The organism is Pseudoalteromonas sp. R86517 (assembly GCF_042466295.1).
Lineage (GTDB): Bacteria > Pseudomonadota > Gammaproteobacteria > Enterobacterales > Alteromonadaceae > Pseudoalteromonas > Pseudoalteromonas atlantica.
In genome coordinates this window covers 576717-634387 of sequence record NZ_JAXHCB010000003.1, presented here as the reverse complement: position 1 = coordinate 634387, position 57671 = coordinate 576717, and the positions used below count along the sequence as shown (strand labels likewise).

Below are 57671 nucleotides of genomic sequence, written 5' to 3'. Positions count from 1 at the left end.
CCAATTTCACCCATTGTTACTGGCATAGTGACAATCAGCATACCAATAATCAAAAATAACAAAGCGTTTAAAAAGCTGTCGGTGGCGTGCCAAAAGTCTTTAATATAGCGCGTGTTTTCGGGCCCTGTGCGCTCGGTTGCTTTTGCGCGAGTAATATTACCTAAAATAATACCACTGGTTACCATGGCAAGCGCGCCTGATATTTCCCATACATTGGCAGCGGCAAAACCCGCAGTTGGAATGGTTAAGGTTATTAATAGGCGTATATTTACATCTTTACAGTTAATAATTAAAAAGTGACCCACAAGGGCCATTGCTAAGCCAAACACGATTCCACCTATGGCATCAACAAAAAACAGCTCTGCAATGTCGGCTGGGTTGGCATCGGTGCCAAAAAATGCAACAGAAAACAGCGTAGTAAAAATTACCAAACCAATACCATCGTTAAATAAAGACTCGCCTTCTACCTGTACCGAAATACCTTCAGGGGCGCGTAATTGTTTAATAATTGCCAGTACAGCAATTGGATCGGTTGGGCTTATTAAGGCGCCAAAAAGTAAACAATAAATAAAAGGGACGGGCCAGCCGAGTGCGGCAAAAATATAAAAACTTAAATAGCCAATTAAAAAAGTAGAGACTACGGTAGAGAACAAAACTAAAGCGGTTATTTCCCATCGTTGTTTACGCAGTGCCAACAGGTTAATTTCTAAAGCACCTGCAAATAACAAAAATCCAAGCATGCCTTTTAAAAGCAATTCATTAAAATTAATACTGGCTACAATTTGCGTCATTTCTAATGCAGTTGTATCGCCTAATAACTTAACTGAAATAATTAATAACAACGATATAACAACCGAGCCCGTTGTTATAGCAATCGTTGTTTGCATTTTAAGAACATACTGGTTTGCATAAGCAATAAAAATTGCGATAGCAGAGAGAAAACAAATGAGATACCAAGCATTCATTGGCTAACCTTAAATTTATTTTAGAGAACAAAAAAGATCGAATTAAACGAGCCGTATATTACTCCTGTGACTAGGCTGTGTCACAGTATTTATAGGGCTTTTAGCACTTTTTTTATGTCTTTAGGAGACATATGGTTAATGCAAATTTACTGGTGTTATTGCTTGTAATGAAGAGATTAACACAAAGTTGCCTAGGCAACGTAATGGCTAATTAATGCCGTTAATTGAATAAAGTAAACGCGGCTATTTTGCGGGTGTAATAGTGTAATTTAGTGTAAATATATGTATACAATTTGTATCTGTTTAAGGTTTTACTGATTTTGTGTGTTTTTTAACCTACTGTAATTTCTGTTGTTCTAACGTTTCCTAATACTTTACTTGTAAATTAAATGTTTAATTTTCATAACTCAAATTTGTAACATAAGCTTGATCCTTAATCGGGTACAAGTAGTTCCGGTTAATACAAATCCACTACAAACTAAATATTTTGACGGAGCGTAAACGTGAATTTATCAAAAATCACATTAGCAACTTTTGCTGCTTTAACCTTGGTTCAAGCAACAGATGCAGTAGCTGCGAACAAGAAATACCTAAATCAACAAACGGCTTTAAATAATATGATGCAATCAAATTCGGCATCCATTTTATCTACTAGCCCTAAAGACTTGATTGGGTTAAGTGTAAGGAACGAGTTAGTTGTATTAAAAGAGTTTATAAGTAATAACGGTGAAGTAACTCGCCGTTATCAGCAAACATATCAAGGTTTACCAGTAATTGGTGACACTTTAAGCCTTACATTTAAAAATGGCATGCTTAAAAAAGCCCATGGCGCTGCGGTGTACGATATTGAAGGCGATATAAACGATGTAAGCGCTAAATTATCTGTAAAACAAGCCATGCTTCAAAGCCAAAATGTAGGCATAGCTGCAAAAACTAAAGGTTTAAAAAAACACAATGAGAAATCAAGGTTAGTGATTTGGGTTGATCAACAAAGTAAGGCGCATTTGGTGTATGAAGTATCGTATGTAACCTACGGCAAATCGCCATCACGCCCTTATCAAATAATCGATGCTAATACCGGTGAGGTTTTGCTCAGCTACGATAACTTACAACATGCTGATGCTACGGGACCAGGGGGGAATCTCAAAACAGGTAAATATATTTACGGTACTGACTTTAGCAACCTAGATGTGTCTCAATCTGGTAACACCTGTGTTATGGATAATGCCAATGTAAGAACTATAAATCTCAATGGCGGTACAAGTGGCTCTGCTGCCCATTCATTTACCTGCCCAGAGAATACAGTAAAAGAGATAAATGGGGCTTATTCGCCGCTTAACGATGCTCATTATTTTGGTAACGTTATTTTTAATATGTATAACGACTGGGTGGGGTCGCCACCGCTAAGTTTTCAGTTAAAAATGCGCGTACATTATTCAAGTAATTATGAAAATGCATTTTGGGATGGCAGCGCAATGACCTTTGGCGACGGGCAAAGCACTTTTTACCCACTCGTAAGCCTTGATGTATCAGCACATGAGGTAAGCCATGGCTTTACCGAACAGAATTCTGGCTTAATTTACAGCGGTAAGTCTGGTGGCTTAAATGAAGCTTTTTCTGATATGGCTGGTGAAGCGGCTGAGTATTACATGAAAGGCACTAACGATTGGTTAGTCGGACAAGATATTTTTAAAGGCAATGGCGCGCTTCGCTATATGAATAACCCATCACAGGATGGACGCTCTATAGATAATCAAGGTAGTTATACCTCTGGCATGGATGTGCACTATAGCTCGGGTGTATTTAACAAAGCATTTTATAACCTTGCTACTACACCTGGTTGGGATACTAAAAAAGCATTTGTAGTCATGGCGCGTGCAAATCAGCTTTATTGGAGTGCGAGTACAAATTGGGATTTGGCCGGTAACGGCGTTATGGACGCTGCGTGTGACTTAAATTACAACCCAAGCGATGTACAAGCTGCATTGGCCGCAGTGGGAGTTAGTTCAAACCTAAGTGCAGGGAGCGATTGCTCGAGCACACCTGTGCCTACGGATGAGGCGTTAACAAATAAAGTAGCACGTACGGGGATCAGCGGCTCTGCAAAAGCGCAGATGTTTTTTACACTCGATGTACCAGCGGGGGCAACAGATCTTGAGTTTAATACCGCTGGAGGCTCGGGCGATGCAGATTTATATGTAATGTTTGCAAGTAAACCCACACTGAATACGTATGACTGTAAAAGTACCACCTCTTCAAGCACCGAAAATTGCAGTATTTCGAACGTCCAAGCAGGCACCTACTATGTAATGGTAGAAGCATGGAATGCTATAGCTGATGTATCGCTTACTGGGAGTTTTAACAATTCAACAGGAGGTGTCACACCGATTAACAGAACCGAGTCTAATATTAGTGTTTCAACTAATAGCTGGGCTCGATTTACTCAAGACTTAGGAGCGGGCTATAGTAATTTAACCGTTACTATTTCTGGTGGAAGTGGCGATGCCGATCTTTATGTAAATTATGGTTCAGCGTCGAGTACGTCAACTTATTTGTGTAGACCTTATAAAAATGGCAACAGTGAAACGTGTTCGTTTGATAACCCACAATCAGGTACCTGGTACCTAGATTTAAGAGGGTACAGTAATGCAAGCGCAGTAACACTGAGTGTGTCTGCGAATTAAACATTGATACCAGGGGCCTAGTGCCCCTTTTTAATTTTATGGATACCAGTATTGCCAATTATAAGGAATACCAATGAAACCTTTTAAACTACTAAGTGCGCTGAGCTTATTTACTACAATGGGCGTTGTAGCACAAAGTGAAACAAACAAAGTGTGGGTAAGCATAGATTCAACTGCAGCGGCACATTATGAGTATACCCAGCATGGATTAGTACAAAGATTGCCCTTTGCACAGCGCTCAACAAGTGCGCTCGAAAATATAGACTTGGTAAATATACCTGCTGATCAGGTAAATAATCTAAGCGAATTTATGCACCACAATTATAATCGGTGCGGTGGGTTTGTGGCACATGATTCATGGCAAGAGGCGAGCAGTTACGCAACACAATTAGCCGCGGCGCATACTATACAAAATACATTAGCATTTAGTTATTCTATTGATAACGAACAAACAGTACAAAATTTAATGTCATCAATTAGCACCGTTAACCTCGATAGCACTGTTAACTCTTTAACCAGTTTTAATAATCGTTATTACACCTCACAAACAGGGATAGATGCTGCAAATTGGTTAAACACATATTGGCAACAAATAGCGCAAAGTCGCAGTGATATTAGCATTGCAACTTACCCGCATAATTGGGCGCAATCGTCGGTTATAGTGACAATTGAAGGCAATGAAAAAGCAGATGAAATTGTTATTATTGGCGGCCACCTTGATTCGATAAATCAGTCAAACCCCAGCAATGGACGTTCACCTGGTGCTGATGATAACGCCTCAGGCATTGCTGTGCTATCAGAGGCGCTGCGCGCGATTGTACAAACTAATTACAAACCACAGCGTACGATTCAAATTATGGCGTTTGCAGCGGAAGAGGTCGGCCTTAGAGGTTCAAGTGATATTGCAAGCAGCTACCAATCGCAGGGTAAAAATGTAGTGGGCATGGTGCAGTTTGATATGACAGGCAATAATGGCAGCCTTGAAGATATAGTTATGATGACTGATTATACTAACAATGCACAAAATCAGTTTTTAGCAGCGCTTTTAGATACCTACTTACCGCAATTAAATTATGGATTTGATCAGTGTGGTTATGGGTGTTCTGATCATGCGTCATGGTATCAGCAAGGATTTGCAGCCTCTATGCCTTTTGAATCAAAAATGGGCGATATAAACCCGCTTATTCACACCCAAAACGATAACCAGTTTGATGCTCAACATGCCAGTAAATTCGCCAAGTTGGCAGTAAGTTATGTTGCCGAAATGGCAAAAAATGCCGGCGATACCGCGCCCCCTACTAATAACCAATTAACCAATGGGCAAACACTTAGTGGGATCACAGGGGTTGCAAAAGAGCAGTTTATTTACACTTTAGCTGTGCCACAAAGTGCGAGCAATTTAAAATTTATTACGACAGGGGGCACAGGGGATGCAGACTTATACGTGCGCTACAACCAAACACCTACACTGAACGATTATGATTGTAAAAGCACTACCTCAAGTAGTAATGAACGTTGCGATATTAATCCCTCTAGTGAAGGAGTTTACTATGTGATGGTACACGCATGGAATGCGATAGAAAATGTATCCTTAACCGGAAGTTACAATGAAGGGGGGAGTATTGAGCCTATCAATCGGAGCATTACAAACATAAATGTTTCTGCTGGGAGCTGGCAGCGCTTTAGCCAAAGTTTAAATACGCAGTACGCATCATTAGATATAACAATGTCTGGTGGCAGTGGCGATGCTGATTTATATGTAAACTTTGGCACTCCTTCTAGTGATTCTGAGTACTTGTGCAGGCCATATAAAAATGGCAATAGCGAAACCTGTTCGTTTTCTGCGCCACAAACAGGTAATTGGTATATCGATTTAAAAGGGTATAGCAATGCCAGCAATGTCACGTTATCTGTAAATGCACAATAACGTGTAAAGGGGTGTGAGCCCCTTTACAAAATTCTAATTTCAATTGGCTTGCCCTTATAGCCAGGCTTACGTAAAATCTCGCTATTATTTTTTGTAAAGTGACTGGTATTATCAAACAGCTGTTTAGTGCAACCGGGCCGTTAGCGTTATCTTTAGATGGATACACGCCTCGCCAACCTCAAATTGATATGGCCGTTGCCGTTAACGATGCATTAAAAAATAGCACGCAGTTAGTGGTTGAAGCGGGCACTGGTACAGGTAAAACGTTTGCCTATTTAGCGCCTGCCCTTAAATCTAATGGTAAAACAATTATCTCTACAGGCTCTAAGGCCTTGCAAGAGCAGTTATACCACCGCGATTTACCTCAGCTAGTAAAAGCACTTAATGCCTCTAAAAAAACCGCATTGTTAAAAGGGCGCGCTAATTATCTGTGCACTTATAGGCTAAACCAACATGTAGCCCATGTACCAACAGACGATCCTGATGTAATGCATCAACTTGCTATGGTTGCAAAATTTGCCAGTGAAACACACTCGGGTGATTTAGCTGATTGTATTGGTATTGAAGAAGACGCCAAGGTACTGCCCTATGTTAATTCGACAGCCGATAATTGTTTAGGCAAAGAGTGTCCAGACTTTCAATCATGTTATATACGCAAAGCGCGTTTAAATGCAGCCGAAGCGGATGTAGTGGTTATAAACCATCATTTATTTTTTGCTGATATGGCAGTAAAAGACTCCGGTTTTGCCGAACTTATGCCCACCGCCGACGCTTATATTTTTGACGAAGCACACCAGCTTAGCGAAATTGCTAGTGACTACTTTGGTGAAAGTATTAGCACTAAAAAGCTGGTGGATTTAATTAACGATTTACGCGCTATTTACCGTGCAGAAATTCCCGATATGCTGCAGCTTGGCAAAAGCCTTAATAAGCTTGAAACCAGTGTGGCTGATTTACGTTTACAGTTTGGTGTAGATGGTAGCCGAGGAGATTGGCGCGAAAAGCTCAGTGATAAATTAATTTGCGCAGCGCTGCATCGGGTAATTAGCGATTTAGACTTTGTTTATCAGGTATTAAAACTGTGCCTAGAGCGCAGTGATAAAATAGAGCATCCGTTTGAGCGCACTTTAGCGTTTAAAGGTCAGTTAGAGCGTGTTTTTGATACCGCACAAACGGGCTTTAGCTATTGGTACGAAACCACGCGGCGCTATTTAACGGTTAATATTACGCCACTTAATGTCTCTGCTAAATTTGCTCAAATGATGAAAGACACCGGCGCAGGGTTTGTATTTACCTCAGCCACGTTATCGGTTGATAATAAGCTCGATCACTTTAATGCAAGCTTAGGTATTACTCCTGCGCAAAGTATGATGGTTGATAGCCCCTTTGATTATCCTAATCAGGCGCTTTTATGCTTACCACGATATTTGCCTGAATCGCACGCAGAGAACATGCCTCATGCAATTATAAAATTAACCCTAGAGCTGATTAAATCGGCTAAAGGGCGTTGCTTTGTGCTGTTTACAAGTTACCGAATGATGCATTTGGTGGCTGAGGGGTTAACCACACAAATGGACTACCCAGTTTATATGCAAGGGCAAATGTCTAAGCGTATAATACTGGAAAAATTTACGCGCCATGGTAATGCGGTATTGTTAGGTACTGCCTCGTTCTGGGAAGGGGTTGATGTACGTGGTAGCACGCTAAGCTGTGTTATTATTGACAAGTTACCTTTTGCAGCACCGGATGACCCATTACTGCAAGCCAAAATGCAAGATTGCCAAATGCAAGGCAAAGACCCGTTTGCTCATATACAGTTACCGCAAGCTGTTATTGCGCTCAAGCAGGGCGTGGGGCGTTTAATACGAGATAACAAAGATAAAGGCGTGCTGGTTATTTGCGACAACCGATTAGTAACGCGCCAATATGGCCAAGTATTTTTAAAAAGCTTACCGCCGATGCGCCGCACGCGAAGCTTAGAAGATGCAAACACATTTTTAAAACACATTAACTAGAGTACTAAAATGATTAAAAGTAATATTCTTGCCCTAGACGCCTCAACCGAAGCGTTATCTATAGTTTTACACTTTGAGGGCCAAACATTTCATCATTTTGAAGAATGCCCACAGCAACATAGTCAAAAAATACTCCCTTTAGTTGATGAGCTGCTTAATAAAGCACAGTGTAAATTAAAAGACTTAGACGTTATTGGCTTTGGCCAAGGGCCAGGTAGCTTTACCGGTGTACGCATTAGTGTTGCTATTGCACAAGGGCTAGCTTATTCAGCCAATTTACCATTAGTGGGTGTTTCAACCTTGGCAATTATGGCCCAGCAAGCGTACGAGCAAACGCAGGCACCAGTAGTGTATTCAGCTATAGATGCACGCATGGGAGAAATTTATTTTGCCCAATACCAGGTAAATAACGCACGCATGGAGTTGGTAAATGAAGAGTGTGTTATAAAACCAGAGTTATTAAGCGAAGAGCACATAAGCAGTGAAGAGTTACACGCGATTGCCGTTGGCACGGGATTTAAAAGTTACCCTGATGCACTTAAAAACGTTAGCAATATAACCATAAATACAGACATTACTTTGCCAGATGCTCGCTATATGCTTAGCCATGTAGACACGGCCTTTTTAAAGGGCGAGGTTGTTAAAGCAAGTGATGCGCAACCTAAATATGTGCGCGATACAGTAACATGGAAAAAACTACCGGGTCGCGAATAAGCATAAGAGTTGCAAATTGGGTGTTTTTAAATCATAATTTTTAATATGTTTATTGTTGGAAGTTATCTATGACTTTGCCAATTGGCGCTGGTTTTTTTACTGGAGATATTCCTGCAAAGGTTACCTCTACAAAAATTATACCCTCTAAACCACAAGGTTTAGCGGATGATAGCGCCAGTCAAAAAACAAACACAGATTATGTAAAAACTAGTAAAGCGGGTGTAGAGCTTGCTAATCAATACTTTAATCAAAACACTAGTAACGCAAAGTACAGCCAAACTATTTATGACCAACCAAGCCCAACGGTGAGTAAAGCAATTTCAACATATACAGAATTTGCAAATTTAGAGCGTCGCGCCGAAGTACAAGATTTAATAGGCGTCGATATATACGCTTAGCCCCAGTAACAGTAAAAAATAAAAAGCCCGAACACAGGTTCGGGCTTTTTGCGTAAGCTTATGGCTACTGTTTAATAAAGCCAATTAGTTTATCGGCAATATCTGTATTATTTTGAGCACCGTTAAAGTGTTCACTGCCTTTACCGTAGGCAAATACTTGTACATCTACAGCGGTGTGTCCGCCTGTTGTCCAACCAGTAAAGCTGGCGTCACTAATAATACTTTTAATGGCTAAATTAAGCGCTGTTTCGCCCATTTTTTTCGCTTGTTCAAGTTTTACTTTATTAGCCGGTGTATATTCAATACCTGTGTTGGCGCGCCAAATAGGCTCTAGGTCATCAGCAGCGAGTAATCGCTTTGTCAGCTCAACGGCTGTTGCTTTAACGCCTTTAATAACTTCTGTATCCCACTTATATTGTCCGTGCGCACCGAGGGTTAACCCACCAGTTGAATGATCTGCAGTAACCACTAATAAAGTATCAGGGTTTTTATCAATATAGGCTTTTGCTTTTTCAATCGACTGTGCAAAGTCATCCATTTCGGCCATGGCACAGGCTACATCGTTAGCATGTCCACACCAATCAATTTGGCTGCCTTCAATCATTACAAAAAAGCCGTCTTCATTTTGGCCGTCGAGTAAATCAAATGCTTTAGCTGTTAGTTGCGTTAAGTGGTTTGAATCAGCATCAAGCGCAAACGGCAGACCCATTGGGGCGTATAAGCCAAGTGCCGGTACTTGTGTGATCTGAACAAGGTTTTTTATATCATCGCTATATTGATAACCAGCTGCTTTAAATTCATCAACGAGGTTACGGTCTTCTCTAATAAAATACTGCGTACCGCCGCCTAGCATTAAATCAACAGGGAGTTTACCGGCAATTTTGTTATCTATGTATTCATTAGCAATGGCATCGTAATTTCGCCGTGATTCGTTATGTGTAGCAAAACTAGCTGGGGTGGCATGGTTAATTTGCGAGGTAGCGACTAATGCCGTTGTCATACCACGTTCTTTTGCTATTTCTAGCATGGTTTTAACGGGCTTTTTGTCTGTATCGACTGCAATAGCACCATTATAACTTTTGTGGCCGCTACTCAGTGCGGTTGCACCTGCAGCACTGTCGGTAACATAAGTGTGATCGTCAGGGTAAGTACGCGCCATGCCTGTTAAAATAGTATCAAATACGGTTGTTTCAATCTGCTTGGTGGTTGGATCATCTTTAAAATAACGATAAGCGGTTGTATAGGCAGGACCCATCCCGTCACCAATCATATAAATTACATTTTTAGGTGCATCGCTTGCATAAACACTGGTAGATGCACATAAAAGCGCTAATAAGCTAAGTTGGTTTTTCATTTTTATCCCTATGAATGTGCTGTTTAAATAGCACCACAATTGTATATGGTTACGGCGTGTTGAATTTGCAGCATAAATACCAAACATGCGCTGCCCAAAAATTCTTTCTAAGGCGATTAAGTTTTTGCTAGGTTTTTACTCCGTCCACAAGGTTACAAACCTCGTACCAGGATTTAACCGCCCGTAGATTGAACAAATTTCAATCCACAAAGTTCAATACGCCCTCGTATAATAATGAAATGAAGTAAGAATAAAAAGCAAAGTATATAAACAGGTTTGGCTAATTGTCACTAAAACAATACAGCCATTTTTTTAGCTTATGTTAATTATAGTGTAATGAATATAGTGGTATACATTACCTACCTGAAGAGTATTTAAGCTCTGTTTGTAATTATTTATTGAATTAATGAAACTTAAAATATTTTAAGTTATTGAAATTAAATACATAATTAAAATTCAAAAGTTAACCTTACAAATAAAGTGGTCTTTATAAATATAAAAAATATAAAAACTTTTGGTATTAGAGGTCTGACAACTAGTATGTTATAAATAATGTCGCACGTTAAAAAGAGGTGTCTGTTGCAGCAATTTGAAATAAAAACAAGAAATATAACATTGCGTGGCTTACAAAAAGGCACTGGCGATGAGCTGGTTATAGCCTTGCATGGGTGGCTAGATAACAGTAATAGTTTTACACCTATGCTAGATAAAGTTAACCCGCAGCATACTTGGTATTGTGTTGAGTTTGCTGGGCATGGGCTATCTGATTGGCGCGCACAGGACGCTCATTATTATTTTGTTGATTATATTGACGATGTGTACCAACTTATAAAGAGCTTAGGGGCAAAAAAGGTACATTTAGTCGGCCATTCAATGGGCGCAATGGTGGCTGGTTTATTTGCTAGTTGTTTTAGTGAGTATGTGTATTCAGTTACCTTTATTGAAGGGATTGGCTGTGTTACAACCCCCAGTGATGAAGTATGTGAGCAATTAAAAGGGGCGATACTGAGCAGAGAGCGCGCCTACAATAAAAAAAAGCGCGTTTATAAATCGCAATCAGCGATTATCGATGCGCGTGCAAATACAACAGATTTAAATAACGAACTGATCACCTTATTGATGAGTCGTAATATTAAGCAAAGTGAACTAGGGTATGAGTTAACAACAGACCCTAAGCTTAAAAATCACTCAGGTTTTAGGTTTGATGAAGCGCAATGTATTGGTGCAATAAAACAATTAATTGCACCAAGCCAATTAATTTTAGGTAACCAAGGTTATTCGTTTGTAAAACAAAATTTGGCCAAGTATATTAGCTATTACAACAACTTGAAGGTAATTAATGTAGATGGCGGGCATCATTGCCATATGCAAAGCAGTGGGTTATGTTTTGAGCATATTCAAGCCTTTATGCTGCAAAATGGTGCATGTTAATTGTAAATTAGCGCCAAATGTGGGATTATTCCTGCATTAGAGTATTTGCTCAATTGTTAAAGTGCCTTACTTAGATTAAGGTTAATAAAAATATAATTATAAACAGGGGCTAAGAGTGGAAAAAATCTGGCTTAAGCGCTACCCAGAAGGTATGCCTGAAACAATCGATCCTGAGCATTACAACTCGTTACTCGAAGTGTTCGAAAAAAGTTTTACCGATTACAAAGATTTACCTGCATTTACGAATATGGGTAAAACATTATCGTATGATGAAATAGATACAGCGACACAACGTGTTGCCTCGTATATTCAAAATGATTTAGGTCTTAAAAAAGGCGACAAAGTTGCCGTAATGATGCCTAACTTATTACAAACGCCTATCGCTATTTTAGGTATTTTACGTGCAGGGTGTGTGGTGGTTAACGTAAACCCACTTTACACAGTACGAGAGCTTGAGCATCAATTAAAAGACTCTGACGCGTCAGCTATTTTTATATTGGCTAACTTTGCAGACACGCTTGAAAAAGCACTTGCAAAAACGGATGTAAAACACATTGTTGTTACCCAAGTGGGCGACATGGTGGGTGGTATTAAAAAGCATATCGTTAATTTTGTGGTTAAATACATAAAAAAAATGGTACCCAGCTACAACCTGCCAAATACAATTAAGTTTTCAGATGTGCTAGCAGGTGACCCTGCAAAGTATACGCGCCCAGAAATGAGCTTATCTGATCTGGCCTTTTTACAATACACAGGTGGTACAACCGGCGTATCTAAAGGGGCGATGTTAAGTCATGGCAACATGGTTGGTAACCTTGAGCAAGTATCGGGCTGTTTAGATAAAGTATTAGACCGTGGTACTGAAGTTGTTGTTACTGCATTACCGCTTTATCATATATTTGCGTTAACGGCTAACTGCTTAACGTTTATGAAATACGGTGGTTTGAATGTATTAATTACAAACCCACGTGATATGCCAGCATTTGTTAAAGAGCTTAATCAGCATAAATTTACTGCTATTACCGGTGTAAATACCCTGTTTAACGGGTTACTTAACACACCAGGGTTTGCAGAGCTTGATTTTAGTCATTTAAAAATGTCATTAGGTGGCGGTATGGCGGTACAACGTCCTGTAGCTGAAAAATGGCAAAAAGTGACTAATTCTAAATTAATGGAAGGTTACGGTTTAACTGAGTGTGCACCGCTTGTAACTGTAAGCCCGTACGATTTAGAAGCTTATAATGGCTCTATTGGTTTACCTGCTCCTAATACCGAAATTAAGCTAATGCTTGAAAACGGAGAAGAAGCGGCAAAAGGTGAACCCGGTGAGCTATGGGTTAAAGGCCCACAAGTTATGCTAGGTTACTATAACCGCCCAGATGCAACCGCTGAATGTTTGCAAGATGGCTGGTTTGCTACCGGCGATATTGCCACATACGACGATGAAGGTTTCTTCTATATTGTTGACCGCAAAAAAGACATGATCATTGTATCGGGCTTTAATGTGTTCCCAAATGAGATAGAAGAAGTGGTTGCCATGCACGACGGCGTACTAGAAGTCGCGGCTATTGGTATCCCGCACGATGTAAGTGGCGAACAAGTTAAAGTTTTTGTTGTTAAAAAAGACCCTTCTTTAACTGAAAAAGATATAATAAATCACTGTCGTGATAATTTAACTAATTATAAGGTGCCTAAACTCGTTGAGTTTAAGGATGAGTTACCTAAAACAAATGTAGGTAAAATTCTCAGAAGAGCCCTAAAAGATTAGTAAACTATAAAAAAGCCGGCATTAGCCGGCTTTTTTATTGTAGGAGATTAAGTGCAATACCAATTGATCGAAACACAAAATCAACTCAATACCTTTGTTGAGCAAATAAAAAACAAGCCTATTTTAGCCATAGACACTGAGTTTATGCGCCGCCGTACTTTGTACCCTGAAGTTGCACTTATTCAAGTATATGATGGCGAGCATCTTGCCCTTATAGATCCACTGGCCGAACTCTCGTTATTTGAATTTTGGCAAATATTACAAGATCCATCAGTACTGAAAGTGTTGCATTCACCTTCAGAAGATATTGAAGTATTTCAAAAATATGCAGGCTTTGTACCCGCTCCATTGTTTGATACACAATTTGCTCTTCAGCTTTTAGGCGAAGGCAACTGTATGGGCTTTGCGCTGATGGTAAAAGAGCTATTAGGCATAGAAATAGACAAAAGTGAATCGCGAACTAATTGGCTACAGCGCCCATTAACTAAAAAGCAGCTCGATTATGCAGCCGCTGATACGTTTCATTTACTGCCTTGTTTTGAACTAATAATTGAGCGTATAAATAAAGCTGAGTTATTTAATATTGTAATAAATGAGAGCGAGTTAATTGCAAATAAACGCGCCTTTCAAATCCCAGATGAGCTGCTTTACAAAGATATAAAAAACGCATGGCAACTAAAACCGCACGAGCTCGCGGTATTAAAAGAATTAGCTGTATGGCGTCGTAATAAAGCTATTCGTAAAAATTTAGCGCTTAACTTTGTGCTTAAAGAGCACAACATGACGGAAATTGCTAAACGTGGGCCTTCGAGCTTAAATACGCTGAGACAAATTCCGGGTGTTGAGTCGATGGAAGTAAACCGCTCTGGAGTCGAAATACTAAAGTGTATTGAAAAGGCCAAAGCACTCCCGGTTGATGAGCATCCGCCAGTGCTTAAACGTTTAATTGATTTTCCGGCTTATAAAAAAGTAGCTAAAGATATTAAGCAAAAAATTACGAAAGTGGCAAAAGAGCAGGGTATACCAGAGGATGTAATGGCCTCTAAAAAGCAAATTAATCAGCTTATTAGCTGGAATTGGAAACTCACCGATGGGCAAAAGCTAAATCATATTAAACCTGATTTACTTAATTCTTGGCGCTACAGTTTTGTTAAAGACGCACTTAAAGAGTGGGATAATTAAACCCACTTTCTAAGCTAACAGGCTATGTTATACCAATTCGCAATAATATTTAATCATTTTTAGGGGCTAAACGTGTCGCTATCTGCGTTAAAAAATTCTCATTTAGAACAACTAAATAGCGATTTTTTTGCCTTGCTATCAACACGTTTTTTCATCCTCAAAATAGATCACTTAATTATGCGAATTGGTATTAAAAATCGGGCGCTACGCTGAACGTTAACCGCTTATGGGTAATGGGGTGATCTAGCGCCAAATACTCGGCATGTAAGTGTAACCTGTTGGCTTTTTTACCGTAATGTGTGTCACCAATAATAGGCATATTCAGCCCTAAGTGGTGAGCGCAGTGTACCCTTAATTGGTGAGTGCGGCCCGTTTTAGGGTAGAGCTGTAGGCGTGTAATATTGTTTTTACGTTCAAGCACCTGCCATGTAGTAAGTGCGGGTTTGCCGTTTTTATAACAAACAAGCTGGCGTGGCTTATCGTCAAAATCAAGTCGCAATGGCAGTTCTATCTTGCCACTGTCCTTAGGCACAATACCATCAACCAGCGCAATGTAACGTTTATCAATAGTGCGGGCAATAAATTGCTTTTGTAGTGCTTTGTGGGCTCGTTTATTGAGCGCTACCACTAATAAACCTGATGTAGACATATCTAGTCTGTGCACAATTAACGGGCCTGTAGCGTGCGGAAATTGCGTTTGAATACGTAAATACACAGAATCTTCAATATTGACCCCTGGCACAGATAAAAACTCGCTGGGCTTATTTACAATAACAATATCATCGTCTTGATAGACTATCGGCAGCGTTTTACCTTCAGCAGGGTTAACGAGTAGCGGGTTATCTTCTATGCTGAGGCCTTTTAACATGTGCGATAAAATAGGTTGGCACTTACTGTAGCAAGAAGGGTAATAGTTTTTATGTTGGCGTATTGCCGATTTAGGTGCGGCCCCCCACCAAAACTCAGCCATAGCCACTGGCTTTAAATTATTAAGGTAAGCGTATTGTAATAGCTTGGGCGCAGCGCAATCTCCAGCACCTGATGGCGGAGTATGCTCTGGCAATGCTGCAAATATGGCATTGAGATCTTTAACTTCATGCTCTGCATTTAAAAACTGGTACTGTGCAAACACTTGTTTTTGTAGGTTTTTAGATAAAACCTTACGTCGTTTTTTTAACTGTTTTATTTCGTCGTGTAGGGCATTAAGCGCCTGCTCTTGCTGAGTTATTTTATCATGCCAGTGATCTTTTATGCTTTGATAGTGTTTTTTATCTTCTATGCTTTGTTTGGCCAGTTCATTCAAGCTTGCTTGTTGCTCAGGCGTTATTGCTTGGCTTTGCTCAATTGCAAGTGCACTGCGCGTCTTTTTACGTGTTTTTCTATTGGCTTGCATTACGCTTTGTTGAGCGTGTAACTGCTGATCAAACGCGGCTTTATCGGCATTTAATGACGCTGTTAATTTATTCAATGTACTTGCATTTTCTAGGGCATGTATTTGCGCATTTATGTCGTTAATTATTTTACTTTCTTTTAAATAACTCACATCTTCCAGTGCCATTGTAGATACATTAGGCACGCATTCTATATCGGTATTTAAATTTTCGAGCTGGCCTGAATACGCCGCTAAAAAGCCAAGTTGTTGTTGCTGGTTTTGTACAACCAGTACACCAAACATTTTGCCATCATTCGTTGCTGTATTGCTGCTGTCATTTTCGTTATACGGTAAATGCGTTTCAAGTTGCTGCTGCAATTGTGTTGCGGCTAAAACAGATAACGGATGAGGCTGGTAGTAAAACGGAAACGTAAATTTATCTGGAAGCGCTATAGAATCTACAGAGCAATCAAATAAAGTAAAACAAGAAGCGTGATTTAACATAGCAAAGTAATAGCAGGCATAAAGCAAAGTAATGGGCCCATAATAACATATTCACTTAAGGGGTACTTGCTTAATCCTCTGCGGTTATTAAACCGCGCTTAGCTAAAAAGCGCACTAATAATAGTGTTAGGTTTTCTCTGTGTGCATTATTTGGCCATACCGCATAGTAACCAAGCGGCTTGAGTTGCCAGTTAGGTAAAATGTGAATGAGCTCTTCTTGTGCTAATTGTTTTTTTACTAGGTTTTCGGGCAATATGCCAAGACCCAAGTTTTCAGATACAAAGTGACTTATTGCAAGCGCACTATTTACATTTACGCGCGACTTTTCACAAATACACACTACTTCGTCATTTGGAGAGGTAAAATCTACAGTGCTGCCGCGCATACTAAAATGAACCCAATCCCACTGTTTTAAATCGTTTGGGTGCATAGGGGGTTGATGCCTACTCGCGTACTTACTTGAGGCAACTAAAAAGCGTTTACTTTCTCCAATTTTACGCGCCATGAGTGAGCTGTCTTCTAGCCAGCCAACTCGAATACTTAAATCGAGTCCTTCATCCATTATATTTATTACTTGGTCTGTGTAATTAAGAGACAAGTTCACTTTTGGGTATGTTTGCACAAATTCTGCTATCGCGGCTGAAATTTCGGAGCTTGCTAAAAAGGCGGGCAGCGATATTTTTAAAGACCCTATAGGCTCATCACCCACAGAGTTAATTTAGTTCAAACCTGCCTCTGCGTGTTTTGTTATGTTTTCTACGTGGGCGTAAAATTTTTCACCTTCAGGGGTAAGCGACAATTTACGGGTTGTTCTATGCAATAAAGTGACGCCTAAAAACTGTTCTAAGTCAGAAACACTATGGCTAACACGTGAAGGTGCTATGCCAAGCTCCTTAGCTGCAATACGAAATGAACCGCCAGCAACCACTTTGGCAAAAATAGCCATGTGTCGTAAATAGTTAATCATTGTTCTGAAAGTCGGAATTGTATTATGCCGTTATTGTATCTATTCGCTTGTGTATCTAAAAGTTATATTAGCTGCGAATTCAACATTAGCCTTACAGCCCAATAATTTGGTTGTTAAAAAATCAGGAATGACAATGAACACATTACAAAAAAGTATAGTTGCAGCAATTGCTTTAGCGTGTACCGCGCCTACTTTAGCTAGTGCAGAGGGGTTTTATGGAACTGCACATGTAGGCTATAGTTCGCAAGCAAATGACTCTCAAGCCATTGGTAACAATATTGCCGTAGATAGTGATTTTCCATCTGAATTTGATGCCGGTGAGGGCAGTGTAGGCAGTATTGGTTTAGGTTATCAGTTCAATCCTCAATTTAGAGTAGAGGCGCGTATTAGCTATCATGATACTGACTATAGCGATACAAAAGTTGGCGTGGGTGCACGTGAAGGTGAGCAGTTTGTATTAAAAGGGGATTTAAAAACCACCACTTATACAATTGAAGGCTTTTACGATTTTGATAACAGCACCGCGTTTACGCCTTATATTAAAGCAGGGTTAGGGATTGCCGATAACAGCTATTCTGCAAAATTAGGTGGTGCAGGCATTAGCGCCTTTGACGCGTTCGATGGAAATGTTGATGGCTATTACGATGCGTATGCTGATGACGATTCAACCGAATTTACATGGAATATTTGCGCAGGGGTTAACTATCAAATAACTAAAACTATGTCGTTATACACTGAGTATCAATACATTGAATTTGGTGATGTGCAAACGGGGCAAGATGCATTTACCGATGGCTTTAAATTGACAGTGCAGCAAGCCATGAGTTTTTACTTGGTTTACGTGTAAACTTTTAAATTTAAAACACAAAATATTGCACCACATACGTGTAGTAAGTGTGTAAAGCAAAAAGCGGCATTTAAAATGCCGCTTTTAGTTGTGCTACTTTTTTTCTTCGTCAGGTAATGTCACGTTGAGCTCAAGTACCGCTAAATCATCTTCGTTTTGATCAAACTGTACCTGCACTGCATCAGTGTTTACATTTACGTACTTACGGATCACATCTAAAATATCTTGTTTTAATTGTGGTAAGTAATCCGGTGTTCCGCGTTGCGAACGCTCGTGCGCGACAATGATCTGCAATCGCTCTTTTGCTAATGACGCGCTATTTTTCTTTTCTGAGCGGAAGTAGTCAAGTAAAGACACATTAACCTCCAAAAATCCGTTTAAATAAGCCTTTTTTCTCAACATCTAAGAAGCGAAAATCGACTGTTTCACCGAGTAAGCGATTGATTGCATCAGCGTATGCTTGCCCTGCATCTGAATCACCATCAAGTATTACTGGCTGGCCTGAATTAGACGCACTTAATACCGCTTGCGACTCAGGAATAACACCAAGTAAAGGAATCGACAGAATATCTTTAACATCTTCTACCGATAACATTTCACCTTTTTCAACTCGCTCAGGGTTGTAGCGTGTTAATAATAAGTGTTCTTTAATATTTTCTAGGCCTTCTTCAGCACGTTTTGATTTGCTGTGTAAAATACCTAAAATTCTGTCTGAATCTCGAACCGAAGATACTTCAGGGTTTGTTGTTACAATTGCTTCATCAGCAAAGTACATCGCCATCATTGCGCCGGCTTCAATACCTGCAGGTGAATCACACACAATGTAGTCAAAGTCTTCTTTTAATTCGTTTAAAACGCGCTCTACGCCTTCGCGGGTAAGGGCATCTTTATCACGTGTTTGTGATGCGGGTAGTAAAAATAATTTTTCAACGCGTTTATCTTTAATAAGCGCTTGATTTAGGTTGGCTTCGCCGTTTATTACGTTTACAAAATCGTATACTACGCGGCGCTCACACCCCATAATTAAATCTAGATTACGTAAGCCAATATCAAAATCGATAATAACTGTTTTATAGCCTTTTAAAGCTAAACCGGTGCCTATTGCAGCACTTGATGTTGTTTTACCAACACCGCCTTTACCAGAGGTAACGACAATTACTTTTGCCATGAGATTTATCCTTTAACCAAAGCTGAAATTTCTAATGATTCGTTTTTTTGTTGTATTTGTACTGCATTGCCCCAGTGCTCACCTTGTAATGAGTCGCTGATCCAGTAATTGCCATCAATTGAAACCAATTCGGCTTCGAGCTTTTGGCAATAAATGCAGGCGTCTTTAATCCCTTTTGCACCTGCAATAGCACGCCCGCGTAAGGTGCCATAAATATGCACATTACCATCGGCTATTACTTCTGCACCATGGCTAACTGCACCAAGTACAATTAAGTCTCTGTCTTTTGCATAAACTTGCTGCCCTGAGCGTACCGTGCCATTAATTACTTGCGCAGGTAGGTACACGTTTTTTTCAACAATAGAGGTATTAGGCGCCTCTTGTTTAACGGGTGCACTTTTAGCATCTTGCGAGTAATTTAGTACAGAAAGGCCAGCGGCTTTAGCTTGCGTGTGTTGCTCATCTGAGCCATTACAAACACCTACAGCATTAAAGCTCATACGCTCAATGAGAGATTTTAAATGTACAAAATCAAGTGAGCTGTTTTTAATTTCTTCTAAATTAACAACAATAGGCGCTCCTTCAAAAAAACGAGGAGCTTGGGCTATTTTTACATACAACTGTTCTGCTAGAAGGGCGATATCAGTGCTATAAAGATGCAATACTGACAACGTGAAAAGGTTCCCTTTTAGCTCAAAAATTTGTTCCGACATACACGCTCAATTGATTTGTCTGATTAGAAATTAATTTTAGATAAACGTAGGCTGAATAAGGCCTTTAATGAAATTTCTAATCTAATTTTTCTAACTTATTATTACTCTCATGTTATAGTGTGCGGCAATGTTAAGCAAGATTAAATAGGGCCATTATGCTCACTGCGGTATATAAAAGTAAGAAAAAAGCGGATACCTTCTTATTTGTTGAAAAAAGAGATGATTTTAGTAAAGTGCCTGAACCTTTATTGGCTATGTTTGGTCAACCTATTTATGTAATGATTATCAATTTAGCAAAGCGTGATCATTTAGGCGGTGCCGACCTTGAAACAGTAAAAGCAGCGTTAGCTGACCCAGACAAGGGTTATTATTTGCAAATTCCGCCGCCGGAAGAAAATTTACTTAGCCAATTACGAAAAGAAAACGGAGTTGATAGTGATTAAAAAGTTAGCCGTAATTTTATGCTCAGTGTGTTTAAGTGGCTCTGTAGTTGCTAAAACGCAGGCCGAATTTCAAACTTATTTAAGTGACTTAAAACAAGAGGCCATTGCTAAAGGGTACGATAGCAAGTTAATAGACGATGCATTTGCGACTGCCTCATACAAAGAAAAAGTTGTATCGGCTGATAAAAACCAGCCAGAGGTTAAAGAAACCCTCGAAACCTACTTACCAAAACGTGTACCGCAATGGAAAATTGATCGTGCACGTAAACTCTACGCAGAAAATAAAGATGTACTTGAACAAGTTGCAAAAGAGTTTGGCGTACAAGCACGCTTTATAGTGGCATTATGGGGCCTTGAAAGTAACTTTGGCACAATACAAGGTGGCCATAATGTTATTTCATCGCTAGTGACGCTTGCCTTTGATGGTCGTCGTGAAGCACTTTATAAGCGCCAGCTTTGGGCAGCATTAGATATTTTAAAGTCAGGCCATATTACGCTTGATAAATTTAAAGGCTCTTGGGCTGGAGCAATGGGGCAAACTCAGTTTATGCCTACCTCATTTAACGCCTACGCGGTTGATTACAATAACGACGGCCGTAAAGATATTTGGACCACCAAAGAAGATGCATTTGCATCGATTGCCAATTATTTAAAACAAGAAGGTTGGAATGACTCACTAACTTGGGGTCGCCAGGTAAAATTACCTGAAAATTTTGACAGTAAATACGTGCTAAAACGCGGCACTAAAACACGTAAGCAATGGTTAGAATATTGGAACGACTCAGAGCGCTCGCTTGCAGACTGGCAAGCACTGGGTGTACGCAAAGCTGACGGGTCTGACTTACCTAATGTTGATGTACGCGCTGCACTGGTAATGCCTGATGACATTAATGGGCGTATGTACTTAGCGTATGATAACTACAAAGTGTTTATGCACTGGAACCGCTCATATTACTTTGCCACCAGCGTGGGCTATCTATCAGATAGAATTGGTTATCCAAAAATATAATTTATACGCTGTTGTGTAATAAAAAAAGCCGCTAAGCGGCTTTTTTTATTTGTTTAATCATGTTCTTTTTTAAATATTTTATCTTTTAGATCGATAACCTTGCCAATTCCTGAACCAAGCTTCATTAGCTTATTAAGCTGCTCTGGGCTTAAGCGTTGTAACTCTGAAGACCACTTAGTAACCGTTTCGAGTAGGTTGTGGATTTCGCCCATTTGCTTTTGTGCATAGCGCTCTTCTTCGTTGTTTGCTTCGTCTAAAAGGTTATCACGTAGCAAACTTAGGGTAGGGTCTATTTCACGCTTTTTACGTTCTTCAAATACGCGATTAGCCATATCCCAAATTTCACCCGCTGGGGCGTAATATTCTTTACGATCACCAGGGATATGATGCACTTTAATTAATTGCCATGACTGGAGCTCTTTAATTCCCATGCTTACATTGCCACGCGAGATACTTAGCGCATCGGCAATCTCATTTGCGGTCATGGGCTCTTTGGTGATGATCAGTAAACCGCACATTTGGCCAATCGTACGATTGAAACCCCAACGGCTGCCCATTTCACCACAGTGCATAACAAAGGCTAAGTTTTTTTCAGATAGACTCATAGCTTTTTAAGTTTCAGTAAATTCAGAAAGTAATGCTAGCACGCTTATAAATTATAGCAACGTTTAGCCTGGTATCTTTTGTAGAGTATTAAATCAAGATTAGGTTTAATTTACTCCTACTTTTAGTAGGAGTAAATTAATTGCTTAGGCAGGGTTAAAGTGTGTAGCTAAAGCTGAGCTTAGCGTTGCGCTCTTCGCCTGGCATACCACCTAAAAACATGGCTTTAGAGTAGTACTTTTTATTAAACAAATTGTTTAAATTAAGCTGCATGTGCCACTTATCAGTGGTGTACGAAACTGCTGCGTCGTACACCGTATAGCTTGGTACATAGCCATCAGGAATACTAAACGAGCTAGAGTTTGTGCTTCTGTTATCAACAAAAGTAATACCGCCACTTATGTTAACAGCCTCAGGCAGGTTAAACATATCGGCGTAGTAGGTAACCCACGTACTTGCCGTTACATACGGTACGCCTTTTTGGCGTGAATCGTAACTGCTGCTATTTGGATTAGATTTATCGCGGGCATCTTGGTATACGCCGTTTACATTTACTTTCCATTGCTCGTTTAAGTGCGCATTTAAATCGAGTTCAACGCCTTTGGTTTGCTCTTCACCATCGTAGTAGCTCTCTACTACATCAGGCCCAGACACACCTGCTTCATACAGTGGGTTTGTGTATTCAAGGTTTGTACGCGCGCTTTCAAATACTACCAGTGATGCTAAAAGCTGATCATCAAATGCTTTAAATCTAAAGCCTAAATCGTTACTGATAGACTCAGAGTCTTCACGGTCGGCCTCTGTACCTGCTACTGAGCCTAATACACTGTAGGCAGTACGGCCTTTAGCGTGGTTAATAAACACGGAAAAGTTTTCAGTAGGCTGATACGTTGCGCCTAAGTTATAAGTTAAGCCACTGTCTGATGTGTTTGCTTCAGGCGTTGGCTCAGCGCGGCTTGAGCTATAACGCTCATCTACACCATAGTGCTCATATGTTTGCTTAATGCGATTATAAGCAACACCAACTCGAGTTGTAAGCTGCTCAGTAATATAGCCTACGTGCTGAATACCTAAGCCCCACGCTTGTACTTTTTTATTGTAGTCACTGGTTTTTAGCGGGTCGTAGTCATCAAAACTACCTGTTGGCCAATTTGGCGAGCGCATATCATAAATATATGGCAGCGTGCCTTGATACAGTACATTTCCTTCGCTGTCGTAAATAACTTTGTCTGCATCGTAAATAGAATACTGTTTAAAGCGAATGTCTCTGTCTTCGTAGTTTGCATTAACAAGTAATTCGTTATCCACGTCGCCTAACATAAAGTCATAGCGTAAATCTAAGAAATACTGCCATGACTTTTCATCAGCTTCTACTTGGCGGTATTCTTGGCGTCGCGCTGCAAACGGGTAAAGCACACCTTCTTCAACTAACGGGGCACGCGGGTCGTTATTTATAATGCCATCGCGTGTTGAATACACATAATTAAACGCACCAGTTTGACGAGCAAAGCTTGATGTGTAGTTACGGTACTGTAACTGCTGATTTAAAAATAAATCATCTGTAATAAAGTAATTATGGGTTAGCTTAAAGCGAAGCTCTTCACCTTCATTATCATCCGCCATAGGAGAGATAATACCGTTAGTACCAAAATCATACGGGGTAAGGCCATCGGTTGATGAAAGCGAATCTGCCAATTGTGTTTGTTGAGCCGCAGTTAATTGAACACCATTACCAGATGGGTCATTTACTAAATCTGCGCCAGTTACTTCACCTGCAGTTAAACCATTGGCGGTTTCTGCATTATAAATTCGAATAGGGTGGCCAATAGAATCTACTGCAATTGAGTCTTTAATATAGGCAGCAGAGAGCATGATATCTTGCTTGTCACTTAGTATGTATTTAAGCGAGGTATAAATTTCGTCGCGGTCTTCTTTTAAATCACGAAAGCCATCGCTTGAGGCTGTTTTAGCCATTACGCGATACGCTAGGTCATCGGTAATCGCATTGGTGCTATCAAAGGCAAGTGAATAACTATCCCACTGGCCAAGCTCGGCAGATATTTTATGTTTTTCTTCAAACTCAGGTTTTTTTTCTATCAGATTTATAACACCACCAGCACTGCCTATACCATATAAACCGGTAGCAGGGCCTTTAAGTACTTCAACCGACTCAACATTAGTGAGTGAACGAGTTGGGTTAAATGTATTACCTAAGCCTGCACCGCCATACATACCATCGTAAGTGTAATTAGCATCAAGACCACGAATGACTAAATTGTCGCCTATACCGTAGTTATTACCAGCTTGAGTTAAACCACTTACATTACGTACAAGCTCTTGTAGGCTGTCTACACCTTGTGACTCTATAAGTTCACGGTCAATAATAACAACCGGTGCCGGTGTTTCCATTAACGACATGTCTGATTTAGTTGCAAGGCCTGAGCTCATTACTACTTGGTTTTGCTTTTCGTAAACGCTGATGCGCTCAATGTCTTTTTCAGCCGTTGTTGCAGCAACCGCTAATGATGCGTTTAAACACGCAAGTGTAACAAGAGAGTATTTGAACTTTTTCATATTGATAATTATTCGCATTCCATAAAGTGTGCGAATAGTAATAGTTATTATTCGTTAAGTGAATAAAAAATTCTAAAAAAGTGAAATTAATTGCGTAGTAGGTGAGTTGTTGTTCTAAAAAGTAAATTTAAGGTTAAATTAATGCGGTAAATAAAAAAGCATGAAGGTGTAAGCTTTCATGCTTTTGTAAAATAATACATTAATTAATGACTATTTTTTATAAACAACGCCTGCTTTCATAACAAAAGGAATGCGCTCAAGCACAGAGATATTTTTAAGTGGATTACCTTTTACAGCAATAATGTCGGCTGCAAACCCTGTTTTTAGCTGACCCAGTTTACTATCCATTTTTAATAGCTTTGCACTGTTAATGGTGGCAGCCTGTATTGCTTGTAGTTCGCTCATGCCAAATTTAACCATACGGTTAAATTGTTTGGCGTTATCGCCATGAGGGTAAATAGCAGCATCGGTACCAAATACCATATTTACACCGGCTTTTACTGCGCGGTTAAAGCTGTCGCGCTGCTTTTTAGACACTTGACGTTCTTTATTGAGGTTTTCTTCATCTACCCCATTTTGCTCACCATAGCTCAGTGTGTATTCTGTATTATAAATGTCCATTGATAACCACGTGCCATGTTTTTTAGCAAGTGCGATGGCTTCATCATCTAAAAAGCTGGCATGTTCAATACTATCTACGCCGGCTTTTATAGCTGTTTTAATACCACTTGTGCCATGTGCGTGAGCGGCTACAGGTAAATCACGCATGTGGGCTTCATCTACAATTGCTTTCATTTCTTCAAATGAATACTGCTGTACACCCACTTTTGTACCTTTAGAAAAAACGCCCCCCGTGGCGCAAAACTTAATGGCATTAGCGCCATACTTTATGTTTTCTCGTACTTTTACACGTGCAGCCCATGGGCCATCGGCTACCCCTGTTGAAGTGTATTTTAGCTCTGGTGGTAAACGGTTATTATCGCAATGTCCGCCTGTGATCCCAAGCGAAGGGCCAGCTGCCCAAATACGCGGGCCTACAATATCTCCGGCGTTAATACCATCACGCACTGCAATCACGCTATAGCCCTCGGCTCCTACATTTCTGAGGGTAGTAAAACCAGCAAGCAATGTTTTTTTAGCAAAGTGCGCGGCTTTAATGGCCATGCGCGGTACCGACTGACTTAAACGCTCACTTCGAGATACCGTAGGGTCGCTGGTCAAATGTACATGCATATCCATAAGGCCCGGCATTAAAGTGAGCTCGGGTAAATCAATATGCTGATCGTTTTTGCTCATGCTCGGCTTTTTGTTTTGTGTAACATCTGTGATCACCCCATTATCAATGGTGATCAGCGGCGATTGAATAACCTCGCCTGTTTGAACATCTACCATGGCTTTAGCAGATATATAAGTAAGGGCTTGCGCGTTAAAGCTTCCTAAACACATAAGTGCAACGGAGGCGCTGAGTAGCTTTTTATTCATTGTTTTTTCTTCTGGTGGCGTTTTAATTAATTGAAATGTAACAACCTAATATAAAAGTGTAAATATAATAGGTTAATCGCCACTTATCGTAATTTCTTTATTAACGCAGGTTAAATGCGCATAATCGACTGACGATACTAAAAAGGATTACCATGAAATCAATTAAATTAGCCTTAGTTGCCAGTGGCGTTATGTTTGCTTTAAGTGGCTGTATGAACACACAAACCAGTAATAACACTGGCAATAGTGCACAGCTAAACACGTCAAGCGCACCTGCAGCTATTGTTTCAGAGCTCTCTTATGAGCAGCAATTAGATGTACTTGTAGCACAGTACTACAACGAGTTACTCAGCTTTAAACCTATTAATGCAACTTATAGTGGTCGCAGTGAATTTAATGATAAGTTTACCCCCGCTATTACCCAAAAGAATAGGGCAAAAAAAGCCGCGTTTTACAAAAAGTATCAACAACGTTTAACACTTATTGATAAGTCGCAGTTAACAGGGCAAGCGTTACTCAGCTATGAAATATTACAAAGAGACCTAGCACTTAATTTAGAGGGAATGCAATTTCCAAGCTATATGCTGCCTATTAACCAAATGGCGGGAGCGCATAATACCTTTGCAGGTTTTGGCTCGGGGCAAAGTGCGCAGCCATTTAATACCGTAGAAGATTACAATAATTTTATAAAACGAAGCGAAGGCTTTATTTCCTGGCTCAGCAGTGTAGAGCGCGCGATGGCGAAGGGGATCAAAGCGGGCATTACCTTACCAAAACCATTAGCTAAAAAGCTTCAGCCACAATTTGCCGCGCATGTAGTTAAAAATGCAGAGGATTCGTTATTTTGGGGGCCAATTAAAAACTTACCAGCCTCATTTACTACACAGCAAAAGCAGCAAATAACGGCGCAATATAAAGCACTTATTATGCAGCAATTAGTGCCTGCATATAAAAGTATGAGCGACTTTTTAGCCAATCAATACATTCCTCAAAGCCGAGAAACGGTAGGCTATAGCAACTTGCCTAATGGTAAAGCTTGGTATGAATATCAAATTAAAAAAAATACCACGTTGAGCCTTTCTGCAGATGAAATACATGAGATTGGTTTAAGTGAAGTTTCGCGTATTTTAAGTCAGATGAAAAAAGTAAAACACGAGGTAGGTTTTAACGGCACTTTGGATGAATTTTTTCAGCACTTACGTGATTCGGACCAATTTTATTACGATACGCCAGAGGCATTAATTGCAGCGTATGAAGATATAAAACAAAAAATAGATGCGCGCGTACCTTTACTGTTCGATGTTGCGCCTAAAGCCCCTTATGTTGTAAAAGCGGTTGAACCTTACCGAGCCCAATCTGCAGCGGGTGCATCTTATGCAGCGCCGGCACCTGATGGCTCTCGACCAGGTATTTTTTACATCAATACTTATAACCTTAAAGCGCAGCCAAAATTTTTATTAGAAACGCTCTCTATACACGAAGCCGCGCCAGGCCATCACTTTCAAATTGCTTTACAGCAAGAAATTAATGGCCTACCAGATTTTAGAAAATTTGGTGGCTACACGGTATTTGCAGAGGGCTGGGCTTTGTACGCAGAAAGCTTAGGAAAAGAGCTGGGCTTATTTGCCGACCCTTATATGTGGTACGGGCGTTTGGCCGATGAGCAACTTAGAGCAATGCGCTTAGTGCTTGATACAGGCTTTCATGCAAAAGGCTGGACTCGACAGCAAGGTATCGATTACATGCTGGCAAATTCGTCAATGGCTAAAAGCGATGTGATAGCAGAAGTTGAGCGTTATATTGCATGGCCTGGCCAAGCACTGTCGTACAAATTGGGGCAATTTAAAATTCAACAATTACGTGACTACTCTAAAAAAGAGTTAGGTGATAAGTTTGATATTAAAGCGTTTCATACGCAAATATTGATTGATGGCGCCTTGCCGATGCCTATTTTAGAGGAAAAAATTAAACGTTGGGTTGCTACCAGTAAATAGCAAAATGCGCAAAGCCCGTACAAATAAAGGCACGGGCTTTGCGCACGCTGTAGCAATACGTTAGAATGCGCGCTCTTTAGGGGCGCGAGTAAATTATGTTTGATCAAGAGTTAGCAAATACACAGTTTTGGCTTAAAAAAAGCTTAGCCGATATGAACCAAAACGAATGGGAAGCGATTTGTGATGGTTGCGGAAAATGCTGTTTAAATACCTTTATTGATAGTGAAGATGAAGACGAATTTACCGCCACCGATCAACTACGTGAAGGTGAAGAGCTTATTTTCACCAACATTGTTTGCCAATACCTTGATAACAATACCTGTGGTTGTAGCGAGTACGAAAACCGCCAAACGCTGGTCCCTTCTTGCGTTAAACTGACCAAAGCCAACCTTAAAGATATCTTTTTTATGCCGCAAAGCTGTAGTTATCGCCGTCTCTACGAGGGGCGAGGTTTAGCTTCTTGGCATCCGCTATTAAATCAGGGTGACAAAACCCAAATGCATGCGCTTGGTATTTCTGTTAAAGATAAAACCGTAAAAGACTGTGACGTAAAGCTCGATGACTTTGATTTATACATTGCTGAGTGGCCAACAAAGGATTGCGATTAATGAGCGAGTTTAAGGCTGTAATAGGTTTAATTAACCCAAAAAGCCCGACAAATGTTGGCGGCGTTTTACGTGCCGCGGGTTGCTATGACGCTAAACAAGTATTTTTTACCGGTAGTCGCTACTTAAATGCTAAAAAGTTTCATACCGATACTAAAAATGTTGTTGAGCGTATTGCACTTACCGGCACTGATAACTTACTCAGTGTAAAACCTGAAGGCGCAAAGGTTGTGGTTATTGAGCTGATTGAAGGCGCCACGGCGTTACCTGATTTTAAACACCCTGAAAACGCATTTTATGTATTTGGGCCAGAAGACGGCTCAGTACCAAAAGAGATTTTAAAATGGTGCGATGAAGTGGTTTACGTGCCTACAATTGGTTGTATGAACCTTGCGGCCACCTGCAATGTGGTACTTTACGACCGTTTAGCCAAACTTGGTGGGGTAGAGAGCTGTGACTCAACTATTATTAATTCTCGCGATACCAATAATAAAATGAAGTGGGTAAAAGCTTAAGCACCCACTGCTGTAATTTTAATTAAAATTTCTTTTACTTTATGTACTAAGTTCTACACTTTAGGAACATATTGTAAATGAAATTTAATTATGCGTTTATTTTTAATCCTCATACTCTTTTCATCTTATTGTTTTGCTGAGGTTCCTGTGACCTACATGCAAGATGATACTCGTCACACTGTAATAGGTGAGCGCTATAAATCGGGTTACCTATTTAGCACGCCAAACAGCAATCAAACAATTCATGTGGTTACATTAGACTGGCCGCCGTACATAGGTAATAAGCTGTGTAACAAAGGCTGGGTATATCAATTTAGTACGGCGATTCTACATAGCGCTGGTTATAGTGCTTATATAGAGTTTGTTCCTTGGGCGAGAGCTGTTCGTTCTGTAGAGCTAGGTAAAGCCGATGTGTTAATGCCAGAGTATTATATTGAAGACACCGCGCCATCTGATTACATAGAAGGTAAAACACGCCGTAAGCTTTTAGGGCTTTCTAATTCGTTTGAAGGCGGTAACATAGGTTTTTTAAAACGCAAAGGCGAGCCCGACAGGTTTAATGGCAATTTAAAGTCGCTTAAAGGCTCGCGTATTGGTGTTGTAAGAGGGTATCAAAATACCCCTGAGTTTGATGCCATGATGGATAACAACGAATTTATCATCATTAATGCCGTTGATGATTTACAGCTGGTAAAGTTACTTGCGGCAAAGCGTGTAGATTTAATTATAGGCGACCCCGCTGTGTTACTTTACTCGGTAAAATATGCAGCTTTACCCGATAGCGAAAAACAGACCCTACTTAGTGCTATTGAACCAGAAAGCAAGGCAATTCAATATAACCCTTTATATTTTGCGATAAGTAAAAAAACACCACACTGGCTCACTGTATTAGAAGATATTAATACTGCTTTATACAAATTTAAAAATAGCGGCGAAACCCAAAGGATGAAACAGTCCTTATTAAATGAATGTGATTAATTGTAACGTTCCAATTATTTTGTACTTATAATGTGTCGCAAACGTGTAAAATCATTTTCAACTTGTTAATGGAGTGAAAATGACGTGAGTGAAATAAATACCAATCAATCATTTGCGGTCAAAGAGCAACAAAATAAAAATTACCTGTTACCGCTGACTGCAATGACCACACTGTTTTTTTTATGGGGTTTTATTACCGTTTTAAACGACGTACTAATCCCTCGTCTGAAAGGCGTTTTTGACCTAACTTACTTTGAAGCAATGCTCGTACAGTTTTGTTTTTTTGGCGCCTATTTTATTGTCTCTATTCCTGCTGGAATTTTGGTTAAACAATTAGGTTATAAAAAAGGCATACTAACCGGCCTAGTGGTTGCCTCAATTGGCTGTATGTTGTTCTACCCTGCGGTGGTGGTGCATGAATACTGGTTGTTTTTAGGTGCTTTATTTGTACTGGCTGCTGGTGTAACTGTTTTGCAGGTTTCTGCGAACCCGTATGTAGCTGCTTTAGGGCCAGAAAAAACCGCCTCATCTAGGCTAAATTTAGCGCAAGCACTTAATGCCTTAGGGACAACAGTAGGCCCGTATGTTGGGGGTATCCTGTTTTTTGGTACCGCAGGTACATTAGCGGCAAGTGCTGCTACTGCTGAATCTGTAAAAGTACCTTATTTAATGTTAGCAGCGGCCTTACTTATTATTGCTATCGTATTTGCCTTTATTAAGCTTCCTGAAATAGAGGGCCATAAAGAAGAAAATAACCCGGTTAATGAAACTCGTTCACTAACACAGGCACCTCATTTAACAATGGGCGTATTTGCTATATTTTGTTATGTCGGTGGTGAAGTGGCTATAGGTAGTTTTTTAGTTAACTTTTTTGGCGAAGCACATATAGCTGGGCTGGAAGAGCACGCTGCTGCTGCACTGATCAGTTACTATTGGGGCGGAGCAATGGTTGGGCGCTTTATTGGCTCTGCTGCGCTACAAAAAATAGCGCCATCTAAAGCATTGGCATTTAATGCCTGTATGGTAATTGCCTTATTACTTGTGACTATATTTACGCAAGGCAATGTAGCCCTGTACGCGGTATTGGCCATTGGTTTATTTAACTCAATTATGTTCCCGACTATATTTTCTGTAGCGATAGAGCGCTTAGGCTCATTAACCAGTAAAGGCTCTGGTTGGTTGTGTTTGGCAATAGTAGGGGGTGCCTTGGTGCCTTTATTACAAGGTTACATTGCTGATGTTGTTAATATTCAGCAAAGCTTTTTTGTTCCGCTAGTATGTTATGTATTTATTGCTTGGTATGGCTTTAACGTGGTTCGTTTAGCTAAAAAGTGGTAAATACTCCCCGATGAAAGAGCGACTGAATACGTATTCAGTCGCTTTTTTATTACCATTTTATAGGAACGTTCCAAATGCGGGTTTGTTTTTTAAAAAGCAGTGGTGTTACAACTGTATAGTGAATAGAGGTGGTTCTTTATTCTTATTTTAAGTACATAACCTGCTTATCTACCTCATTAACGACGACATACCTTTAAATTTTTGCTAAAAATATAATTAATAACAAAAAAATAAAAAGGGCAGTCATGCTTAACTCACTTAAATTCACCTCAAAAGTGACTATTGCAGCATCTATGGTACTGGTTATTGTACTGGGTTTATTTGCTATAAATAATTACATCGCTATGCGTAACCAAACGCAACAGCAGCTCGACTTAGTCCTTAACCAAAATTCAGAATCTACCTCACAAAACATTGCAAGCTGGCTTAACGCTAAACTCACCATAGTAAAATCGATTGCGCAAACTCACAAAAACAGTGATCCAAAACAGTTAACCCTTGCCCAGCTTAATACTGCCAAATACGCTGGTGGCTTTAAAAACACGTATATAGGTAAACCAAGTGGTTTATTTATACTTAACGATCAAAGCATTGTGTTACCTTCTGATTTTGATGCCACCTCGCGACCTTGGTATAAGTTAGTTGAAAATAAAAGCTATACCGCATTTACCACACCGTATATTGATGTAACCACCAACGAGCTGACTATATCTGCAGTTGTGCCCATTCAAAGCAATGGCCGCTTTAGTGGCGTAGCGGGTGCAGATATAGACATGCACACAGTGACTGAAATAATTAACGATATTGATTTTTTAGGGTTAGGGTATGCTTTTTTAGTAGATAAAAATGGCCAAGTGCTGAGCCATCCTAATAGCGAACTTAATTTAAAAAACACCGCCGAATTATTTGGCCAATCTACTGCGCTTAATAGTGAATTTACACAATATGATATAGCGGGTGAGCCGCAGTTGATATCGTTTACTAAAATACGTGGCATAGACAATGTTGACTGGTATTTAGGTGTCGTTATTGATAAAAACCAAGCCTATGCAGAGGTGTCTCGCTTTGGTGTTAACGCGCTTATTTATATGTTAGTGGGAATTGTGGCCATTATTGTGTTTATGCAATTTTTACTGCGTTACTTAATGCAACCTATGGCGCGCCTAAATGATGCACTAGAAGATATTGCAAAAGGCGAAGGCGATTTAACCAAGCGTTTAAAGGTTGAAAACAATGATGAGTTTGGTCAAATTAGTCACTCGTTTAACGTTTTTATTGAAAAAATTCAGCACTCTATTGAACACGTTAAATTAACGACCGAACAACTCGATAGCGTAATAGCCAGCGTGGTGTCGCAAACACATTCTTCATTAGCCATGCACCATGACCAAACAAAACGTACTGATAGTGTGGCCATGGCGGTTAATAATTTTTCGCAATCGGCTATGGCTATTGCTAATAACGCCAGTGACGCTTCTGTAATTGCTAAAAATGCAGATGAGCATTCAACACAAAACCAGCAAACCTTATTGCACAGCGTTAATAGTATTCATCAGTTATCAGCCAATATGGAACAAGCGCAACACACTATTAATAGCCTTAACGCGCATACAATTAGTATTGGGCAAGTGCTTGAGGTGATTAAAGGTGTGAGCGAGCAAACCAACTTACTTGCTTTAAATGCGGCAATTGAAGCTGCAAGAGCAGGCGAAGCTGGGCGCGGTTTTGCTGTTGTGGCTGATGAGGTACGCCAATTAGCACATCGTACTCAGCAATCAACCCAAGAGATTGAAGATACCGTAGGGCAATTACAAAGAGGCTCAAACCAAGCGGTAGAACTGATGAAAACAAGCATTCAAGACAGTGAAAAAAGCGTAGAGCACGCTGAAGGTGTGAGCGTGTTAATGGGCCAAATAATAGAGTCAATAAAACAAATTAGCAGTGCTAATCATAGTGTTGCCAATGCCACTGTTGAGCAAAACGACCTTGTTAAAGTGCTCGACGCAGACATTACAAGCATGAGTGAGTTATCGGTACAAAGCCAAGAAAATTTAAAAAACACCCTCAATGAATGTACTAAACTTAAACAACAATTTAGTGATTTAGAGCAAATGGTTCAAAAGTTTAGAGTTTAAAATATGCCAAAAAAATCGGTTACAGGACAAAGTTGGTTAAGCCTTATTAACATAGATAAGGTGTATAGCTCGGATAAACAGCGCCAAGCATTTTCACTATTCACCATGATAGCCATTGCTATTATTGTTATCTCTATGTTGGTGGTGTTTAACTACACGGTGTATTCGCCTATTCTTACCACGTCGTTAATAGCCGTTAATATTACCCTTATTAGCGGCACTTTTTATTTTATAAAAACAGCCAAGCTTGAAATGGTTGCACTTATAAGTATGTGTATAGTGTTTATTATGTGTGTGGCCCTTACGTATACCGGCGGAAAAGAAAATACCGCGCTTTATTGGCTAATGTTTTACCCTGTAGTGTGTTTTGCCTCTTTAGGTGTAAAGCATGGCTGCAGGCTTGGCTTAGGCTTATTATTGTGCTGCAGTGTTATTTTATACGGGCCTGATTTTGGCCAAGTTAACTATGGCGGTATTGAAAAGTCTCGTTTTTTAGCCTCTTTTACACTGGTGTTTATTTTTTCGTTTATAGGTGAATATTTCAGGCATAAAAGTCACCTGGCAATTGCTGATATAACCCTTGCGCAAACGCAAGATGCCTATACAGATCAGTTAACGGGTGGCGCGAACAGGCGTTTCATCACCGCTCACTTTTTAAAATTAGCTGCTAAAACGCCCGAAAACTACCTGCCGTTTTCTATTTTATTACTTGATTTAGATTATTTTAAACGACTAAACGACACCTATGGTCATGATTTTGGCGATACAGTGTTGATAGAATTTACCAAATTACTTGATTCACAATTTCCAAACTCCGCAGTTAAAGCCCGTTATGGAGGCGAAGAGTTTGTGGTGATTTTACCTAAAGAAACAGCCCCAGTGGCTACAAAATTAGCCGATGATTTTAGACAATGTGTCGCAAAACAAGCTATTTTAACCAGCGATAATAAACGGGTATTTATTACCTGTAGTATTGGTGTGGCACAGGTTGATAATGTGGATCATTACACCCGTGCACTTAAACAAGCAGATGAATACCTGTACCTAGCTAAAGAGCAAGGGCGTAACAAAGTTGTATCAAATCACACAGGAACACTATGACTCAAACTAAACTTATATATATACACGACCCTATGTGCAGTTGGTGCTGGGGATATAAACCGACGTGGTTAAAACTAAAAGCCGCATTAGCTTCGCAGCTGACTATAGAATACAAAGTAGGGGGGCTTGCTCCAGATAGCCAAGAGCCCATGCCAGAAAATATGCGCGCTATGCTCCAAAGCACGTGGCATAAAATTAGTGCGATGTTGGGCACACAGTTTAATTTTGATTTTTGGCAGGTTTGTCAGCCAAGGCGCTCTACTTACCCAGCCTGCAGAGCGGCGATTATTGCCAGAGCTCATAATAAAGAGCCACAAATGATAGAGGCAATTCAACATGCTTATTATTTACATGCTCAAAATCCATCTGATGAAAGTACTCTAATTACCTTAGCTGAAAAAATAGGCCTAGGTAAACAACAGTTTACCGAGGAACTTTGCTCTGAGGCTTTGAATCAAAAATTACATGAGGAGTTAGCATTTAGTGCAAGCTTGCCAATACAAGGCTTTCCCTCGTTAGTATTAATAACTGATAATAAAGCTATTGCAATTAAAATAAATTACACCGATCACCAGCAAACACTAAACACAATTAACGCTTTATTAGCTTAACAACTAGCCAAAATGCGTGTATTTGCTGCTTTAATACACGCTTTGCATATAAACACTTCGATATAAGACGCAAATGTTACAGCTGTAACAAAATAGACTTTTTTGCGCAACATGCCTGTCATTATTCATCTATACAATTTCACTCATTGAAAATCTTTAGCCTAAAACAAGTCAGTTTAGGCTAAAACAACAAACTAGCAAATCCGCTAATTAACGAGTAAAGGTGTATGCGATGAAAGGCGTTAAACCATTGATCTTAGCTGGTATTGTAGCAGCAAGTGCTGCAGTACATGCCAATGATTTAGAAAAGGTTATCGATAAAAGCAGTGAAATAAATAAATCAGCTGCGCAATCACAAACAAAAATAGACAAGATTGCTGATTCAATGCAAGGACGTCTTCAACAGTTTAAAACCCTTAATAAAGAAATTGATGGTTTAACTGTTTATAACGCGCAATTAACTAAACAGTTAAATAACCAAATTGAAGAAATGGAGTCACTTAACCTTTCAATGGATCAGGTCTCTATTATTGAGCGTCAGATCACACCACTAATGCTGCGCATGATTGAAGGGCTTGAGCAATTTGTAGCACTTGATGTGCCATTTTTGCAAGAAGAGCGCACTAAGCGTATTAGCTCTTTAAACGCAATGATGGACCGTGCAGATATTAACTCAAGCGAAAAATTCCGCCGCGTATTAGAAGCATATCAAGTAGAAGTTGATTACGGACGCACTATTGAAGCCTACACCTCACTGCTAACGGTAGACGGTAAAGAGCGTGAAGTAGACTTTTTACGCATTGGCCGCTTAGAGCTTATTTATTTAACACGCGATGGTAAGCAAGCTGGTAGCTGGGATGAAGAAACAAAGTCGTTTGTTACTTTACCAGACTCAACAATTAGCCAAATCAACAAAGGTTTACGTATCGCACGTAAGCAACTTGCCCCAGATATGTTAACTCTGCCAGTACACGCAGCAGAATAAGAGGTTGAAGATGAAACTGTTTACTCAAATGACAAAAATGGCCCTTTTTGCTGCAAGCCTAAGCTTTGCAGGCGCAAGTGTGGCAGCTGAGCCTATGGACTTAGACTCACTATTAAAAACACTTGAAGAAGGCAAATCGGCTCAAAGCGCGCAAAACAAGCAACGCGAACAAGAATTTATGGCGCGCCAAAACGAACAAGTGCAAATGCTTAACAACACACAAGCAAAACGTAATCAAATGCTTGCTGAATCTGAGCGCTTAGAAACACAGTTTGAAGAAAACGAAATTAAACTTGCTAACTTAACAGATACACTGTCTAAACGAATGGGTTCTTTAAAAGAGCTATTTGGTGTGCTTCAGCAAGTTGCTGGTGATTCTAGCAATAAGTTCGCTACCTCTGTGGTATCAGCTGAAATTGCGGGTCGTAGCACATTTATGGATGAGCTAGCACAAAAAATGGGCTCTACTTCAAAGCTTGCCTCTATCGAAGATATTGAAAAAGTATGGTTTGAGTTACAACGCGAAATGACAGAGCAAGGTAAAGTAAGCCGCTTTACTACCGATGTAATTGTACAAGGTGGTGAAAAAGCACAGCAAGAAGTGGTACGTGTAGGTGCTTTTAACTTAATCTCTAACGGTAAATACCTAGAATTTAACCCAGTAACAAATACCTTAAGCGAGTTAAATCGCCAGCCTGTAGCACGTTTTACTGCAACTGCAGAAGAGTTACAAAATGCAAAAAATGGTATTGTGCAGTTTGCACTTGACCCAACGGGTGGCTCAATTTTAGGTTTATTAGTGCAAGCACCAGATACCGAAGAGCGCGTACACCAAGGTGGCACAGTCGGTTACGTTATTTTAGGTGTAGGTGTTATTGCTTTACTTATCTCACTTGAACGTTTTTTCTCATTACTGATTATGGGCGGTAAAATTCGTCGTCAACTTAAAGATGATGTAGCACGCGATGACAACCCACTTGGCCGCGTAATGAAAGTAAAAGATCAGTTCCCTGATGTTGCCCACGACACGTTAGAGCTTAAATTAAGCGAAGCTATTTTACGTGAAATGCCAAAAGTAACGCGTAATTTAACGCTTATTAAAATCATCTCGGTGGTGGCGCCGCTGCTAGGTTTACTAGGTACAGTAACCGGTATGATCAACACCTTCCAAGCAATTACATTATTTGGTACAGGTGACCCTAAACTAATGGCTGGTGGTATTTCGCAAGCATTGGTAACAACGGTGCTTGGCTTAGTTGTGGCAATTCCTACGGTATTTTTATACACCCTACTTAATACACGCGCTAAAAACATTTTGCTTACTATTCAAGAGCAAAGCGCAGGTATTATCGCACAGCGAAGCGAGAAGGGAGCATAAACCATGGTGCTATTGATTGACTCAATCAATGCTATCCGTGATTTTCTCGACACTGGTGGCCAAGTCCTCTTGGTCATCGGGGTGTTAATCTTCGCGATGTGGTTATTGATACTCGAGCGATTTATTTATTTTTTCAAAGGTTTTCGTAGTTACAAGCAAAACGTAAAAGCGCAGTGGAAAAACCGTGCAGAGCGCAATAGCTGGAATGCTGAGCAAATACGCCAGGCGATGATTTCACGTGCTTCAATGCGTTTAGACACCAACTTAGCACTGATAAATGTAATGGTTGCATTGTGTCCGCTACTTGGGCTGTTAGGCACAGTAACGGGAATGATTGAAGTATTTGATGTAATGGCAATTACCGGTACGGGTAGTGCGCGCTCTATGGCATCAGGTGTTTCTAAAGCAACTATTCCAACCATGGCAGGTATGGTTGGTGCACTTTCGGGTGTATTTGCCTCTACGTTCTTACAGCGCAGAGCCAAGCGCGAAGTTGAACTACTTGAAGACAGCATGGTTTTAGACCATTAAGTAACATTTTGATAAGCGGCTTATAGAGTCGCTCATCCTAGGAGAATAAAAATGAGAGCCCCGTTAGGAAACCTATTACAAGAAGACGAAGCAGAAGAAATTAACATGACCCCAATGTTAGACGTTGTATTTATCATGCTTATTTTCTTCATCGTTACCGCCTCGTTTGTTAAAGAAGCCGGTATTGATGTAAACCGCCCAGAAGCCGCAACAGCGGTTAAAAAAGAACGCGCTAATATTTTAGTGGCTATTTCTGATACAGGCGAGATTTGGATTAATAAACGTCAAATCGATGTACGTGCAGTGCAAGCCAATATCGAACGCTTAAAAGCAGAAAACCCACAAGGGAGCGTGGTTATTCAAGCTGATAAAAAAGCCACCACTGATATGTTAATCAAAGTAATGGATGCGTCGCGTGCTGCAGGTGCGTTTGATGTTTCAATTGCTGCACAAGATGCGTCTTAAGGGTTAGCCATGTTGCGATATTTAGTAGCATTAATAGTAGCGGGTGTAGTGACCTTTATGCTGTTTTTAGGCATGCAGGCACTGATCACCGGTGGTGAAGGTGCCATGTCGGAGCCAGTAAAAGGAAACGTTTTAGACTTTGTACGTTTGAAAAAAGAAGAAACGGTACAAAAGAAAGAGCGTAAACCGCAAAAGCCACCTACACCAAAAGAGCCACCACCACCGATGGAGTCGCCGCAAATGCAAAATAATGATGCAAACGCGGCCAGCAATAATTTTGATTTTGGCGCGGATGTAGGCAGCGACGTTGACCTAGCGGGTGGCTTAGCGCTTGAAACAAGTGATGGTGAATACCTACCTATTGTAAAAGTAGCTCCAGTTTATCCGCGTCGTGCTTTGTCGCGTGGTATTGAAGGCTATGTAATTGTTGAATTTACAGTAACTAAGCAAGGTACTGTTCGTGACCCGCAAGTAGTAAAAGCGGTTCCTGAGTCACTGTTTGATAGAGCAGCGATGGATGCCGCACTTAAATTTAAATATAAACCGCGCGTAGTAAATGGTGAAGCCGTTGAAGTGGCGGGTGTTCAAAACAAAATATCTTTCCAAATTAATGGTTAACTTATCTTAATTGGATGAAATAGCGAGGCGATTATGAAATTACTACCTACAGCTAAAAATTTAAAACTGGCATTATTTTGCACTGCCGCGATCAGTGCAAGTATTGTTGTGCCAAGTACGCTAAGCCTTGTGCCGGGGCTAAACGTAGCAACTGCCCATGCAGAGCAAGAGCAAAAAACAAAGCGTGTACCTGCACTGCGCGAGAAGGTTTATAGCCAGCTTGCTCGTGCGCAAAAGCTTGCTGACGATGGCGATGTAAAAGCCGGCCTTGAAGCACTTGATAGCATTCAAGAGCGAGCTTCAAGTATGAACTCGTATGAAATTGCAATGATGCATAACTTTTATGGCTTTATTTATTACAACGAAAATGATTTATCAAAAGCCATTGCTTCGTTTGAAAAAGTGGTAGCCGAGGAGGCTATTCCTGAATCATTACGTTTAAGTACCACGTTTAGCCTAGCGCAGCTTGCTATGGCAAACGGCGAGTATAAAAAAGTTATCGCGTTTTTAGATAAGTGGGATGAAATAAATACTAAACCTATTACAGAAGGGTATTACTTACTTAGAGCGCAAACTTATTACCAGTTAAAAGAATACCCAAAGGGGCTTGAGTACATTAATCAAGTTATTGCTCTTAGCGATAGCGAAGGCAAAACCCCTAAAGAAAACTGGCTGGTACTACAGCGCGCTATGTATTACTCACTTAATCAAACAGATAAAGTAGTTGCAGTGCTTGAGCGCATGGTTAAACTTTACAATAAACCAGAGTATTGGGTTCAACTAGCTGGTATGTATGGAGAAACCGGCAAAGAAAAAGAGCAACTAGCAGTAATAGAAGCGGCGTATCAACAAGGCTTTTTAAAAACCAAGTCTGATTTAAGACAGTTATCGCAAACTTACCTTTATAACGGCCTGGCATACAAAGCAGCTAAAACAATGAGTGATGCGATAGAAAAAGGCATTGTAGAAAAATCAGCGAAAAACTATGCCTTTATTGCAGAGGCCATGATTCAAGCTAAAGAAGATGAAAAATCGATTAGCTACTTTGCTAAAGCGGCTGACCTATCAGAGCATGGTAAGTACGATCAACGCCTAGCAGAAGTGTTTGTTAACACTGAGCAATACGAAGAAGCGGCTGATGCTGCGCGTAAGGCGCTTGATAAAGGCGGTCTTGATTTTGAATCAAACGCTTACGTTGCGCTAGGTATGGCACAGTACAATATGCAAAATTTTGATGCGTCTATTTTAGCGTTTGAACAAGCCCAAAAGCATGATAAATCACAACGTTTAGCAAAGCAGTGGATTAAATATGTTAAGCGTGAAAAAGTGCATGCGCAAACACTTAAAGCCGCGTTACTTTAACTTTATACCCTAACGCTATTTTACAAATAATAAAGCGTTTACCTATTTCATAATCGCAACACCAAAACCGCCTGAGGGCGGTTTTTTTCGTTGTTAAAATATTTAAGTTGTTGAATTTAAATTAATTACTATTGTCATCTTATGGTTACTAAACTGTAACTGCTTTGTCATATCTCTACAGTATCTTATTTGCATCCGATAACTCAGGTCACCTTAATGCATGAGTATCGTGCCTTAAAGTGACTTAAGTTTTTACTTAATGCACTAACAAAATAATTAAATACTTTAACGGAGTGAACAATGAAATTATCTGATTTATTTAAGGTCAGCCTAGTAGCAACTGCAATGACACTAGCTGGCTGTGGCGGCGATATCGAAATTACACCTACTGTAAACGATAACAGCTCGTCAACAGATAACAGTGTTAATAATTCAAACAATACAACTGGTTCAACAACTGAAGAAGAAGCTGTTTGTGCAAGCTACGAATCAGATGCAGGTACGGTAACAGGCGTAGTAAGTGGCATTGATTGTTTATACAACGACTCGTTTGCAAGCAAAACAATTTCTATCACAAGCAACATTACTTTCGCTGAGCTACCTGATGGCGGTGTTCACGTTTTTGAAGATGCATTACAAATTGGCGAAGACGGCAGCACAGTAGATGGCTTTGAAGTACCAGCAAATGGTCCAACAATGACCGTTGAACCAGGTGCCGTTTTAGCATTTGGCTCAGGTGAAGCAATTGTACGTATTGCACGTGGTGCAAAAATTCAAGCGGTAGGTACTGAAGAAAAGCCGGTTGTATTTACTTCGGCAAACGCGTTTGACCGTTTTGATACAGCAGGCGAAGGCGCACGCTACGCAGATTGGGGCGGTATCATCATTAATGGTAACGGCATTACTGACCAATGTACTGATGCAGAGCGTGACGGTGGTACGTGTAACGTAGCCTCTGAAGGTATTACAAGTTACTTTGGTGGTAACGATAATGCAGACTCTAGCGGTAATATTAAATGGGCTAAAATTTGGTACGCAGGCTCAGGCCCTCGCGTTGGTGGTGAAGGCGATGATTTGAATTCACTAACACTAAATGCAGTTGGCTCTGGTTCTGAGTTTGATTACCTACACATTCACCAAGGTTTTGATGACGGTATTGAAATTTTTGGTGGTGCTACAACGCTTAAACACGTAGCGGTAACAGATACACAAGATGATTCGTTTGACTTTGACGCAGGTTGGCAAGGTAAAGCTCAGTACTTATTTATTCAACACGGTACTGTGACACTAAATGACGGCACTGTTGTTAACATGGGTAACAATGGCTTTGAGTCTGATGGTGTTAAAGGTTCTTCTACCGAGCAAGTGTCTCCATCTAACCCAACGGTTGCCAATGTAACGGTTGTAACTACCGATGGTAACTCGGTACGTGATGACGACCCCTCACAAGCTTACAAGTTTGATGACCAATTTAATTCAAGCATTTACAACACTGTTATCGTTAAGCAAAACGCAACTAACACGCAATGTATTGAGTTCTCAGGCGACGGTGAAGCACAAGCAGATAAAATCTCATTCACAAGCTCTGTAATGGCGTGTTCTGCAAACTTTACTGATACAGATACGTTTGCAAGCGGCCCATTAGAAGGTCAAACAAAAACAGCGTGGTTTGAAAATGACGGTGCTAACCAAATCTTAACTGATGATGTTGCAGTACTTGCAGATAACGGATTTGCAACGAACACAGCAGCTGCAGAAGTAACGGTTACTGCAACAGACTTAAGCACAAGCGATTCATTTTTTGAAAGCGTAAACTACATTGGTGCGGTATCGGATCAGGATACAGACTCTAGCTGGTATAAATGGGTTGAAGCGGCTGTTACAGCAGCAAATGCTGACTAAATAGCACACCATTATAACCTCTGATTAAAGGCGCCTTGTGGCTTGTTATTTAAGCGTCAGGCGCCTCTTTTGTATAACCTGATTAGGATTATCTCATGTCTAAAAAGCATAGACTCAATCAAATTACCTGGGCAATTGGTTTAGGTTTAGTCGCTCATTCGACTAGCTTAATTGCTGCACAAGCCGATGAACAGTTAACAAACGAACAAGAAATAGAAGAAGTTGTTGCTGTAGGTACGCGTTTACAAGGGAGCGCTGCGGCAGTTGTAGAAGAACGTAAAAACCAAGCCTTTGTTGCCGATATTTTAGGCTCTGAACAATTATCACGCACGGGCGACAGCGACGCAGCATCTGCGCTTCGTCGAGTAACAGGCTTAACGCTTGTTGATGGTAAGTTTATTTACGTTAGGGGCCTTGGTGAGCGTTACTCTAGTGCGCGTTTAAATGGCGCTTACATCCCAAGCCCAGATTTAACCCGTAACGTTATTCCGCTGGATATTTTCCCTGCAAGTATAATTGAAAGTATGGCCGTTCAAAAAGCTTACTCTCCAGACATGCCAGCAGCGTTTGGTGGCGGTAATATAGATATTAGAACTAAAACCGCACCGAGTGAATTTACAGCAGGCATTGAGGTGGGTGCAGGTTACGATACGGCATCAAGTGATGGCTTTACCTACAATCGTAACGAAAATGGCATTCCAAGTGAGTTATCGCAGGCGATTTCAACATACCGTGGTGATTTTAGTATTGGCAATATTGTTAGTAGTGAAGGCTTTGAAGATGGCGATTTAACGCGTGCAGAACAAGCAACCGCTGTTAATAACGCACTTTTAAAGTCGCTTCCTCGCGATTATGAGTTAAAAGAAGAGTCGTTAGACCCGCGTTATAATATTAAAGCCCATTATGGTGATAGTTTTGAAGAGAGCTATTTTGGCGGCAAGGTTGGGTTTTTACTGGCAGGTGCTTACAAAAACGAATGGGATTTTGAAGAACGTTTTAGCTCAGTTATCACCCAAGATTTAGAAAACGAAGAAGGCAATGTTGATTGTACAACGTCGTTAGCGACCAGTGAAGATGTGAGTAACTCGTGTTACAACACAGTCAAAAATTCGCAAGTGACCACTGAAACCGAAAGTTATAACGGTTCATTGAGCTTGTCATACCGTTTAGGTACGCACAGTATTTCTGCTCAACAGCTTTACATTATTGATAATGAAGATGAGTCTGAAATTGCTATTTCGCAAAGCCCTGCGGGTAGTTCTACGTTTAGTATTGCGGGTGATGGGATTGCAAACCGTAATCATGAGTTTAATTACGAAGAACGCCAATTAAACATTACTCAAGTTATGGGCCAACATACCTTTTTAGATTATTTTGGTATTGGTGCCGATTGGCAGTACACCGAAGCTAAAGCAACGACTGATATACCTACCAGTGCCGATTTTGAGTTTCGTGACACTTATAATAGTGATGGCAGCTATGCCGGCTCAACTATTACAGGGGATGATAACCGTGTAATTATGTCATACACCAATATGGAAGAGCGTGTTAAGTCGTACGGTGGTAACTTAACGCTGCCGCTTAGCTTTGAGTCTATGGAAGTTGAGTTTAAAGTTGGTTACGATTTTTCTGACAGAGCTCGAATATTTAATACCTCAAGCTTTGCTATAAACAACAGTGGCGGCTCAGGTATTTCAATAAACGACGGTAGCACTGATGCGCTTAATAATAGTGGTTTTTTAACTGACGACTTTATTGATAATAACGCTGTGTTAGTTGACTTTAATGAGCCAACAGCCCCTGATGCCGATGATTACATTGCTGCGCAAAAGGTGGATGCAGGTTATGCGTCTTTCGATGTGTTTTATGATCAATGGATAAGAATAAGCGGTGGTATTCGTTATGAGGAATTTAAACAATCTTCTATCGGTACATCGAGCCTTATTTTTGATGAAGACGATTTAAATACCTTTTACGATCCAGATAAAATTCAAGCAGGCTCTGTTATTACCGATGATTGGTATCCGGCACTGTCTGTTACCTATGTAGGTGGCGATGATTACCAAGTGCGCTTAGGTTATGGTGAAACAGTGGTACGCCCTGATTTTCGTGAAGTAGTGCCTGTTACGTATTACGACCCTTTGACCGACATTAGAACGTTTGGTCGCACAGGTATAAAGAGTAGCCCAATTAAAAACTACGACTTACGTTATGAATATTACGGACAAGCCGGTAATTCATTTAGCGTAGCGGCGTTTTATAAAGATATTACAGCGCCAATTGAAACAGTTTTAAACATTGGTGATGAAGATTACTCAGCATCGTTTATAAATGGTGAAACAGCAGAAGTTTATGGTATTGAAGCTGAATGGCTACAAGACTTAACATTTGTAAGTGAAGGCCTATTTACTAGCGGTAATATCACATTAAGTGATTCTGAAGCGTCTATTGACCCAGCACTTGCGGGTACATTAACTAATCCTAAAAAACGTATGACTGGCCACTCTGAATATGTAGTTAATTTACAATTAAACTACGATTCGTTAGATGGCATGCACAGCAGTTCATTAGTTTATAACGTATTTGGTGAGCGAATTTTAGCAGCGGGTGTTGCTAATAGAGATGACGCGTATGAGCAGCCATTTCACTCACTTGATTTAGTTTATACTTATTACCCTGATTTTAATTCTAAGATTAAGTTTAAAGTTAAAAATTTACTCGATGAAGATCAAGAGGTAACACAATCAGACATTATAGTGCGCTCAAAAGAGCAAGGTGTAACGTTTGATTTAAGTTACAGCTACGAGTTTTAATTTTCTTCCCAAGGAAGGGGGATATAATAAAACCTAACTACCGATTAGCCCTGTATTTAATACAGGGCTTTTTTATGACTATGAAAAATATTTAAGTTTCGCTTTATTTACTAGTTTTAGGGCGCTTGGGGTGTTAGGTTAGCTTTATACTAATCGACTTAAATATCTAGTCATTCTAGCGTGCTCAATAAAGCGCGAACTGCGTTATAAATTTTTGATGCAGAACAGCTACATATAAAAATTTATGGCTTGTTATCTCGCTATTAATTTGCCGCTATAAATGATTAATAACTTAATATGATTGGTTTTAATAAAAATTAATTCTCACGCAATGAATTTTAATTTTTAATGTATTAAGGCATCTTTTATGAATCAAACAGTGGAAAAAACAATGAAAAAAGTAGGATTAGTCGGTTGGCGTGGCATGGTTGGCTCTGTGTTATTAGAACGTATGCAACAGCAAAGTGATTTTGCACATATCGACACCACCTTTTTCACCACCTCACAAGCTGGGCAACTCGGCCCTGATATTGCTGGCGACGCAAAACCGTTATTAGATGCAAGTGATGTAAATGAACTTGCTAAAATGGATATTATTGTTACCTGTCAAGGTGGTGATTATACCAAAGCGGTTTACCCTAAATTACGCGAATCGGGTTGGGATGGTTACTGGATTGATGCAGCTTCTGCACTTCGTATGGTTGATGACAGCATTATTGTACTTGACCCTGTAAATAAAGATGTCATTGAACAAGGTTTAGAGCAAGGCGTAAAAACTTTTGTAGGTGGTAACTGTACCGTATCGTTAATGCTACTTGCTTTAGGTGGTTTGTTTGAGCAAGACCTAATTGAGTGGGTAAGCCCAATGACTTACCAAGCGGCCTCTGGTGCCGGCGCTCGTAATATGAAAGAGCTTATAGCACAAATGGGCGCTATTCATTCAAGCGTTGCCGAGCAACTAGATAACCCAAGTTCAGCTATTTTAGAAATTGATAAAATAGTGAGCGAAAAAATGGCTTCAAGCGATTTACCACAAGACCAATTTGGCGTGCCGCTAGCCGGTAGCTTAATTCCTTGGATTGACGTACCAATGCCAAGTGGCCAGTCTAAAGAAGAGTGGAAAGCTCAGGTTGAAGCGAACAAAATTTTAGGCTCTTCTAAACAGCCTGTGCCAATTGATGGTTTATGTGTACGTATTGGTGCAATGCGTTGTCATAGCCAAGCGATGACCATTAAATTACGTGAAGACATTAGCGTAGAAAAAATTGAAGAAATTTTAGCTTCTCATAACGAGTGGGTTAAAGTTATCCCTAATGAGCGCGAAATTAGTGCAACTGACTTAACCCCAGTTAAAGTAACAGGTACTTTAAGTATTCCTGTTGGTCGTATTCGTAAATTAGCCATGGGTCCTAAATACATTAGCGCATTTACCGTGGGCGATCAGCTGTTATGGGGTGCTGCAGAGCCACTTCGTCGTATGCTTCGCATCATTGTAGACGGTGAATAATTTCTGCATTTAAAAGTATGTATTTAAAAGGGGTTAGCATATTGCTAACCCCTTTTTTAGTTAGGGCGTGTTGACCTTAGCGGATTGAAATTTGTTCAATCTAGGGGCGATTAAATCGCGGCGCGAGGTTTGTAACCTAGTGGGCTCGATAACTGCTCCTGCGTTATTCTAATGACTTACATCCATGTAAGAATAAGTAAAAACCGAGCAAAGCTTCCGCGTCCTGCTCACGCCCCTTACCTACATCCATGTAGGCAACAAAGAGTTTATCGCCCCTAGGCAGAATCCGAAGGGCAGCGCATGTTTGGCATTTATGCTGCGTTATCGCCTATTTATGTGGAATAACCACACTTCATAGGCTCTGCCTTGCCTAAAAAACAAACACACTGCTGCAAATTCAAGCATCAAAGATCAACACGCCCTAGTGTTAGTTAAGCGGCATTGCATACGCTACTTTATTTTTTCCTTCGTGTTTTGCTATGTATAACGCTTTATCTGCTAAATCTATCGCTTTGTCTATTTGAATAGTTGCACATTTAATGCCTATAACACCAAAGCTTGCTGTAACATTTATAAATTGTTGTTTGTATTCAATGGGCTTACTTGCAAGAGTAGTACGTAGAGTATCGGCAAATTGCTTTGCTTTTAGCTCTGAATCTCTGGCTATCAGTATTACAAATTCTTCTCCGCCTATACGGGCAAATATATCTTCTTTATTTAAACACGCTCTTACCCGTTTTGTTGCTTGGATTAGTACTTCATCTCCACCTGCATGGCCGTATTTATCATTTATATTTTTAAACGAGTCTATATCCCAATATATAAGCGATACGTGTTGTTCGCAGCTTAATTTATTTTCAAGCTTTTTTTGGCCAACGTCGTAAAAACCACGTCTGTTTATACATTGTGTGAGTACGTCGGTCATGGCGAGTTTTTGCATTTCTTGCGCTAAATCTGAGGCCATTATAAAAATAATAAATACAGCCATACCAACATGTGCAGTTGGGACTGTTATAAAATTAATGAGTGTATATAAATCTAAGTAAGCTTGGTTAACCTGGCTGCCTTGCATTAGTGCGATAGTGGCCGCAATAAATAAACATACGCCGCACAAAGTGTAAGTAATGGCAGCCCCAATTTCAGCGGGTAGCGACTTAGGTTTATGTTTTATTATAATGACGGCGTTTATTAGCAGCAGTAAAATATCGTAATAAATATATAAAGACATAAACAAACCAACATGAACGTTCACGGCTTTATAATAATAAACTGCAGCTAACGTAATCACGGCTAAAGCCAACAAATAATCGATTTTGATAGGGCTTCGGGCACGTATACTGTGTCCCCATGTTCCCAAAATGACAGACCCCATAGAAAAGCTAACAGCCAGTAGCCAATAGAAGGTTTCTGATTCGAAGTAGGGCCGCAATAATATTGTACCCCATTGACACGCAGAGCACATAAATGCGCAGGCCCAAAATAACGAATATGATTTTTTCCCTAACGTATACCACGCCATTAAAAATATAACTGACCAAACAATACTGGTTAGTAAAAGAGTAATTAAAATAAAAAAGACTGGGCTCATAGGTTATATGTTCTTGTGTTAGTTACTTTTTACTGTAGTTGAGGTTGCTTGGGAATTCGAGTAAAGCTATGTATTTAAAAATTCTATTTGTAAATATTTATGTATTGTGTGTACCCACAACCCCTATGAATTGCATTTTTTGGTATAGCTTTTGCTCGTACTGATCTATTACACCTTTATTCGCTCGGTTTTCGCTGCTTTGTGGGTACTTAATTCACTTATGCAGGTATTTTTTACTTATGCCGAGATGCTAAGCCTTCACATAAGGATAGATAATGGCTTCTACTTTTAAAAATACACGTAAAAAATGGTTTTATGCTTTAGTGGTTACAGCCTTGGGGTTAATTTTACTCAGAGCTTTAGCCCCTTATGCGGTTCAATATTATGTAAATCAGCAGCTTGAACAAACCCAAGGCATAACAGGGCATGTGGGTGATGTTGATTTGTACTTATACCGAGGCGCTTACGCTGTTGATGAGGTAGAAATTTACGCGGTAGATGCCACGCAGGTGCCTAAGCCGTTACTGTCTATTGATACACTTGATTTTTCGCTTGCGTGGTCTGCTTTATTAAACGGTAATTTTGTCACCAACATGGCTTTTACCCGCCCAGAAATTGTTATTTACGATAAAGACCCAACTACCGCTGAACAAAATCAACAGGTGAAAGATGAAACCACGTGGGTAGGCCTTGCTAATGATCTCGTGCCTTTTTCAATTGATACGCTACGTATAGACAATGGTAAAGTAACCTTAGTTAACGCCACCAGCGAAGGAGAGCAGCCTACTTACGTATCAAATATAAACGCTAACATTAACAATATTACCAATGCACAAAACCTCTCTAAAACTTTAGTTACGAGTTTAAAAGTAGAAGGGCAGCTAATGGGCGAAGCTAAGCTGTCTTTAAATGGTAAATTGGACCCCTTTAGTGATGAAGCTAATTTTGATTTTAATGTTGAAGTGCAGCGTTTTTCGGTTAAAAATCTCGAAACTGTTTTTAAAGTGTATACCCCATTTGACATTGAAGCCGGCGGAATAGATGGCGCAATGGAATTGGCCGCTAACAATAATAACTTAAATGGATATGTAAAAGCGGGTGTGCACGATTTAAGTGTTTTTTCGTGGCGCGAAGATATAGAAAAAGATAATGACGGTCTATTTACCGCTATTTTTGAAGGCAGTATTGATTTACTCAGCTCGCTATTAGAAAACGATGAGTCAAAGCTGGTGGCTGCTCGGGTGCCCATAGATGGGCAATTAGATAACGCTGATGTATCTACTTTTGAAGCCGTGGTTTCGGTATTAAAAAATGCGTTTTTTGAAGCATTTAAAATGAAGGTTGATAATGTTATTTCGTTTGAAAGCACGCAAGAACAACAAGGTGAGTAACTAAAAGCCCTTTGTATTAACTCAATACAAAGGGCTTTTTAAGTTTTAGCAAGTAAAATAGATCAGCTATTTATTGGAGTTGGTAATATCTGAGGTTTTACTTAATAACGTTTTTAGCTCAGCTATTTGCGCTTGTAGTTCAACCACTTGTCCCTGCGTTGCAGGAAGTGAGTTATTATCCGCTTTTAGCTCACGGGCATTTCGATGCTCCTCGCTCATTACTTCTAAAATGGCACCTACCATCATGTTTAAAAACACAAACGCAGTTAAAAAGATAAACGTGAGGTAGTAAATCCAGCTCAGCTCGTACACCGCCATGGTTTCGTACATAATGTCGGTCCAATCTTCAAAGGTAGCTATCCTAAATAGCGTCAACATTGAAATGGATACATCTTGCCAAAGTACCGGGTTAATATCGGCAAACATCATACTGCCCATGGCTGCGTAAATATAAAAAATAACAAACATAAGCAGTGCTATATAGCCCATTTGCGGAATGGCTTTAAGCAACGAATTTACAAGCAAACGCAGCTCTGGGATCATAGATACTAAACGCAGTACCCTAAATATACGCAGCAATCGGGCAAGTAACATGGTTGAGCCTGCAGCTGGGTATAAGCTGCCAAGTACAATAATGGTATCGAATATATTCCAGCCCTTTGAAAAGAAGTCTTTTATTCCTTTACTTGCAATAAAGCGAATAATGAGTTCGATTAAAAAGAAAGCTGTGATCCCTACATCCATCCAATTTAGAATAAATTCTACAGTGGGGTGAAGAGAATATGTATGAGCACCTACGGTGAGGGCAGAAACAACAATGACAGCTATAACAAATGATTGAAATATCTTGCTTTTGTCTATACGCTGAAACAGCTTTTGTAACTGCGACATCATAATTATGGGTCCTATGCAAAGTCAGGTTTTTATGACGCTAATATACAATAATATTGTTGCTTTCGATAACGAAAGTGTAAGGAATTCTAATGTTAATCAGTCAAATAACTAAAAGCGCATTGCTGTTTGTGGGATTTTCGGTACTTGCTGGGTGCAGCTCCGACGCTCGCTTTCACGAAATTCAATCAGCACGTTTAGATGAATGTAATTATAAAGCCGATAAAGAATATTACGAGTGCCTTGAAAATCAAGATAAAAATTTTGAAGAGTATAAAAAACAGCAAAGTGAACAAACACAATAATTTATGACTAAAACACAAAAATTGCGTGATAAACAAATACGCCAAGCCCTCACCAACGCCTGTGAGCAAATAAAAGCGACTCATGATGGTTTTGCTTATTTAACTCACACCATTGATTTAAAAAATGAAGCAAAGTCACTAAACATAAGCTGCTATTTTGAAGATGATATAGCCTATAACGACACCGAAGCGCATTTTTGTCAGTTAGTCGATATTATTCACGCTGAGCTTAGCAAAATAAGCTTACCGGTAGCGGCTAAGCAAATAGCGTTTTTAGTTGATTAACATTGGTTTGCCTAGCTATGGACGTTATAATTACCAAAATTATTTTTAGGATGTAAAGCATGGCTGTTCCATCGCGTTCGCAAATCACACCAGGTACAACCGTAAATATTGTATTAAAAGAAGATCAACGCAGCGGCACATTGACTCAAGGTGTAGTTGAGCGTTTATTAACTAAATCACCTAATCACCCGCATGGTATTAAAGTACGCCTAGAAGATGGTCAAGTCGGCCGAGTAAAAGAGATTTTATAATGACAGCGTTAACAGAGCAGGAATTTTGGGATTTAGTGACCACGCCTGAGTTAGGGCTCGACCCACAAAGCGTAAGCGACAACTTAAAAGCTAAATTGAGCGATTTAACTGACGAGCAGCTCATTGCTTTTGATAAATTTTTTGGTATTCACATGCGCAAATGTTTTACCTGGGATTTATTTGGTGCTGCATTTGTTATGGCTGGCTGTAACGACGAATACGGTTTTAGCGAATTTAGGTGCTGGCTCATCTCCCGCGGGGAGACGGTATTTAATAACGCATTAAGCAATGCCGACTCACTAGCACAGTGCTCCCCTGTGTATTATTTAAATGAGCAACCTTACCCTTATATTGATGAATACGACTTAATAGCCGGTTTATTATTTGAAGAGCGTAACGACGACGAATTACCTTTTGTACCCTCAGGCGAGCAACCGGCAGGTAAACGCTTTAAAGACAAACCCAAGTTTTTAAAACAAAGCTATCCGCAATTATTTGCAAAATACTGGCAGTAATATTCAACGTTATTTACATTCAAGATGGTTGCATTTAACGCCACCATCTTGAATTTTCCTTTCACAGTTGTTCACAATCGTACCCATTTATTCACTTTTTTAAATGACTCTATGTTAATAGTTATGTTACATTAATGTGTTTTTAAATGAACAGACACTGAATAATAACAATATACGACATAGGAATGTTATGTATAAAACACTCTCATCAGGATTGATAGCGTTTTGCTTTTTAAATTCGCTAAGTGCACACGCGGCGGTTTCGCAACGAGTAAACAAATCATCTTTATCAGAAGTTAACTTACTTTTAAATCAAAGCGTAGGTTTAACTAATCAGGCATCCACCCATTCTTACTTTATTGAGTTAGATACTCCTCAAGCCTTAAATGCAAAACAAACTCGGTCATCAGCTAAAAAGATGCAGCAGTTTTTTGCAGGCGTGCCTATTTGGGGGCAGCAAATACGAGTGCAATCTAGCAATCAACACATAAGTGGTTTTTTTGCGAAAAATATCGATGCTATATCTTTAAATAAAACGGCTAATAATCAGTTTGACGAATTTTCTGCGGTTAAATCTATTTTAGTAAACGCTAAACTTGATGAATCTACCGCTTATCAAGTATTAAACAACAAACGTTATGTTTATATTGATAACGGAGTCGCACATTTTGCTCGCTTAATTGAATTAAATGTATTTGAAAATGGCGTTGAAAAAAAGCCAATAGGTTTAGTAAGTGAATCTGATTACAGTGTATTTAAACAGTGGAATAATATTAAAAGTGCCCAAGGTACAGGCCCTGGCGGTAATACAAAAATAGGGCAGTATGAATACGGCACTGACGTTGAAGCACTGGATGTGACACAGCGTGGTGAGATGTGTTTTTTAGAAAACGAGAAAGTTAAAACTGTCACCATGGAGTCGGGTTTTGAGCCAAGTGAAGCTTACTCTTTTGCCTGTGATAGGAATACTTACAAAGAAGTAAATGGAGCTTACTCCCCGCTAAATGATGCCCATGCATTTGGTACTGCGGTATTTGATATGTATCAACAGTGGTACAACACGGCTCCGCTTACTTTTCAATTATTGATGCGTGTTCACAGTGGTAACAACTGGGAAAATGCAACGTGGAATGGTCAGGCTATGACCTTTGGTGATGGCGCTGATAGGTTTTACCCGTTGGTTTCACTTGATATCGTATCTCATGAGGTAAGCCATGGTTTTACTAGTCAAAACTCTAATTTAATTTATGCAGAACAATCTGGTGGTATAAACGAATCTTTCTCTGATATGGCGGGTGAAACAGCCGAGTATTTTTTACGCGCAGAGACTGATTGGTTATCTGGCGCTGATATTTCAAAAACTAGCCCCGCACTTCGTTATTTTGAAACGCCATCACTAGATGGGCTTTCGATTGACCACGCAAGTGAATATTACTCAGGTATGGATGTTCACTTTAGTAGTGGTGTTTTTAATCGTGCTTTCTTCCTACTTTCGAACACTGATGGTTGGGACCCTAAAAAAGCGTTCGAGATAATGCTTTTTGCAAATCAAAACTATTGGGTTAACTCTAGTGATTTTATTGATGGTGCCTGTGGTGCTATAAATTCTGCTATTGATTTAAGGTATGAAGCTAACGATGTCATTGTAGCATTTAATGAAGTAGGCGTTACTTGCGATAACATTCAGTTTATAGATGCCGATGGCGACTTAATGGATGATAACTGGGAGCTGTTTTACGGATTAGATCCTAGTAATGCTGATGACGCTGGACTTGATTTAGACCAAGATGGTTTAACAAACCTTGAAGAATACTTAGCGAATACTTTCCCTAATGTAACGGATACCGACTCAGATGATCTATCAGATTATGATGAAGTTAATGTATACCTTACTGAACCTAACAATGCAGACTCTGACTTTGACCGCATGTCTGATGGCTGGGAAGTTTCGTTTTCATTAAACCCATTAAATGCAGATGATGCTCAACTTGATTTAGACTCAGACACCTGGAGTAATGTAATCGAGTTCTTTGGTAACAGTGACCCTTCAGACGCAAGCTCTGAGCCGGTCGTTTTTCCTGAAACAACCTTTGACTTCGATGATGCAGCTGTTCCAGATTTGCTTATTTCGTCAAATTTACAAACGCCTTGGGTAACAACTCAAATTAATGAAGATTCTGGCTTTGTGTTGACTAATAACGACATTACAGACAACCAATCAACCAGTGTTGAGTTTAGCTTTTTAAATAGCGAGCAAGGCTATGTAAACTTTAACTACGCATTAGACACAGAAGTTGGTTATGACTATTTTACTGTTTATATTAATGGTTCAATTGTTTTAGATGAGTCAGGAATAAGCGAGTGGAAGGACGCGTCTTTCCAAGTTCCTGCTGGACTAAATACTGTTAAGTTTACTTATTCTAAAGATTTGTCCGTTTCTACTCCTGCAGATGCTGTATATATAGATAATTTATATATAGGGCCTAATTTTCCTGATGCTGATAATGACGGTATGTCTGATTCTTGGGAATTACAGCATGGTCTTGATATAAATAATAGTGAAGATGCATCACTTGATGCTGACGCGGATGGCTTATCTAACCTTTTAGAGTTTTTAAACGCGGGTTTACCAAATAACCCTGATACAGATGGCGATACTATCCCTGATGGTTGGGAGTACAATAATAGTTTAGATTTAACCAGCTCGTCTGATGCAGCAGAAGATGCAGATAATGATGGGTTTTCAAATCTAACCGAGTATTTAGCAAACACTGATCCGCAGTCAGATACTTCTTTCCCTGTTGCTTTAAACCTCACTACCTCTTTTGAAGGCTCTGCACTACCTAGTTGGATGGTTGAAGCCGAAGGTTCTAGTGCTCCTTGGTTTATTACGAATGATTTTGCGACCGACGGTATACAAAGTATTCGCTCAGGCGTTATTAGTCACTCACAGTTTAGCAGCTTCACCGTAACAGGTTTATTTGAAGAGAGTGTATTAGCATTCGATTATAAAATTGAATCAGAGTCTTGCTGCGATTTTTTAAGTATTACTATTGATGGACAACCCGTTTTTGAGCGTAAAGACCGAGGTAATTCAAATACCACAGAAGCAACGTCTATTGTGCTTAACCTAAGCGAAGGGCTTCATAATATTGAATTTAAATATTATAAAGACGGTTCTGTCTCATTCGGTGCCGATACTGTATGGCTTGATAACTTTGCTTTATTTTCTCCAACTGATTTAACAGATACTGATAACGATCAACTGCCAGATTACTGGGAATTAGTTAATGGATTAAATCGCCTTGATGCAAGTGATGCTGCATCTGATGCTGATACTGACGGTCTTTCAGCCCTAGAAGAATTTAACCTAGGAACAAATCCAACCTCAGCAGATACAGATGGTGATGAACTAAGTGATGGCTATGAGGTAAGTAATGATCTTTTACCTTTAGATGCTGCAGATGCTAATTTAGATTACGATGAAGATGGTTATACAAATATTCAGGAGTTTTACTCTCAGAGTCTAGCTAACGATGCTTCATCATTAGTGCAATCTTTTACGCAATTAAATGAAAGCTTTGAAGATGGCCTTCTTCCGGCTAAGTTTACCGAACTTGCCGTTAACTCTTGGGGTTGGCAAGCTAATACAAGTTGGTCAACTTTGGGCGATGCAAGCCTTAGCTTAGCATTAACGCCTACTAGCAAGGTTGGGGGGTTTGCCATTGCGGGGTTATTTGAAGCCGGTTTTATTAATTTAGACTATTTGGTTTATGACTCTCCAGCGCTGCAAATAAGCTTAAATGGTAGCCCTATAGATGTAAATCGTGGTAGCCAGTCTCGTTTATTGTTACCGGTAGATGATGGTTTTAACATTATTAAAGTTAAATATGAGGACTTATACCTTCAGCAGCAACCGTTATCAGTTGATAACATTACCTGGTCTGCAGATATAGACCTCACCAGCGACTATGATTCGGACGGTATTCCTGATTTTTGGGAAGTTGAATATAGGCTAAATGCTTTAGAACCCTACGACGCTAATTATGACGCCGACTATGATGGTTTGACTAATTTACAAGAGTATCAACTTTCGGGTAATCCGCTTAGCTCAGATTCAGATGGTGATGGTGTTCAAGACAGTGAAGATAGCCACCCAGATGATGCAAGCCGCGGTGAAAATAGTCCGCCTGAGTTTATATCGAGTCTTGAGCCGATTACGCTTGAAGCGACTTCACAAAATACTAATTTCACCCGCCTATATACTCCAGAGGCAAGGGATAACGGCCATTTAGAGCCTCAAGTATACACAAGCTCAGGGTCTTACTTGCCCCTTGGCGAGCACCAGATTACATGGATTGCACGAGATAATGTTGGTAACGAAACATCGGCTATACAAACAGTCACACTTGTTGATACAACTGCCCCGATTATCCAACCGTATACTTTTAGTGTTTATGGCAGCACGATTACGGCTATAAAAAATTCACTTTTAGATAGTCGTGTTATTTACGATAGTGTTTCAGCTATAACGCTTCTGGAAATTGATGATAGCTTTGTATTTAGAACGGGTGATGTATCTATTCCTGTATCTGCTGTTGATGAAGCTGGAAATCATGTATCAGGCGACGTAAGGGCTATGATTTTCCCTGAAATCAGTATTCAGCCTACTACGTATGTGTATCAAAATGGTAATGTGCTTGTAGATGTTTTTATTAGCGGCGCTAACCCATACGGTTACTCTAGCTTTCATTTACAAGCTAATAATAGCACCCAGTATTTTACTACTAATCAGTATGGACCTATTAAGCTTGAGTTAGAGCGAGAATTTATAGGTAGCGCAGCAAGTATTAGTGTCCTATCTAATGGTAATGCGTTTATAGACAAAAATGATAACAGCCAGCTAGTGTACTTAAGTGAAGCGGCACAGGCGCAGTTTATTACTGATTTTTATCAAAATGGTAAAGCAGTTAATAAAACTATTCAGCGTTCTTTACCTGACTTTAATGCCACCATTAAGTTAGTAAATTTACCTAGTACAGGTAGTGATGTATCCCTTGAGCTTATTGGCCCCACAGGTGTTGATTTTTACATTTATAAAACAGCTGATTCACAGTGGGATGTTTCATTTAGCGCAAATCTTTCTGAGCAAACCAATAATATAGATTTAACTTTACGTGTAAAACAAGGTGATGAACTACTAGCAACTAAGCAAACTAGTTTACGTATTGTTGATAGCGTTATATTTGATGACCCTGAGCTAGATACTGATGGCGACGGTATACCTGATATTGAAGAAGGGGTAGGTGATAGTGATAAAGATGGTATTGCTGATTACCTAGATAGCACTTCTACTACTAATACAGCTATCTTAGCTTCAGGTGATAGTGCTCACAGTATTGATGAGTTTAATCACTTGGCTGTAGGTAGCATTAAAGAGGCTCTAGCAGCGGGTTATATTGCTGATATGTCTATTTCTGAACAAGC

The 57671-nt window shown here is 39.9% G+C and carries 47 protein-coding genes (2 of these 47 cut by a window edge); 34 read left to right on the top strand and 13 right to left on the bottom strand.

The window, feature by feature from the left end; translation table 11 throughout:
* A protein-coding gene (locus tag SJY38_RS19515; RefSeq protein WP_256846251.1) for a sodium:proton antiporter crosses the window boundary here: on the bottom strand, window positions 1-965 show its 5' portion. The gene continues 319 nt to the left of window position 1, outside the view; only the first 965 of its 1284 coding nucleotides appear in the window; the start codon lies at window positions 963-965; its stop codon lies beyond the left edge, outside the window.
* A 503-nt stretch (window positions 966-1468) separates the two neighbouring features.
* On the opposite strand from SJY38_RS19515, the gene SJY38_RS19510 reads away from it, so the two are divergent.
* The 5 genes from SJY38_RS19510 (at window position 1469) to SJY38_RS19490 (ending at window position 8703) form a co-directional block, all read left to right on the top strand.
* Window positions 1469-3649: a M4 family metallopeptidase gene (locus SJY38_RS19510; protein ID WP_377110640.1), complete on the top strand. Its 2181-nt coding sequence runs from the start codon at window positions 1469-1471 to the stop codon at window positions 3647-3649.
* A gap of 73 nt (window positions 3650-3722) precedes the next feature.
* Window positions 3723-5576, top strand: coding sequence for a M20/M25/M40 family metallo-hydrolase (locus tag SJY38_RS19505; protein WP_377110639.1), 1854 nt, complete (start codon window positions 3723-3725; stop codon window positions 5574-5576).
* Between the two features lie 98 nt (window positions 5577-5674).
* The gene (locus SJY38_RS19500) at window positions 5675-7591 is read left to right on the top strand and encodes an ATP-dependent DNA helicase (protein WP_377110638.1); all 1917 of its coding nucleotides are present in this window, start codon (window positions 5675-5677) and stop codon (window positions 7589-7591) included.
* A gap of 9 nt (window positions 7592-7600) precedes the next feature.
* Complete coding sequence (tsaB, locus tag SJY38_RS19495) at window positions 7601-8305, top strand: tRNA (adenosine(37)-N6)-threonylcarbamoyltransferase complex dimerization subunit type 1 TsaB (protein WP_273586362.1); 705 nt, start codon at window positions 7601-7603, stop codon at window positions 8303-8305.
* Between the two features lie 68 nt (window positions 8306-8373).
* On the top strand, window positions 8374-8703 hold the full coding sequence (locus SJY38_RS19490) for a hypothetical protein (protein WP_377110637.1): 330 nt from the start codon (window positions 8374-8376) through the stop codon (window positions 8701-8703).
* Between the two features lie 64 nt (window positions 8704-8767).
* Here the strand turns inward: SJY38_RS19490 and SJY38_RS19485 are convergent, their stop codons facing one another.
* Window positions 8768-10057, bottom strand: coding sequence for an alkaline phosphatase (locus SJY38_RS19485; protein WP_377110636.1), 1290 nt, complete (start codon window positions 10055-10057; stop codon window positions 8768-8770).
* A gap of 579 nt (window positions 10058-10636) precedes the next feature.
* Here SJY38_RS19485 and SJY38_RS19480 point away from each other — a divergent pair.
* From SJY38_RS19480 to rnd, 3 genes are all read left to right on the top strand, one after another.
* Window positions 10637-11488 carry an alpha/beta hydrolase gene (locus tag SJY38_RS19480; protein ID WP_377110635.1) on the top strand — a complete coding sequence of 284 codons (852 nt, stop codon included), beginning with the start codon at window positions 10637-10639 and terminating at the stop codon, window positions 11486-11488.
* 115 nt (window positions 11489-11603) lie between these two features.
* Complete coding sequence (gene fadD, locus SJY38_RS19475) at window positions 11604-13256, top strand: long-chain-fatty-acid--CoA ligase FadD (RefSeq protein WP_024031721.1); 1653 nt, start codon at window positions 11604-11606, stop codon at window positions 13254-13256.
* A gap of 51 nt (window positions 13257-13307) precedes the next feature.
* Complete coding sequence (rnd, locus tag SJY38_RS19470; RefSeq protein ID WP_377110634.1) at window positions 13308-14438, top strand: ribonuclease D; 1131 nt, start codon at window positions 13308-13310, stop codon at window positions 14436-14438.
* Window positions 14439-14628: 190 nt separating this feature from the next.
* On the opposite strand, the gene SJY38_RS19465 is transcribed toward rnd, so the two are convergent.
* The 3 genes from SJY38_RS19465 to SJY38_RS19455 all read right to left on the bottom strand — a co-directional run bounded on the left by SJY38_RS19465 (window position 14629) and on the right by SJY38_RS19455 (window position 17281).
* On the bottom strand, window positions 14629-16314 hold the full coding sequence (locus tag SJY38_RS19465) for a pseudouridine synthase (RefSeq protein ID WP_377110633.1): 1686 nt from the start codon (window positions 16312-16314) through the stop codon (window positions 14629-14631).
* 70 nt (window positions 16315-16384) lie between these two features.
* Window positions 16385-17023, bottom strand: coding sequence for a substrate binding domain-containing protein (locus SJY38_RS19460; protein ID WP_377110632.1), 639 nt, complete (start codon window positions 17021-17023; stop codon window positions 16385-16387).
* 9 nt (window positions 17024-17032) lie between these two features.
* Window positions 17033-17281, bottom strand: a complete 249-nt coding sequence (locus SJY38_RS19455) for a LysR family transcriptional regulator (RefSeq protein ID WP_377110631.1) — start codon at window positions 17279-17281, stop codon at window positions 17033-17035.
* Window positions 17282-17414: 133 nt separating this feature from the next.
* Between SJY38_RS19455 and SJY38_RS19450 the strand changes: the two genes are divergently transcribed.
* A complete protein-coding gene (locus tag SJY38_RS19450; protein WP_377110630.1) occupies window positions 17415-18128 on the top strand; it encodes an outer membrane protein in 714 nt (237 codons plus the stop codon).
* Window positions 18129-18221: 93 nt separating this feature from the next.
* Here SJY38_RS19450 and minE read toward each other — a convergent pair whose 3' ends face one another.
* Genes minE through minC form a run of 3 tightly spaced genes read right to left on the bottom strand, consistent with a single transcriptional unit; the run spans window position 18222 to window position 20009 of the window.
* Window positions 18222-18485 (bottom strand): cell division topological specificity factor MinE, encoded by a 264-nt coding sequence (gene minE / locus SJY38_RS19445; protein WP_004586362.1) that lies wholly within the window; start codon window positions 18483-18485, stop codon window positions 18222-18224.
* A 1-nt stretch (window position 18486) separates the two neighbouring features.
* The gene (gene minD, locus SJY38_RS19440) at window positions 18487-19296 is read right to left on the bottom strand and encodes a septum site-determining protein MinD (RefSeq protein ID WP_024031716.1); all 810 of its coding nucleotides are present in this window, start codon (window positions 19294-19296) and stop codon (window positions 18487-18489) included.
* Window positions 19297-19301: 5 nt separating this feature from the next.
* The gene (gene minC, locus SJY38_RS19435) at window positions 19302-20009 is read right to left on the bottom strand and encodes a septum site-determining protein MinC (RefSeq protein WP_004586360.1); all 708 of its coding nucleotides are present in this window, start codon (window positions 20007-20009) and stop codon (window positions 19302-19304) included.
* Between the two features lie 155 nt (window positions 20010-20164).
* Here minC and SJY38_RS19430 point away from each other — a divergent pair, with 155 nt between their 5' ends.
* A complete protein-coding gene (locus tag SJY38_RS19430) occupies window positions 20165-20452 on the top strand; it encodes a YcgL domain-containing protein (RefSeq protein WP_004586359.1) in 288 nt (95 codons plus the stop codon).
* On the top strand, window positions 20445-21461 hold the full coding sequence (locus SJY38_RS19425; RefSeq protein ID WP_004586358.1) for a lytic transglycosylase domain-containing protein: 1017 nt from the start codon (window positions 20445-20447) through the stop codon (window positions 21459-21461). The genes SJY38_RS19430 and SJY38_RS19425 overlap by 8 nt, the downstream gene beginning before the upstream one ends.
* 53 nt (window positions 21462-21514) lie before the next feature.
* Here SJY38_RS19425 and SJY38_RS19420 read toward each other — a convergent pair whose 3' ends face one another.
* The 3 genes from SJY38_RS19420 to SJY38_RS19410 all read right to left on the bottom strand — a co-directional run bounded on the left by SJY38_RS19420 (window position 21515) and on the right by SJY38_RS19410 (window position 26120).
* Window positions 21515-22066 (bottom strand): GbsR/MarR family transcriptional regulator, encoded by a 552-nt coding sequence (locus SJY38_RS19420; RefSeq protein WP_004586357.1) that lies wholly within the window; start codon window positions 22064-22066, stop codon window positions 21515-21517.
* Between the two features lie 154 nt (window positions 22067-22220).
* Window positions 22221-24638, bottom strand: a complete 2418-nt coding sequence (locus SJY38_RS19415) for a TonB-dependent receptor (protein WP_377110629.1) — start codon at window positions 24636-24638, stop codon at window positions 22221-22223.
* A 210-nt stretch (window positions 24639-24848) separates the two neighbouring features.
* Window positions 24849-26120 carry an amidohydrolase family protein gene (locus SJY38_RS19410; RefSeq protein ID WP_286739919.1) on the bottom strand — a complete coding sequence of 424 codons (1272 nt, stop codon included), beginning with the start codon at window positions 26118-26120 and terminating at the stop codon, window positions 24849-24851.
* A gap of 152 nt (window positions 26121-26272) precedes the next feature.
* Between SJY38_RS19410 and SJY38_RS19405 the strand changes: the two genes are divergently transcribed.
* The 17 genes from SJY38_RS19405 (at window position 26273) to asd (ending at window position 46958) form a co-directional block, all read left to right on the top strand.
* Window positions 26273-28114, top strand: coding sequence for a DUF885 domain-containing protein (locus SJY38_RS19405; protein ID WP_377110628.1), 1842 nt, complete (start codon window positions 26273-26275; stop codon window positions 28112-28114).
* A gap of 95 nt (window positions 28115-28209) precedes the next feature.
* Window positions 28210-28722 carry a YcgN family cysteine cluster protein gene (locus SJY38_RS19400; RefSeq protein ID WP_377110627.1) on the top strand — a complete coding sequence of 171 codons (513 nt, stop codon included), beginning with the start codon at window positions 28210-28212 and terminating at the stop codon, window positions 28720-28722.
* On the top strand, window positions 28722-29234 hold the full coding sequence (locus SJY38_RS19395; RefSeq protein WP_286739924.1) for an RNA methyltransferase: 513 nt from the start codon (window positions 28722-28724) through the stop codon (window positions 29232-29234). Before SJY38_RS19400 ends, SJY38_RS19395 begins: the two co-directional genes overlap by 1 nt.
* A gap of 90 nt (window positions 29235-29324) precedes the next feature.
* Window positions 29325-30212 carry an ABC transporter substrate-binding protein gene (locus SJY38_RS19390; RefSeq protein WP_031289408.1) on the top strand — a complete coding sequence of 296 codons (888 nt, stop codon included), beginning with the start codon at window positions 29325-29327 and terminating at the stop codon, window positions 30210-30212.
* 84 nt (window positions 30213-30296) lie between these two features.
* Window positions 30297-31550 (top strand): sugar MFS transporter, encoded by a 1254-nt coding sequence (locus tag SJY38_RS19385; protein ID WP_377110626.1) that lies wholly within the window; start codon window positions 30297-30299, stop codon window positions 31548-31550.
* A gap of 245 nt (window positions 31551-31795) precedes the next feature.
* Window positions 31796-33685 (top strand): methyl-accepting chemotaxis protein, encoded by a 1890-nt coding sequence (locus SJY38_RS19380; RefSeq protein ID WP_377110625.1) that lies wholly within the window; start codon window positions 31796-31798, stop codon window positions 33683-33685.
* 3 nt (window positions 33686-33688) lie between these two features.
* A complete protein-coding gene (locus SJY38_RS19375) occupies window positions 33689-34786 on the top strand; it encodes a GGDEF domain-containing protein (RefSeq protein WP_286936875.1) in 1098 nt (365 codons plus the stop codon).
* Window positions 34783-35397, top strand: a complete 615-nt coding sequence (locus SJY38_RS19370) for a DsbA family protein (RefSeq protein ID WP_286936873.1) — start codon at window positions 34783-34785, stop codon at window positions 35395-35397. The genes SJY38_RS19375 and SJY38_RS19370 overlap by 4 nt, the downstream gene beginning before the upstream one ends.
* A gap of 232 nt (window positions 35398-35629) precedes the next feature.
* Entirely contained in the window at window positions 35630-36382 is a 753-nt protein-coding gene (locus tag SJY38_RS19365) for a DUF3450 domain-containing protein (protein WP_004586345.1), read from the top strand.
* 10 nt (window positions 36383-36392) lie between these two features.
* Window positions 36393-37760: a MotA/TolQ/ExbB proton channel family protein gene (locus SJY38_RS19360; RefSeq protein WP_024031703.1), complete on the top strand. Its 1368-nt coding sequence runs from the start codon at window positions 36393-36395 to the stop codon at window positions 37758-37760.
* 3 nt (window positions 37761-37763) lie between these two features.
* Entirely contained in the window at window positions 37764-38291 is a 528-nt protein-coding gene (locus SJY38_RS19355) for a MotA/TolQ/ExbB proton channel family protein (RefSeq protein WP_029772985.1), read from the top strand.
* A gap of 51 nt (window positions 38292-38342) precedes the next feature.
* Window positions 38343-38756 carry a biopolymer transporter ExbD gene (locus SJY38_RS19350; protein WP_004586342.1) on the top strand — a complete coding sequence of 138 codons (414 nt, stop codon included), beginning with the start codon at window positions 38343-38345 and terminating at the stop codon, window positions 38754-38756.
* A 12-nt stretch (window positions 38757-38768) separates the two neighbouring features.
* The gene (locus SJY38_RS19345; protein ID WP_029772986.1) at window positions 38769-39374 is read left to right on the top strand and encodes an energy transducer TonB; all 606 of its coding nucleotides are present in this window, start codon (window positions 38769-38771) and stop codon (window positions 39372-39374) included.
* A gap of 33 nt (window positions 39375-39407) precedes the next feature.
* A complete protein-coding gene (locus tag SJY38_RS19340; RefSeq protein ID WP_377110624.1) occupies window positions 39408-40736 on the top strand; it encodes a CDC27 family protein in 1329 nt (442 codons plus the stop codon).
* 300 nt (window positions 40737-41036) lie between these two features.
* A complete protein-coding gene (locus SJY38_RS19335) occupies window positions 41037-42638 on the top strand; it encodes a hypothetical protein (RefSeq protein ID WP_004586339.1) in 1602 nt (533 codons plus the stop codon).
* Window positions 42639-42733: 95 nt separating this feature from the next.
* Window positions 42734-45451, top strand: a complete 2718-nt coding sequence (locus SJY38_RS19330; protein WP_004586338.1) for a TonB-dependent receptor plug domain-containing protein — start codon at window positions 42734-42736, stop codon at window positions 45449-45451.
* Window positions 45452-45818: 367 nt separating this feature from the next.
* Window positions 45819-46958 carry an aspartate-semialdehyde dehydrogenase gene (gene asd / locus SJY38_RS19325; RefSeq protein WP_039972138.1) on the top strand — a complete coding sequence of 380 codons (1140 nt, stop codon included), beginning with the start codon at window positions 45819-45821 and terminating at the stop codon, window positions 46956-46958.
* A gap of 427 nt (window positions 46959-47385) precedes the next feature.
* Here asd and SJY38_RS19320 read toward each other — a convergent pair whose 3' ends face one another.
* Complete coding sequence (locus SJY38_RS19320) at window positions 47386-48186, bottom strand: GGDEF domain-containing protein (RefSeq protein ID WP_377110623.1); 801 nt, start codon at window positions 48184-48186, stop codon at window positions 47386-47388.
* 635 nt (window positions 48187-48821) lie between these two features.
* Between SJY38_RS19320 and SJY38_RS19315 the strand changes: the two genes are divergently transcribed.
* The gene (locus tag SJY38_RS19315; protein ID WP_377110622.1) at window positions 48822-49937 is read left to right on the top strand and encodes a DUF748 domain-containing protein; all 1116 of its coding nucleotides are present in this window, start codon (window positions 48822-48824) and stop codon (window positions 49935-49937) included.
* A gap of 66 nt (window positions 49938-50003) precedes the next feature.
* Here SJY38_RS19315 and SJY38_RS19310 read toward each other — a convergent pair whose 3' ends face one another.
* Window positions 50004-50831 carry an ion transporter gene (locus tag SJY38_RS19310; protein WP_004586335.1) on the bottom strand — a complete coding sequence of 276 codons (828 nt, stop codon included), beginning with the start codon at window positions 50829-50831 and terminating at the stop codon, window positions 50004-50006.
* Between the two features lie 89 nt (window positions 50832-50920).
* Between SJY38_RS19310 and SJY38_RS19305 the strand changes: the two genes are divergently transcribed.
* From SJY38_RS19305 to SJY38_RS19285, 5 genes are all read left to right on the top strand, one after another.
* Window positions 50921-51133 (top strand): hypothetical protein, encoded by a 213-nt coding sequence (locus SJY38_RS19305; protein WP_004586334.1) that lies wholly within the window; start codon window positions 50921-50923, stop codon window positions 51131-51133.
* A gap of 3 nt (window positions 51134-51136) precedes the next feature.
* A complete protein-coding gene (locus SJY38_RS19300; RefSeq protein ID WP_286741517.1) occupies window positions 51137-51418 on the top strand; it encodes a hypothetical protein in 282 nt (93 codons plus the stop codon).
* 59 nt (window positions 51419-51477) lie between these two features.
* Window positions 51478-51669, top strand: a complete 192-nt coding sequence (locus SJY38_RS19295; protein ID WP_004586332.1) for a YwbE family protein — start codon at window positions 51478-51480, stop codon at window positions 51667-51669.
* Window positions 51669-52184: a DUF4240 domain-containing protein gene (locus tag SJY38_RS19290; RefSeq protein ID WP_096043004.1), complete on the top strand. Its 516-nt coding sequence runs from the start codon at window positions 51669-51671 to the stop codon at window positions 52182-52184. The genes SJY38_RS19295 and SJY38_RS19290 overlap by 1 nt, the downstream gene beginning before the upstream one ends.
* A gap of 190 nt (window positions 52185-52374) precedes the next feature.
* Window positions 52375-57671, top strand: partial view of a M4 family metallopeptidase gene (locus SJY38_RS19285; RefSeq protein ID WP_377110621.1) — the 5' portion only. 1003 nt of this gene lie beyond the right edge of the window; 5297 of the gene's 6300 nt are visible here — the first part of the coding sequence; its start codon is at window positions 52375-52377; the stop codon falls past the right edge of the window.

Bases quoted from the DNA above. Each gene is read 5' to 3' on its own strand.
- SJY38_RS19505 (WP_377110639.1), top strand. From the start codon at position 3,723: ATGAAACCTTTTAAACTACTAAGTGCGCTGAGCTTATTTACTACAATG.
- tsaB (WP_273586362.1), top strand. From the start codon at position 7,601: ATGATTAAAAGTAATATTCTTGCCCTAGACGCCTCAACCGAAGCGTTA.
- SJY38_RS19490 (WP_377110637.1), top strand. From the start codon at position 8,374: ATGACTTTGCCAATTGGCGCTGGTTTTTTTACTGGAGATATTCCTGCA.
- SJY38_RS19485 (WP_377110636.1), bottom strand. From the start codon at position 10,057: ATGAAAAACCAACTTAGCTTATTAGCGCTTTTATGTGCATCTACCAGT.
- SJY38_RS19465 (WP_377110633.1), bottom strand. From the start codon at position 16,314: ATGTTAAATCACGCTTCTTGTTTTACTTTATTTGATTGCTCTGTAGAT.
- SJY38_RS19455 (WP_377110631.1), bottom strand. From the start codon at position 17,281: ATGATTAACTATTTACGACACATGGCTATTTTTGCCAAAGTGGTTGCT.
- SJY38_RS19450 (WP_377110630.1), top strand. From the start codon at position 17,415: ATGAACACATTACAAAAAAGTATAGTTGCAGCAATTGCTTTAGCGTGT.
- minD (WP_024031716.1), bottom strand. From the start codon at position 19,296: ATGGCAAAAGTAATTGTCGTTACCTCTGGTAAAGGCGGTGTTGGTAAA.
- minC (WP_004586360.1), bottom strand. From the start codon at position 20,009: ATGTCGGAACAAATTTTTGAGCTAAAAGGGAACCTTTTCACGTTGTCA.
- SJY38_RS19430 (WP_004586359.1), top strand. From the start codon at position 20,165: ATGCTCACTGCGGTATATAAAAGTAAGAAAAAAGCGGATACCTTCTTA.
- SJY38_RS19420 (WP_004586357.1), bottom strand. From the start codon at position 22,066: ATGAGTCTATCTGAAAAAAACTTAGCCTTTGTTATGCACTGTGGTGAA.
- SJY38_RS19415 (WP_377110629.1), bottom strand. From the start codon at position 24,638: ATGAAAAAGTTCAAATACTCTCTTGTTACACTTGCGTGTTTAAACGCA.
- SJY38_RS19410 (WP_286739919.1), bottom strand. From the start codon at position 26,120: ATGAATAAAAAGCTACTCAGCGCCTCCGTTGCACTTATGTGTTTAGGA.
- SJY38_RS19405 (WP_377110628.1), top strand. From the start codon at position 26,273: ATGAAATCAATTAAATTAGCCTTAGTTGCCAGTGGCGTTATGTTTGCT.
- SJY38_RS19400 (WP_377110627.1), top strand. From the start codon at position 28,210: ATGTTTGATCAAGAGTTAGCAAATACACAGTTTTGGCTTAAAAAAAGC.
- SJY38_RS19395 (WP_286739924.1), top strand. From the start codon at position 28,722: ATGAGCGAGTTTAAGGCTGTAATAGGTTTAATTAACCCAAAAAGCCCG.
- SJY38_RS19390 (WP_031289408.1), top strand. From the start codon at position 29,325: ATGCGTTTATTTTTAATCCTCATACTCTTTTCATCTTATTGTTTTGCT.
- SJY38_RS19380 (WP_377110625.1), top strand. From the start codon at position 31,796: ATGCTTAACTCACTTAAATTCACCTCAAAAGTGACTATTGCAGCATCT.
- SJY38_RS19375 (WP_286936875.1), top strand. From the start codon at position 33,689: ATGCCAAAAAAATCGGTTACAGGACAAAGTTGGTTAAGCCTTATTAAC.
- SJY38_RS19370 (WP_286936873.1), top strand. From the start codon at position 34,783: ATGACTCAAACTAAACTTATATATATACACGACCCTATGTGCAGTTGG.
- SJY38_RS19365 (WP_004586345.1), top strand. From the start codon at position 35,630: ATGAAAGGCGTTAAACCATTGATCTTAGCTGGTATTGTAGCAGCAAGT.
- SJY38_RS19360 (WP_024031703.1), top strand. From the start codon at position 36,393: ATGAAACTGTTTACTCAAATGACAAAAATGGCCCTTTTTGCTGCAAGC.
- SJY38_RS19355 (WP_029772985.1), top strand. From the start codon at position 37,764: ATGGTGCTATTGATTGACTCAATCAATGCTATCCGTGATTTTCTCGAC.
- SJY38_RS19350 (WP_004586342.1), top strand. From the start codon at position 38,343: ATGAGAGCCCCGTTAGGAAACCTATTACAAGAAGACGAAGCAGAAGAA.
- SJY38_RS19340 (WP_377110624.1), top strand. From the start codon at position 39,408: ATGAAATTACTACCTACAGCTAAAAATTTAAAACTGGCATTATTTTGC.
- SJY38_RS19335 (WP_004586339.1), top strand. From the start codon at position 41,037: ATGAAATTATCTGATTTATTTAAGGTCAGCCTAGTAGCAACTGCAATG.
- SJY38_RS19330 (WP_004586338.1), top strand. From the start codon at position 42,734: ATGTCTAAAAAGCATAGACTCAATCAAATTACCTGGGCAATTGGTTTA.
- asd (WP_039972138.1), top strand. From the start codon at position 45,819: ATGAATCAAACAGTGGAAAAAACAATGAAAAAAGTAGGATTAGTCGGT.
- SJY38_RS19320 (WP_377110623.1), bottom strand. From the start codon at position 48,186: ATGTCTTTATATATTTATTACGATATTTTACTGCTGCTAATAAACGCC.
- SJY38_RS19315 (WP_377110622.1), top strand. From the start codon at position 48,822: ATGGCTTCTACTTTTAAAAATACACGTAAAAAATGGTTTTATGCTTTA.
- SJY38_RS19310 (WP_004586335.1), bottom strand. From the start codon at position 50,831: ATGATGTCGCAGTTACAAAAGCTGTTTCAGCGTATAGACAAAAGCAAG.
- SJY38_RS19305 (WP_004586334.1), top strand. From the start codon at position 50,921: ATGTTAATCAGTCAAATAACTAAAAGCGCATTGCTGTTTGTGGGATTT.
- SJY38_RS19300 (WP_286741517.1), top strand. From the start codon at position 51,137: ATGACTAAAACACAAAAATTGCGTGATAAACAAATACGCCAAGCCCTC.
- SJY38_RS19295 (WP_004586332.1), top strand. From the start codon at position 51,478: ATGGCTGTTCCATCGCGTTCGCAAATCACACCAGGTACAACCGTAAAT.
- SJY38_RS19290 (WP_096043004.1), top strand. From the start codon at position 51,669: ATGACAGCGTTAACAGAGCAGGAATTTTGGGATTTAGTGACCACGCCT.